Source organism: Streptomyces sp. NPDC048650, from assembly GCF_043199095.1.
Classification (GTDB): Bacteria; Actinomycetota; Actinomycetes; order Streptomycetales; family Streptomycetaceae; genus Streptomyces.
Window position 1 is genome coordinate 617,722 of record NZ_JBICVM010000001.1, and the last position, 57,035, is coordinate 674,756.

The following is a 57,035-nucleotide window of genomic DNA, read 5'->3' on the forward strand; positions in this document are numbered from 1 at the left end:
ACCCGTTCGCCACCATCGAGCCGAACGTCGGTGTCGTCGGGGTCCCCGACCCCCGCCTCGCCAAGCTCGCCGGGATCTTCTCCTCCCAGAAGGTCCTCCCGGCGACCGTCGACTTCGTCGACATCGCGGGCATCGTCCGCGGCGCCTCCGAGGGCGAGGGCCTGGGCAACAAGTTCCTCGCCAACATTCGCGAGTCCGACGCGATCTGCCAGGTCATCCGCGCCTTCAAGGACGAGAACGTCGTCCATGTCGACGGCAAGGTCTCACCCAAGGACGACATCGAGACCATCAACACCGAGCTGATCCTGGCCGACCTCCAGACCATCGAGAAGGTGCTGCCGCGCCTGGTCAAGGAGTCCCGGATCAAGAAGGACGTGGCGCCCAAGGTCAAGGCCGTCGAGGAGGCCAAGGACATCCTGGAGAAGGGCGACACCCTCTTCTCCGCCGGCATCGTCCAGGGGTCCGGCAGGGAGGAGCTCCTGCACGACCTGCACCTGCTGACGACGAAGCCCTTCCTCTACGTCTTCAACGTCGACGAGGACGAGCTGACCGACGAGGACTTCAAGGCCGAGCAGCGCGCCCTGGTCGCCCCCGCCGAGGCGATCTTCCTCAACGCCAAGCTGGAGGCCGACCTCGCCGAGCTGGACGAGGACGAGGCCCTCGAACTCCTCCAGTCCGTCGGCCAGGAGGAGCCCGGCCTCGCCACCCTCGCCCACGTCGGCTTCAACACCCTCGGCCTGCAGACCTACCTGACGGCCGGCCCCAAGGAAACCCGCGCCTGGACCATCAAGAAGGGCGCCACCGCCCCCGAGGCCGCCGGTGTCATCCACACCGACTTCCAGAAGGGCTTCATCAAGGCCGAGGTCATCTCCTTCGCCGACCTGGTCGAGACCGGCTCGGTCGCCGACGCCCGCGCGGCGGGCAAGGCCCGCATGGAGGGCAAGGAGTATGTGATGCAGGACGGGGACGTGGTGGAGTTCCGCTTCAACGTCTGACCGATGCGTCGCCGCCCCCCCATGCGGTAACTCAAGTGTGCTGGTCGAAAGGGGTCGGGCTCCGGTGAGCCCGACCCCTTCCGCGTTCCCGTGCCGACGTGGCGACGGCTTTCACGCCGGCACGGGAACGCGGAAGGGGTCGCCACGCCGGCACGGGAACGCCGCCGCCGCGGCCGCCCCTCCCGTCCGCTGACGGCCCAGGTCCGCCGCCCGTGCCGCGTCTCGTGCCCCGGGGCGGGAGCGGTCTCCGGGCGGGCGTCATCGGCTCCGTTCGCCCCGGGCGTACGCCCCGTTCCGCGCCGCCGCGCAGGCCGCCTCGGCGGCGCGCTGCGCGTCGGCCTCGTCCAGGGGCAGGCCCGTGGTGAGGAGTTGGTAGTAGAGCGGTGCGGAGACGGCCCGGATCACCGCGTGCGGGTCGGTGTCCTCGGGTACCTCGCCGCGTCCGGCGGCCTGCTGCACACAGGGCGCCCACTCGTCGACGCGGACCTCGTAGAAGCGGTGCAGGGCCTCGGCGGTCCTCGCGTCGCAGGTGGCCGCGGCGAGGACGGCCTTGAACAGTTCGCCCTGGCGCGGGTCGGCCAGGGTGCGGCGTACGAGATCGGCGTTGGCCCTGAGGTCCCCGAGCAGGGAGCCCGTCTCGGTGCGGGGCGCCGACTGCTCGGCCATGTCCGCCAGCAGGTCGGCCACCAGGCCGGTCACGGTGCCCCAGCGGCGGTAGACGGTCGTCTTGCCCACGTCCGCGCGGCGGGCGACGTCGGCGAGGTCGAGACGGGCGAAGCCCTGTTCGGCCAGTGCGTCACCGGCCGCCCGCAGTACCGCGGCCCGCACGCGTGCCGTCCGTCCCCCCGGGCGCACCGTCCCCGGTTCGGCACTCTCAGACTCCATAACGGGACTCCTGTTCCATTTGATGCTCGACTCTGTTACGGTCTACCCATCTTAACGGAACTCGTTACCCATTAGCTCTTCGGGGAAGGGATCAGTCATGGAGTACAGGCAGCTCGGTGCGTCCGGGCTCAAGGTGCCCGCTCTGAGCTTCGGCACGGGGACCTTCGGCGGCCAGGGACCGCTGTTCGGGGCCTGGGGCGACACGGACGCCCGTCAGGCACGCCGGCTCGTCGACATCGCGCTGGACGCCGGCATCACGATGTTCGACACCGCGGACGTGTACTCGGGCGGTGCCTCCGAGGAGGTGCTGGGGCAGGCGGTCAAGGGTCGCCGGGACGAGGTGATCCTCTCCACCAAGGCCGGGCTGCCGATGGGGGACGGCCCCGGCGACGCGGGCACCTCCCGTTCGCGGCTGATCAAAGCGACCGAGGACGCCCTGCGCCGCCTCGGTACCGACCACATCGACCTCTTCCAGCTCCACGCCTTCGACGCCGCCACCCCGGTCGAGGAGGTGCTCTCCACGCTCGACCAGCTCGTACGCGCAGGAAAGATCCGCTACGCCGGCGTCTCCAACTTCTCGGGCTGGCAGCTCATGAAGTCCCTGGCGGCGGCGGACGAACACGGCTATCCGCGCTATGTGGCCCACCAGGTCTACTACTCGCTCGTCGGCCGCGACTACGAGTGGGAGCTGCTGCCCCTCGGGCTCGACCAGGGCGTCGGGGCGGTCGTCTGGAGCCCGCTGGGCTGGGGCAGGCTCACCGGAAAGATCCGGCGCGGCCGTCCGCTGCCCGAGCGCAGCCGCCTGCACGAGACCGCCGACTACGGCCCGCCCGTGGAGGACGAGGCCCTCTTCCGGGTGGTCGACGTCCTCGCGGAGATCGCGGAGGAGACGGGCCGCACCATCCCGCAGATCGCCCTCAACTGGCTGTTGCGGCGTCCCACCGTCTCCTCCGTCATCATCGGCGCCCGCGACGAGACGCAGTTGCGCCAGAACATCGGCGCGGTCGGCTGGACGCTCACCGACGAACAGGCCGCGCGGCTCGACGCCGCGAGCGCCAAACCCGCGCCGTACCCGTACTTCCCGTACGAGCGCCAGGAGGGCTTCGCCCGCCTCAACCCCCGACCGGCCGGTATCGCGTAGCCGCGCTCGGACCCGTCGCGCGCACCGCACCACCGACGGAAGCGGCCGGAAGGAAGGGGAGAGTGCTCGACCACCAGGCGGCGTTGGCACGGGAGTCGGGGATCTCCCGCGACGTGCCGGCGGCCGGGAGTGTGCCGTCCCCGTCAGCGGGGGAACAGCTGGAAGAGCGTGGCCGGGCGGCCCCGATAGCGTTCGCCGCCGGTACGGACCGTCTGCTCGACGAAGGCGCGGGCGTAGTCGGCGGGGTCCTGGCCACTGCCGCCGAGCCCCGTGATGTACGCCCGGTGCGCGGCCAGCGAGGCGACCGCCCGGTCGATGCCGGGCCCGACCTCCGCGGCGTGTGTCGGGTACGGGGAGCCCGCCACGGCCACCCAGCGGACGCCGGTCCACGGGGCGAGCCCCCGGCCGTCCTTGAGCTCGGGGAAGATCCAGCGGTTGCCGGCGTCGTCCGCGGCGTCCAGGACGGCGCGCCCGACGGCCCGGTGGTCGGGGGAGTTCCACCGGACGCCGCCCCAGGTGTCGTGGTGGTTGAGGGTGATCAGCAGTTCCGGGCGGTACCGGCGGATGGCCGCGGACAGGTCGCGGCGCAGCTCCGGACCGGCCTCGATGACGCCGTCGCGGTGGTCGAGGAACTCGACGGTGCGGACGCCGACCTGTGCGGCCCCGGCCCGCTCCTCGGCCTCGCGGACCGCGGCGCACTCGGCCGGTGCGAGCCCGTCGATGCCGGCCTCGCCACGGGTGGCCAGCACATAGGTGATCTCGCGTCCGGCCGCGGTCCATTCGGCGACGGCGGCCGCGGCGCCGTACTCCAGGTCGTCCGGGTGGGCGGCGACGGCGAGCGCACGCTGCCAGGTGTCCGGCATGGGGGAGAGCCGGTGCTCGTCGCCCGCACGGGAGGGCGGCGACGGGGGTGAGGGGGATGAGCCGGGTTCGTCATGCATGGGCACGCACCCCTTTGCTCTCTGTACGCTTGCACCTCTTTGTGTCGCTCTGCGGCCTTTCGGTCGCCCTTTCGATCGTGTCACGGCCCGGAGCGACGCACCGGGTGGGAGGGGACCGCGGGGCCGGGGAGGGGGCGTACGGGGGCGTGTGCGAGGCGTACGGCGTCGGCGGAGCGCGGAAGGCGCGGCGTGGCGCCGCCCGGATTTCCGGCCGTGCCCCGCTGGGGACGCCGGTTGAACTGGACTTCCTCGCAACGAGTAAAGCTTTGGCTCAAGGTTGCGGGCATGAACGCGCGGTTGCCAGGCTGTTGCTGACTGTCAAGCTGTTGGGAGGGGCACGTGCCTTTCGGTGAGCAGCCCGCGTACCTCCGCGTCGCAGGCGACCTGCGCCAGAAGATCGTCGATGGATCGCTGCCGCCGCATACCCGCCTTCCCTCCCAGGCCCGGATCCGCGAGGAGTACGGCGTCTCGGACACCGTCGCCCTGGAGGCGCGCAAGGTCCTGATGGCCGAGGGACTGGTCGAGGGGCGTTCGGGGTCGGGCACCTATGTGCGGGAGCAGCCGGTGCCGCGCCGTATCGCCCGCGCCGGCTACCGGTCCGGCGTCTGTTCCACGCCGTTCCGGCAGGAGCAGACCGACGAGCGGGTGAAGGGGACCTGGGAGTCCAGCAGCCGCCAGGAGGGTGCCGGCGCGGTGGTCGCGGCCCGGCTGCGCATCCCGGTGGGTGCCAGGGTGATGCGCACCCGCTATCTCTTCCGGGCCGAGGGTGAGCCGTCGATGCTCTCCACGTCCTGGGAGCCCCTGGAGGTGACCGGGCGGACGCCGGTGATGCTGCCGGAGGAGGGGCCGCTGGCGGGGCGCGGGGTGGTCGAGCGGATGGCGGCCATCGACGTCGTGGTGGACAACGTCGTGGAGGAGATCGGGGCGCGGCCGGGGCTGGCGGAGGAGGCCATGGCGCTGGGCGGGGTGCCGGGGCACGCCGTGCTGGTCATTTCGCGTACCTACTTCGCGGGCGGCCGGCCGGTCGAGACGGCCGACGTCGTCACCCTCGCGGACCGCCATCGCGTCGCCTACCACCTGCCGGTCAAGTAGCGCCGGGCCTCGAGAGCGGTGCCCGGCCGGAGGCGATGCGCCGCCCGGCCGGAGGCGATCCGTCGCCCGACTGTCGCCGTCCGTGCACTCAACGGATCCAGTACGGTCCGCAATCCATGATCCCCGCGCCCGATTTGGTCGTTTTTGACGTCAAATCGGGTCCGGATATCGGTGTTGGAAACGTCACACCGCCTCAACTGGGCGGGTCTTTTTACGTTGTTCGGGAACCCGATCTTCGGATTCGCTCTTACGATGGCGAAGTTTGTGCACGGCACGGGGGAAGACCAGGAGACCAGCACGTGAGCACGACGAACACAGCGGGTGCGGAGCAGGGCTCGCACTCGAACTACCGGCGGTCCCTCGGGACCATCGCCCTGACCGCCACTGGTCTCGGGTCCATCATCGGTTCCGGCTGGCTCTTCGGGGCCGAGCGGGCGGCCGCCATCGCCGGTCCGGCCGCCATTCTGGCCTGGGTCATCGGGGCGCTCGTCGCCCTCACGATCGCGCTCACCTACAGCGAGCTCGGTGCGATGTTCCCGAAGGCCGGCGGCATGGTCCGCTACGGCCAGTACTCGCACGGCTCGCTCGCCGGCTACCTCGCGGCCTGGGCGAACTGGATCGCCATCGTCTCGGTCATCCCGGGTGAGGCCACCGCGTCCGTCCAGTACATGAGCTCCTGGGACTTCGGCTGGACGCACGCGCTCTACGACGGCAAGGAGCTGACCGGCACCGGCGTCGCGTTCGCCAGCGTCCTGCTGATCTTCTACTTCTTCCTCAACTGGTTCGCGATCTCGCTGTTCGCCAAGACCAACACCGCGATCACGGTCTTCAAGATCGTCGTGCCGGTGCTGACCGCGAGCGCGCTGATGTACGCGCACTTCGACACCAGCAACATCACCCAGCACGGCGGCTTCACCCCCAACGGCTGGAGCTCGGTCTTCACCGCCGTCGCGGTCTCCGGCATCGTCTGGGCCTACAACGGCTTCCAGTCCCCGCTGAACCTCGCCGGCGAGGCCCGCAACCCGGGCCGTTCGCTGCCCAAGGCCGTCATCTGGTCCATCGTGATCGCCCTGGTCATCTACGTCGCCCTCCAGGTGGCGTTCCTGATGGCGGTGCCCGGCGACAAGCTCGGCGGGCACGGCGGCGGCTGGGCCGGTCTCGGCTTCAACTCCCCGCTCGCCGACCTCGCCGTCACCTGGGGCCTGAACTGGCTGGCGCTGCTGCTGTACGCGGACGCCTTCGTCTCCCCGTCCGGCACGGGCATGATCTACGCGGCCACCACCTCGCGCATGATCCACGGTGTGCAGGAGAACGGCCACCTCCCCGGCGTCTTCGGCAAGGTCGACAAGAAGACCGGCGTGCCGCGTCCGGCGCTGCTGCTCAACCTCGGGATCGCGTTCCTCTTCCTCGCGGTCTTCCGCGGCTGGGGCTCCCTCGCCGAGATCGTCTCGGTCGCCACGGTCATCTCGTACATCACGGGCCCGGTCGCGGTGATGTCGCTGCGCCGAATCTCGCCGAATCTCAAGCGCCCGGTGCAGCTGCGCGCGATGCCCGTCATCGCCCCGGTCGCGATGGTCTTCGGCTCGCTGGTGCTGTACTGGGGCCGCTGGCCGCTCACCGGCAAGGTCATCCTGATCATGGCCGTCGGCCTGCCGGTCTGGGCCTGGTACGAGATCGGCAAGCCGCTCACCCAGGGCCGCAAGCCGTGGGCCGAGCTGCGCCCGCACCTCAAGGCCGGCGCCTGGATGGTGGCGTACCTGCTGGTGATGGCCGCCGTGTCGTACGCGGGCGGCAAGGACTTCGGCGGCAAGGGCTACCTGCCGGAGGGCTGGGACCTCGCCCTGGTCGCGGTGCTCGGCCTCGCCTTCTACTTCTGGGGCGTGCGCAGCTCCTGGCGCAACCCGTCGCTCGTCGCCGCGGAGGCGGAGCTTTCGGCGGCCGAGGCGGCCGAGGCGGCGGACCCGGCCACGGAGGCCGGCGACAAGGCCCAGGTGGGCGCCTGAGCGCCGTACCCCCACCGTTTCCCACCGGCCACTCGCGGGCCGCTCCCGGTATCCGGGGGCCCGCGGGTGGCCGGTTCGGTATCTCTTTGTGCAAATTCGTATGCGGTGCGTGAAGGTCGGGCGTACGCTCGGGCATATGCGGATTGCGATTTCGGCATCAGCACAGGAGGGGCGCATGGCGGCGCACGGCACGGCGGACGGAGGGGCGCGATGACCGACAGTGGGGCCGTGCTGCCCTGGCTCGTCATCCGCGAGGACGAAGGCGGTAGCCGCTATCGCGTCGGCCGTTATGCCACCCGCGCGGAGGCGGAGCGGGTGGCCGATCGGCTGGACACCCGGGGCCACCAGCAGCTTTACGTGGTGGAAAGGGTGGGCAGGGCGACAACCTGAGTGACGGCGGAGGGGAAGCGGGACGACGGCGGGGGACGTAGGCTGCGGCGCATGACGACCGTGCGCGTAGTGGTGGGTGCAGCGGTGTGTGACCGGGGTCGGCTGTTGGCCGCCCGGCGCAGTGCACCGCCCGCCCTGGCAGGCCGCTGGGAGCTGCCCGGCGGCAAGGTGGAGGACGGCGAGACGCCCGAGCAGGCCCTGGTGCGCGAGCTGCGCGAGGAGCTGGGTGTCGAGGCGGCCGCGGGAGAGCGGATCCCGGGGGAGTGGGTGCTGCGGCCCGGCTTCGTGCTCCGGGTGTGGACGGCCCGGCTGCTGTCCGGTGAGCCACGACCGCTCCAGGATCACGACGAGCTGCGCTGGCTGTGGCCGGCGGAGGAGCAGCACGTCGACTGGCTCGACCAGGACCGCCCGGCGGTCGCCGAGGCGATGCGACGGCTGTCTGCGGTGCCCGTGCGCCAGCGGAGCGCGCACCCGTAAACGGGGCCACGCCGGGTCGGCGTGCGCTGTCACCGGCACGGCGCACGACCCCGGCGGCGCGTGAACGGCGGGCGGAGCGCGCGGCCGTGCACACCCCGGCCGCCCGCCGCGCCACGGTGCGCTATTTGTGCCACAGTGCACGGTTGAAGGCGATACTTGGGCCCTGATACCGGGTATGTCGTGATTAACCCCGGCAGAGCAGGCACAGGGTGCAGGCGAATCGACGGGGACCCCATCGGCTGGGAAGTGATCGGCGTGAGCGACAGCGCAGCGGCAGGGGTCCCAGAGTCGGCCTCCTCGAATGTCCGCCGGCGCGGCGCGGTCTCCGGTTCACCGATCGCCGAATGGAGCTTCCCGGCCGATCCGGGAGCGGTGCGCACGGCCCGTTCCCGGGTCCGAGAGACGCTCACCGACTGGGGCCTGAACGGCACCGTCGACGTCGCCGTCCTACTGGTCAGCGAGCTCGTCACCAACTCCCTGCGGCATGCCACCGGTCCCATCGGGGTCCGGATGGTGCTGCTCGGCGGCACCGCGCTGCTCGTCGAGGTGTCCGACCCCCTGCCCGACCCCCCGCAGGAACGCACCGCCGCTCCCGACGACGAAGGCGGCCGTGGGCTGCAGTTGGTCGCCTGCAGTTCACGCCGCTGGGGCACCCGCCGTGGAAAGAGTGGCAAGACAGTGTGGTTCGAGCTGTCGGTGGCTGGTTAGGAGACAGGTGGGGTCCTGATCGTTGCCATTTCATCGACATTCTGTAGATGGGCTGCGATCGAGACTGTGCTGTGATCGTGAAGACCGTGTTCCGGATAGTCGAGGTGCTGGATACTCAGGCGGGTCCGGTCCGGGCACGATGAGCTGGAGGGGACGGGGCTCGTGAGCGAGATGTCAGGTAGCGGGGCGGTACCCGCGCAGGCCGAGGGCCAGGGCGGTGTGGAGGACCCGGGCGACCAGGGCGGACACCGGCCTGCGGACGGCCCGCACGGCCTGCCCGTCTGGCAGAGCAGCCAGCCCGGATCGATCTATGACTACATCCGTGTTGCCTCCTTCTCCCTGGGGCCCGACGGACGGATCGACCAGTGGAGCGAGCGGGCCGCCCAGATGCTCGGCATCCCGGCCCGTTACGCCGTGGGCAAGGACCCCGTGGACGCGTTCGTCCCGCCCGAGCTGCGGGAGACCGGCCGCCGCAAGGTGTCCGAGATCCTCGACGGCCGGGAGTGGACCGGCCTGGTGCCCTACCGCCGGGAGCCGGGCGACGACACCGGCGGGCTCGCCGAGATCTATCTGATGCCGTCCGAGACGGAGAGCGGCGAGCGTGCCGCGGTCTGTCTCGTCGTCGATGTCCGGGCGCTGCGCGGCATCGAGACCGACCTTGCCGCCTCCCAGGCCGTTTTCGGTCAATCTCCCATGGGCTTCACCCTGTTCGGCACGGACCTGAAGCTGCTGCGGGTCAACGAACGGTTCGCCACCGTCTTCGGCGGCCCGGCCGCCAAGTACCGCGGCGGCACCCCGCACGACTTCCTGCCGCGCCCCGAGGCCGAGCGGATGACCGCCGCCCTGCGCCGGGTCCTGGACACCGGCGAGCCGGTCACCGAGATGCAACTGGTCGGCGCGGTGCCGGGGGAGGAGGACCGCCGCCGCTGGTCGGTCTCGCTCTACCGGCTGCACGGCGCCAGCGGCCGCCCCATCGGCGTCGCCGCCCTCGCCGCCGACGTCACCGGCCGCCGCCGCGCCGAGCGGGAGGCGGCCAACGCCCGCCGCAACCTCGCCCTGCTCAACGAAGCGGGCGCCCGGATAGGCAACTCCCTCGACCTGGAGACCACGGCCCGCACCCTCCTGGACGTCGCCGTACCGCAGTTCTGCGACCTGGCGTCGGTGGACCTCTTCCAGGGCCTGCTCTCCGGTGACGAGGCCCCGTCCGGCATGAGCGACGGCAGCGCGGAGCTGCGCCGAGTCGCCTTCTCCAGCGCCGTCTCCGACGCCCCGCTGGCCACCTCCGCCGGCGGCGCCCCCGAGGGCGGGGGCGGACCGGTCGCCGTCGGCGCCGTCCACCGCTACCCCTTCAACTCGCCCGGTGCGGCCGCCCTGCGCACCGGCCAGGTGCAGATCATCCCGGGCCGGGAGAACGACGACCGCCAGGAGCTGGGCGCGGTGGTGCACTCCACCCTCGCCGTCCCGATGGTCGCCCGGGACACCGTCGTCGGGCTGGTGCAGTTCTCCCGCGCGAAGGGCAGCGAGCCGTTCGGGGAGCGCGACACCGCCCTGGCCGTGGAGTTGGCCGCGCGCGCCGCGGTCTGCATCGACAACGCCCGCCTCTACCGCCGCGAGCACGAACGTGCCCTGATCCTCCAGCGCAGCCTGCTGCCGCCGGGCGACCCGGAGGCCGCCGGCCTGGACATCGCCTGTCGCTATCTGCCCGGCACCACCGCCACCGAGGTCGGCGGCGACTGGTTCGACGTCATCGAACTCCCGGGCCACCGCACGGCGTTGGTCGTCGGTGACGTCATGGGCCGCGGGCTGCGCGCCGCCGTGGCGATGGGCGAACTGCGCACCGCCGTACGGACGCTGGCGCTGCTGGACCTGGAGCCGGCCGAGGTGCTCTCGGCACTGGACGAGATCGCCCGCGGGCTCGGCGGGGGCGGCGACGGCCGGACCCCCGTGCGCTCGCCGCGCGGCGGCCCGGGTGCGGCGGCCCCGGCGTCCGAGCGACGCGCCTCGGCGCGCACCGCCGACCTCTCCGAGGTCTACCTCGCCACCTGTGTCTATGCCGTCTACGACCCGGTCACCCGGCGCTGCACGTTCGCCAACGCCGGGCATCTGCCGCCGGTGCTGGTCGAGGAGGGCGAGGACGCGCTGCTGCTCGATGTGCCGCCGGGGATGCCGTTGGGCGTCGGCGGTGAGCCCTTCGAGGAGACCGAGGTCGATCTGCCGGACGGTTCGCTGCTGGCGCTCTACACCGACGGTCTGGTGGAGTCCCGCGACCATCCCCTGGAAGAGGGGCTGCGGGCCTTCCGTGAGGCGCTCTCGGGCGACGGCCGGCCGCTGGAGGACGCCTGCGACCACGTCCTGAGCGCCCTGGACACCTCGCACGGCGAGGACGACATCGCGCTGTTGATGGCCCGGGTGCACGGCCTGCCCAAGGAAGCGGTGGGCGACTGGAACCTCGCGCCGGAGGCCCGCTCGGTGGCCCGCGCCCGGGAGCTGGCCCGCGACCAGCTGACGGACTGGGGCCTGCAGGAGCTGGTCGACACGACGGAACTGCTGGTCAGTGAGCTGGTGACCAATGCGCTGCGGCACGGCCACGGCGAGATCCGGCTGCGGCTGCTGCTGGACCGCACCCTGGTGTGCGAGGTGTGGGACGCCGATCTCGCCCAGCCCCGCCGGCGCCGCGCCCGGGACACCGACGAGGGCGGCCGCGGCCTCCAGCTGGTCGGTCTGCTCAGCTCCGGGTGGGGCAGCCGCCGCACCCCGCGCGGCAAGACCGTCTGGTTCGAACTCGCCCTGCCCGACGGCGAGTCGGAGGCCGTCGACCCGACGGAGGCCCTGCTCAGCCTCTTCTGAGGCGCTGGGGCGCTGGGGTCCACGACCCTGCGGGGTGGCCCTCCGGGAGGGACGGACTCTCCGGAGGTACCGCCCGGCGGACCTGGTTCAGGCGCGCCGGATGTGGTCGGCGGCCAGTTCCGCCTCCCGGACGACCTTCTCGGTGTCCACCTGCACCAGCGCGCCGCGCGACTTGCGCAGGTGGCCGTCGACGAAGACCTCGCGCACGTTCGGCGGCTGGCCGTTGAGCACGATCTGGCTCGTCCAGTCGAAGCGCGGGGCGAAGTTGAGGGTGCCGGGGTCGAGGACCAGGACGTCGGCGCGCTTGCCCGGGGTCAGCGAGCCGATCCGGTCGGCCATCCCGATGCACTCCGCGCCGCCCAGCGTGGCCATCCGCAGCACGGCCGGGATCGTCGGGTGGATCTCGGCGTCCTCGTGCCGGGCCCGTTGGAGCCCGACGGCCGCCTTCATCACGTTGAACATGTCGGAGGTGTCGTTGGTGCCGCCGTCGTGCCCGAGCCCGGCCCGGACGCCGTGCCGGTGCAGCGCGGGCAGCGGGATGATGCCGGAGGCGAGCCGCATGTTGCTCAGCGGGCAGTGCGCGATCCGTACGTCCCGTTCGCCGGTGAGCGCGATCTCCTCGTCCGTGAGGTGGATCGCGTGGTTCATCAGCAGGTCCGGGCCGAAGGCGCCGCTCTCGCGCAGCGAGCGGATCGGGTCGTCCTTGCGGTCGTCGCGGTGTTCGAGGACATGGGAGTTGAGCATCACGCCGAGGTCCCGGGCGACCTCGTGGAACTGTCGCAGTTCCTTCAGGGCGGACATGCCCGCGTGTACCGAGACCTGTGCGGAGGCCAGCGGCAGCGGGTCGAGGAAGTCCTTCTTGATCTTGGGGATGAGGGAGATGTCGGCGGCGCCCTGCGTGGCGGCGTAGACGAAGCGCAGCCCCGAGTCGTCCAGCGCGCGGACGTAGCGCTCGCTGGTGTCGTACGGGATGGCGTGCACCCAGTCGACGACGGTGGTGACGCCCGCCTGGAGGGCGTCGAGGGCCGCCAGGTGCACGAAGCGGTACATGTCCCGGGCGTCGATCTTCGGCAGGGTGGCGCGGTTGCAGTCGGCCAGCCAGCCGTTGAGGTCCTGGGTGGAGCAGCCGCCGCGGATGCTGGACTGCCACAGGTGGTTGTGCAGATCGACGAAGCCGGGAAGGACGATCCGGCCGCTCGCGTCGACCACCCGGGCGCCGCGCGGCACGTCCAGTCCGCTGCCGACGGCGGCGATCCGGCCGTCCCGCAACAGGACGTCGCCGCCGCCCTCCAGTGTGCCCAGCGGGCCCTCGCCGATCTCGGGGTCCATGGTGAGCACCAGGTCCGCGCCGCGCAGCACGGTGGTGCGCGGCTCGTCCCGTATCGCCTCGGGTCTGCCGGTGCGCTCCGTGCCCGCGGCGGCGGACGAGCCCGCCGCCGCGGCCAGAGGGACGCTGCCGATACCCGCCAACACCCTGCGCCGGCTCATTTTCGGAAAGTTCATTCCGTTCTTATACCGCGGCGGCGCGCCGGCGCCGTGAGATCACTTCCAGCCAAGTGACGCAGCGTCAGAAACTCATGAGTAATGCCGACTCAGGGGTTTTCGCGAGCGCCGCGGTTCACTCTCCGCGGCGCCGGATCTTGTTCCCGAGCCACACCAGCGGGTCGTACTTGCGGTCCGCCGCGCGCTCCTTGAGCGGGATCAGCGCGTTGTCGGTGATCTTGATGTTCTCGGGGCAGACCTCCGTGCAGCACTTGGTGATGTTGCAGTAGCCCAGCCCGTGGTCGTCCTGTGCGGTGCGCTTGCGGTCCAGCCCGGACGCCGGGGCGGCGTCCAGCGGATGCATGTCCAGTTCGGCGATCCGCATCAGGAAACGAGGCCCGGCGAAAGCGGGCTTGTTCTCTTCGTGGTCGCGCACCACATGGCAGGTGTCCTGGCACAGGAAGCACTCGATGCACTTGCGGAACTCCTGCGAGCGGTTCACGTCCTCCTGCTGCATGCGGTACTCGCCGGGCGCCAGCTCCGCGGGCGGCACGAACGCCGGAATCTCCCGCGCCTTGGCGTAGTTGAAGGACACGTCCGTGACCAGGTCCCGGATCACGGGGAAGGCCCGCAACGGCGTCACGGTGATCGTCTCGCTGCGGTCGAAGACCGACATCCGCGTCATGCACAGCAGCCGCGGCCGCCCGTTGATCTCCGCGCTGCACGAACCGCACTTGCCCGCCTTGCAGTTCCAGCGCACCGCGAGATCGGACGCCTGCGTCGCCTGCAACCGGTGGATGATGTCCAGCACCACCTCGCCGTCGTGCACCTCGACCCGGAAGTCCTCCAGGCCGCCGCCGTCCGCGTCGCCCCGCCACACCCGGAAGTGCGCCTGGTACGTGCCGGACTGCCCGCCCGTCGCCCGACCGGCCTCCGCCCGCCCGTTCGGCGTCTGCCCGCTCACCGGCTCAGCTCCTCGTCCGTCAGGTACTTCACCAGCTCCTCCTTCTCGAAGAGTGCGAGGAGGTCGGGGCGGATCGGCGGGGTCTCGCGGCGGGTCAGCCGGATCTGGCCCAGCGCCGGATCCGGCTCCGTCCCCTCAGCTCCCCGGTCGGCCAGCTCGCAGACCAGATTGACGTTGCGCCAGCGCCGGTCCATCGCCGGATGGTCGTCGCGGGTGTGCCCGCCCCGGCTCTCCTCGCGCTCCAGCGCCGACCGGGCCACACACTCGCTGACCAGCAGCATGTTCCGCAGATCGATCGCGAGGTGCCAGCCGGGGTTGTACTGCCGGTGCCCCTCGACACCGGCCCGCCGGGCCCGCGCCCGCAGCCCGGCCAGCCGGTCGAGCGCCTCGGCCATCTCGTCCTCCCGGCGGATGATGCCCACCAGGGCGTTCATCGACTGCTGGAGTTCCTGATGGAGGGTGTACGGATTCTCGGCGGGACCCGAGGCGCCGGCGTCCTGCCGTTCGTCCTCGGCGCTGAACGGACGCAGCGCCTCCGCCTCCGCCGCGTCGACCCGGCGCTGGTCGGGCACGGGCCGCTCGGCCACCGACGCGGCGTACTGCGCGGCGTACAGCCCGGCCCGGCGCCCGAAGACCAGCAGATCGGAGAGGGAATTGCCGCCCAGCCGGTTGGAGCCGTGCATCCCGCCGGCGACCTCGCCCGCCGCGAACAGGCCGGGCACCCCGGCCGCCGCCGCGGTGTCCGGGTCGACGTCGACCCCGCCCATCACGTAGTGGCAGGTCGGGCCGACCTCCATCGGCTCGGCGGTGATGTCCACGTCCGCCAGCTCCATGAACTGGTGGTGCATGGAGGGCAGCCGCCGCTTGATCACCTCGGCCGGCATCCGGGTCGAGACATCGAGGAACACCCCGCCGTGCGGGGAGCCGCGGCCCGCTTTGATCTCGGCGTTGATGGCGCGGGCCACCTCGTCGCGGGGCAGCAGTTCGGGCGGTCGGCGGTTGTTGTCGGGGTCGTCGTACCAGCGGTCGCCCTCGTCCTCGGTCTGCGCGTACTTCTCCTTGAAGACGTCCGGGATGTAGTCGAACATGAAGCGCTTGTCCTCGCTGTTGCGCAGGACCCCACCGTCGCCGCGCACCGACTCGGTGACCAGGATCCCCTTCACCGACGGCGGCCAGACCATCCCCGTCGGATGGAACTGCACGAACTCCATGTTGATCAGCGGCGCCCCGGCCAGCAGCGCCAGCGCGTGTCCGTCGCCGGTGTACTCCCAGGAGTTCGACGTCACCTTGAAGGACTTGCCGATCCCGCCGGTGGCCAGCACCACGGCCGGGGCCTCCAGCACGAAGAAGCGGCCGGACTCCCGGTCGTAGCAGAACGCGCCCGCTACCCGGCCGCCCGCGGCGGGGCCGTCATCGGGCTGCTCCTTGAGCACCCGGGTGACGGTGCACTCCTGGAACACCTTCAACCGGGCGTCGTAGGAGCCGAACTCCCGCTCGTCCTCCTGCTGCAGCGAGACGATCTTCTGCTGGAGGGTGCGGATCAGCTCCAGACCCGTACGGTCCCCGACGTGCGCGAGGCGCGGGTACTCGTGGCCGCCGAAGTTGCGCTGCGAGATGCGGCCGTCCGCGGTGCGGTCGAAGAGCGCGCCCCAGGTCTCCAGCTCCCAGACCCGGTCGGGGGCCTCGCGGGCGTGCAGCTCGGCCATCCGCCAGTGGTTCAGGAACTTCCCGCCGCGCATCGTGTCGCGGAAGTGCACCTGCCAGCTGTCGCGCTCGTTGGCGTTGCCCATGCTGGCGGCGATCCCGCCCTCGGCCATCACCGTATGGGCCTTGCCGAACAGGGACTTGCAGATCACGGCCGTCCGCATGCCCGCCTCGCGGGCCTCGATCGCGGCGCGCAGCCCGGCCCCGCCGGCGCCCACCACGACCACGTCCCATGCCTGCCGGTCCACATGCGCCATCGGGGGACACACCTTTCCGTTGCCGAGGAGGAGGAAGCCGTCTCTAGAAGAAGCGCGGATCGGCGAAGGCGCCGGTGGCCAGCAGATACACATACAGATCCGCGACCGCCACGCTGATCAGCGACGACCAGGCGAGCAGCATGTGCCGCTCGTTGAGTTTGCCGACCCAGCCCCACAGCCGGTAGCGCACCGGATGCCGGGAGAAGTGCCGCAGCCGCCCGCCGACGATGTGCCGGCAGGAGTGGCACGAGAGGGTGTACGCCCAGATCAGCGCGATGTTGGCGAGGAAGACCAGGGTTCCCAGCCCCATGTGTCCCCAGGCGTAGTGCTCGTCGCGGAAGGTCAGCGCGGTGTCGTACGTCAGGACCAGGGCCACCAGCACCGCGAAGTAGAAGAAGTAGCGGTGGACGTTCTGCAGGATCAGCGGGAAGCGGGTCTCGCCGGTGTACTTCTTGTGCGGCTCGGCGACCGCGCAGGCCGGCGGCGAGGCCCAGAAGCCGCGGTAGTAGGCCTTGCGGTAGTAGTAGCAGGTCAGCCGGAAGCCCAGTGGGAAGATCAGGATCAGCAGTGCGGGGGACAGGCCCCACCACGGTCCGAACAGCTCCCAGTTGGGGCCGCCGCGCATGGTGTGGCAGTTCTGCGCCAGGCACGGTGAGTAGAACGGCGAGACATAGGGCGCGTGATAGTAGTCCGCGTTCGCGAACGCCCGCCAGGTCGAGTACACGACGAAGGCGAGCAGCCCGGCTGCGGTGACGGCCGGAGCCAGCCACCAGCGGTCGGTCCTCAGGTGGCGGGCGGGGATGGCGGCACGCGAGCCGGCATGCACGCCGTTCGCGCCCGCTTGCGGTGAGGGTTCGATGCCAGTGGCCAACGTCGTCTCCGTGAAGGGCGCTCCGTCGGGGCGGGGCTGGGCGGGTAGGGGTGAGGGCGGCTCCTACGGAGCGTGCCGGTCCTTGGCGCCGAGGCCCTCGTCCTCGGCGTCCGTCCACAGCGCGGAGTCGTAGGGAGCGTCGGAGACCTGCACCATTTCGTCAGCGGTGGCGCCGGTCCGACCCGGCTTCGCGTCCGAGGCGCTCTCCTTCAACAGACCGAGGCTCTCGCGCAGATGGTTCACATCGGTGCGCACGCGCCGCATGTCCAGCCCGGCCCCGACGTGCTCCTCCAGCCGTGCCACGGACCGCAGCAGCTCGGTCAGATTGCCTTCAGCCACCGTCAATTCGCTCTGAAGGGACATAACGTGCCCTCACCTCCGAAGGGTGTGGTGGGCGATCCGATGCGCCCGCGAGTGTCGCGCGTCACAGTAGGCGTTGGGAAGGGGGCCGGCGCGATTACGACCCGAACCGGTGCGTTTCGGCGAACCTGCGCCCCCCCCGTTGCCGAACACGAGTACGGGTCCGCCGGGAGTGAGCCGCTGCGCACCGCCGTCCGCGCACCGCCGTCCGGGGGCCGGTGCCCGCGCCGGGAGAGCCGCTGTTGGGCCGGGCGGGTGGCCTTGGTGCGGCAGACGACGTGTCGTGCGGCGGCTCCGGCACCGGTCGCCTTCAGTGGGGGAGCCATAGATGTGATGAGCCGCAAAGTCGGCCGAACGTGTTGGCGCGGCGCGGGCGAGCCTCGGAGGTAACTGCCATGACCGACCAAGTCAGCTCAGCGTGCCGGCGGCGCCGCTGTGCCGCGCTGATCGCGGCGGGGGTGCTGCTTCCGCTGCCTGTCCTGGCCGGATGCAGCGGCGACGGCTCGGACGCGGCCGCCGCGTCGCAGGACATCGCCCCCGCGGCGCGAGAAGGGCTGAAGGACGGCGGCACGGTCCGCTGGGCCGTTGACACCATGCCCGGCACCCTCAACGCCTTCCAGGCCGACGCCGACACGACCACCACCCGGATCACCTCGGCGGTGCTGCCCACCCTGTTCACCCTCGACGACCGTGGCAGACCGCAGCGCAACGCCGACTACCTGGAAGCCGCCGACATCAGCGCACGTGACCCCAAGCAGGTCGTCACGTACAAGATCAATCCCAAGGCGCGGTGGAGCGACGGGAGGAGGATCGGCGCCGCGGACTTCATCGCCCAGTGGAAGGCGCTGCGCGGCAAGGACAACGCGTTCTGGACCGCCCGCAACGCCGGGTACGACCGGATCAGCAAGGTCACCCGGGGCGCCGGCAAGCACGAGGTCAAGGTCACCTTCGGCAAGCCGTACGCGGACTGGCGGTCGCTGTTCACGCCGCTGTACCCGCAGAGCGTGATGGGCGACGCCGATGCCTTCAACGACGGGAGTCGTGAGCGGCTGAAGACCGCCGCCGGGCCGTTCATGATGGGTGAGCGGGAGAAGGACAGCGACCGCGTCACCCTCGTCCGCAACCCGAAGTGGTGGGGCGCGCGCGCCAAGCTCGACCGGATCGTCTTCACCGAGCTGCCGCGGGACAAGCGGGCCGCGGCCCTGGCCGCCGGGGCCGTCGATGTCGCCGAGGTCGACCAGGCGGCGGCCCGGAGGGTCGCCACGGCCGGCCACCCGGCCGGACGCCGGAGCACGACCGGTACGGACGCCAAGCCGGCCGCGCCCGCGAAGCTGCGCCGCTACACCGTCCGCAAGGCCCTGGAACCCGCCTACACCCAGCTCGCCCTCAACGGCAGCACCGGCCCGCTCACCGACGAGCGGGTCCGCCGTGCGGTGGTCCGCGCCATCGACCGGCAGGCGCTCGCCGACACCGTTCTCAAGCCGCTCAGCCTGCCCGCGAAGCCGCTCGGCAGCCATCTGCTGATGGCCGGGCAGGAGGGCTACGAGGACCACAGCGACGCGATCGGCGGGCAGGACGCCGGCGCGGCCAAGGCACTGCTCGCGGACGCGGGCTGGAAGCCGGGCTCGGCCACCGAGCAGGCCGGGCGGCGGCCGGACGCGCCCGCGCCCAGTGCCTCGGGCGCCGCCGCCGAGTCGTCCGCCTCGCCGCGGACCGGCACCGCCGACGACCGCAACGCCGACGACCGGCCCGGCCGCGCCGACCGCGCCAACTCCCAGGCCCACGAGGCCGACGCCCGGCCCGCGGCCGCCGAGGCCCCGCTGTCCGCCGCGGGCGCGGTGGGCTCGGAGGTCCAGCAGTCCGCGCTGCTGCGGCAGAGCGCCGCCCTCTACAAGGCGCAGGCCGCGGCCCAGGAAGCCGCGGACGGCGGCGCCTCCCAGTCCTCCCGCGCCTACCAGCGGCGGGCGGCGCGCGCGATGGGTGCGGCCGAGCGGGTCGAGACCGGGCAGGACGCCGGGCCGGCCGAGGCCCGTCCGATGAGCGCCGAGCAGGCCCGGGAGGCGCGGGCCGAGGCCCGCCGGGCGGCGTCCCCGGTGGCTGCCGCGCAGGTCGGCGCCGACAGCGACCCGCAGGCCAAGGGCGCGCCCGGGAAGAAGGCCGGGCCGCTGCACGCTGCCACCATGCGCAAGGACGGCAGGCCGCTGACCCTGCGCTTCGTCCTCCCCGACGGCGCCGGCTCCGAGCAGCTGCGCACCGTCGGCGAGCGGATCTCCGCCATGCTCGGCAGGGTCGGCATCCAGACCTCGGTCCAGCGGGTGGCCGACGCCAGCTACTTCCAGGACCACATCGCCGCCGGCGACTACGACCTGGCGCTGTACTCCTGGCCGGGCACCGCCTACCCCGCGACCGACGCCCGCCCGATCTACGCCAAGCCGGAGCCCGCGGCCGACGGTTCCCTCACCGTCGAGCAGAACTACACCCGGGTCGGCACCGACCACATCGACCAGCTCTTCGACCAGGCGGCCGGGGAACTGGACGCGGACGAGGCCGCCGGCCTGGTGTCCCAGGCCGACGCCCGCATCTGGGCCGCCGCCGGGTCCATTCCCCTCTACCAGCGCCCCGAACTGGTGGCCACCAGGAAATCCCTCGCCAACATCGGAGCGTTCGGCTTCGCCTCGCCCCGCTTCCAGGACATCGGCTACACGAAGTAAAGGTGCAGCCAAAGCCAATAATCGGTAAGAAGCCGCAGGTCAGAGGCGGTGGGTACGGCCTGTGGCGGCCGATGTCGCCGCAGGCCCGTACGATGGGGTGAGGCCGTGGCGTACGCATGCCCGGCCGAGAGGCTCACGTGCCGGACCGTACGTGCGGCCATCCACGATCCGGGAGAAGCGCCGCCAGTATGCCCACGCGCCACGACATTCGTAACGTAGCCATCGTCGCCCACGTCGACCACGGCAAGACGACCCTCGTCGATGCCATGCTCAAGCAGGCCGGTTCCTTCGCCGAGCACGCCGCTGAGAAGCTCGACGACCGGATGATGGACTCCAACGACCTGGAGCGTGAAAAGGGCATCACGATCCTGGCGAAGAACACTGCCGTCAAGTACCACCCCAAGGACGGCGGGGATCCGATCACGATCAACATCATCGACACCCCCGGCCACGCCGACTTCGGTGGCGAGGTCGAGCGCGGACTGTCGATGGTCGACGCGGTCGTCCTGCTCGTCGACGCGTCCGAGGGCCCGCTCCCGCAGACCCGCTTCGTGCTGCGCAAGGCCCTCGCGGCCCGGATGCCGGTCATCCTGTGCATCAACAAGACCGACCGCCCCGACTCCCGGATCGACGAGGTCGTCAACGAGACGTACGACCTGTTCCTGGACCTGGACGCGGACGAGGAGCAGATCGAGTTCCCGATCGTCTACGCCTGCGCGCGTGACGGCATCGCCTCGCTGACCAAGCCGGAGAACGGCACCGTCCCGGCCGACAGCACCAACCTCGAGCCGTTCTTCAGCACCGTGCTGCAGAGCGTCCCGGCCCCCGAGTACGACGCCGAGGCGCCCCTCCAGGCGCACGTCACCAACCTCGACGCGGACAACTTCCTCGGCCGTATCGCGCTGCTCCGGGTCGAGCAGGGCGAGCTGAAGAAGGGCCAGACCGTCGCCTGGATCAAGCGTGACGGCACGGTCGCGAACGTCCGCATCAGCGAGCTGATGATGACCGAGGCGCTCACCCGCAAGCCGGCCGAGAAGGCGGGCCCCGGTGACATCTGCGCGGTCGCGGGTATCCCCGACATCATGATCGGCGAGACCCTGGCCGACCCGGAGAACCCCATCGCGCTGCCGCTGATCACGGTCGACGAGCCCGCGATCTCCATGACCATCGGCACCAACACCTCGCCGCTGGTCGGCCGTGGCGGCACCGGCAAGGGCGCGGACGCCAAGGCCGCGATCAAGGACCGCAAGGTCACCGCCCGCCAGGTCAAGGACCGCCTGGACCGCGAGCTGATCGGTAACGTCTCGCTCCGCGTCCTGGACACCGAGCGCCCCGACGCCTGGGAGGTGCAGGGCCGCGGTGAGCTGGCACTGGCCATCCTGGTCGAGCAGATGCGCCGCGAGGGCTTCGAGATGACCATCGGCAAGCCGCAGGTCGTCACCAAGCAGGTCGACGGCAAGACCCACGAGCCCGTCGAGCGCATGACCATCGACGTGCCCGAGGAGCACATGGGCGCGGTCACCCAGCTCATGGGCACCCGCAAGGGCCGGATGGACAACATGTCCAACCACGGCTCCGGCTGGGTCCGCCTGGAGTTCGTCGTCCCGTCCCGCGGCCTCATCGGCTTCCGTACGGAGTTCCTGACGAACACCCGCGGCACGGGCATCGCCCACTCCATCCACGAGGGCCACGAGCCGTGGTTCGGCGAGCTCAAGACCCGCAACAACGGCTCCCTGGTCGCCGACCGCACCGGCGCCGTCACCGCCTTCGCGATGACGAACCTCCAGGAGCGCGGCGTGCTGTTCACCGAGCCCGGCACCGAGGTGTACGAGGGCATGATCGTCGGCGAGAACTCGCGCGCCGACGACATGGACGTGAACATCACCAAGGAGAAGAAGCTCACCAACATGCGCTCCTCCTCCGCCGACTCCTTCGAGGCGATCGTCCCGCCGCGCAAGCTCTCCCTGGAGCAGTCCCTGGAGTTCTGCCGCGACGACGAGTGCGTCGAGGTGACCCCGGAGGCCGTCCGCATCCGCAAGGTCGTCCTGGACCACAAGGAGCGCGGCCGCAGCGCCTCGCGCGCCAAGCACGGCTGAACCCTTCCGCCCGTGTGACGGGGCGCTCCTCCTCCGGGAGGGGCGCCCCGTCGGCTTTGTGCGGCACCGGTGCGCGCCGCGCGCCGCCGCACGCCGCCGTGCCGCCGCTACGCCGCAGGGAACAGCCAGCGGATGACGGAGCCCAGCAGCAGGCACCCCGGCACCGCGAGCCACCAGCGGCTGCGCAGCCACTGGGTCGCCACGACGGACAGCGTCAGCAGGGTGACCGCGAGGGCCAGAGCGCCGGACAGCAGGGACACCACCTGGACGGTCTCCGCCGACTCGACCTCGCCCCACGGGCCCCACGGCGCGGCGACGACGGCGGCGAAGAGGACGCAGAGGGTCACCAGGTTCGCGGCGAGCAGTATCGCGGCGCTGGTGAGCGCTCCGGCGAGGTCTCCGCGGCCACGGCGGATCTTCTCCTCCGGATGGGTCATCGCTGAGCGTGCCTCGAGTCGTCGGGTCTCGTCATGACGGGCGGCCGGCGCCTGCGGTCCGGCGCGGGACGTCCGCGAGGCGCACCGCCGCCGGTGGACGCGGAATGCACCCCTCAACCGCCACTCGTTCCCCCCTCGATCAGTCGTTCCAGATCATGGTCAGCCAGGGCGGGGGGGGCGTCAAGCGGGCCCGGTGCGGGGCGGCGTCGGCCGGGCGGGTGCCGCCGCGGTAGCCCGTTCCGGGCGGCCCGCCCCGCGGTGATCGGGCATCCGGGGGATTTCTCGGGTTTTCGGAGCGGTGATGGTCAGCGCTGGGTGCAATATGTTCCCTTTTGCGCTCTTATATGGCCAAAGCGTGTCGGGAAGACCTGAGGAGGCAGCACCCCATGCGTGGAGCCACGCGCGCGAAGTGGGCCGTATGCGCCGTCGCCGTCGCCCTCGCGGCCACGGCCTGTGGAGGCGGGAGCGGCGGCGGCGACACCGCCGGGGTGGTCAGTTCCTCCTGGGGAGACCCGCAGAATCCGCTGGAGCCCGCCAACACCAACGAGGTGCAGGGCGGCAAGGTCATGGAGATGCTCTTCCGGGGCCTCAAGCGCTACAACCCCAAGACCGGCGCCGCCGAGAACGTCATCGCGGACACGATCGAGACCAAGGATTCGCAGAACTTCACGGTCACACTGAAGAGCGGCTGGACGTTCAGCAACGGCGAGAAGGTCACCGCGAAGTCCTTTGTGGACGCCTGGAACTACGGCGCACTGCTCAGCAACAAGCAGAAGAACGCGTCCTTCTTCCAGTACATCGACGGCTTCGACGCCGTGCACCCGCAGAGCGGCACGCCCACGGCGAAGACCCTGTCCGGGCTGGTGGTGAAGGACGATCGGACCTTCACCGCCAAGCTCCACCAGAAGTTCTCCAGCTGGCCCGACACCCTCGGCTACTCCGCCTTCATGCCGCTGCCGCAGGCGTTCTACAAGGACCACGACGCCTGGCTGAGGAAGCCGGTCGGCAACGGCCCGTACACGGTGGACTCGTACACCAAGGGCACCGTGCTCAAGATGCGCAAGTGGGGTAAGTACCCGGGCCCGGACCCGGCGCAGAACGGCGGCATCGACCTGCGGGTCTACACCGACAACAACACCGCCTACACGGATCTGCAGGCGGGCAACCTCGATCTCGTGGACGATGTGCCGGCCGCGCAGCTCAAGAACGTGAAAAGGGATCTGGGCAACCGCTACATCAACCAGCCGGCCGGCATCATCCAGACCCTCACCTTCCCCATGTACGACAAGAACTGGGGGCCGGGGAAGGAAAAGCTGCGGCAGGGCATCTCGATGGCGATCGACCGCGACCAGATCACCAAGGAGATCTTCCAGAAGACGCGGACGCCCGCCACGGACTGGACCTCGCCGGTGCTGGGGCCCGACGGCGGATACCAGGCGGGACTGTGCGGCACCGCCTGCCAGTTCGACGCGGACCGCGCCAAGCAGCTGATCAAGGAGGGCGGCGGGCTTCCCGGCGGGAAGATGACCATCGCCTACAACGCGGACACCGGCTCGCACAAGGACTGGATCGACGCCATCTGCAACAGCGTCAACAACGCGCTGGGCAGTGACAAGGCGTGCGTCGGCGCCCCGGTCGGCACGTTCGCCGACTTCCGCAACAAGATCTCCGCGAAGCAGATGACCGGGCCGTTCCGGGCCGGCTGGCAGATGGACTACCCGCTCATCCAGAACTTTCTGCAGCCGCTGTACTACACCGACGCGGCCTCCAACGACGGGAAGTTCAGCAACCCCGACTTCGACAAGTTGGTCAACACGGCGAATGCGCAGACGGACACCAAAAAGGCCGTCGCGAAATTCCAGGAGGCGGAGAAGGTACTGGTCGAACAGATGCCGGCCATTCCGCTGTGGTACCAGAACGGAAGCGGCGGCTACTCCGACCGGATCAGCAAGGTGTCGCTGAATCCCTTCAGCGTCCCCGTCTTCAACGAGATCAAGGTGGTGTGAGGCCCGCGGGCCCCGCTCATGGGACGCTATGTGATCCGGCGGCTGCTCCAGATGATCCCGGTGTTCATCGGCAGCACGTTCCTGATCTTCTTCATGGTGTACGCGCTCGGCGATCCGGTCGCCGCACTGTTCGGCGACCGGGCCCCCGACCCCGCCACCGCCGCCCAGATCCGCGCCGACCTCTACCTCGACCAGCCGCTGTGGAAGCAGTACCTGCACTACATGGGGCAGATCTTCCAGGGGAACTTCGGCACCGCGTTCAACGGCCAGTCGGTGACCGAGCTGATGGCGGACGCCTTTCCGGTGACCCTGCGGCTGACGGTCGTCGCCGTCGTCATCGAGGTGATCGTGGGCGTCGTACTGGGGGTGTTCAGCGGATTGCGGCGCGGCCGGAGCGTGGACACCACCGTGCTGCTCCTCACCCTGGTCGTGGTCTCCATCCCCACCTTCGTCAGCGGCTATGTGCTGCAGTTCCTGTTCGGGGTGCAGTGGGGGTGGGCGGCGCCGACCGTCGCCACCGAGGCGCCGCTGAACGAACTCCTGCTGCCCGGCCTGGTGCTGGCGCTGGTCTCGCTCGCCTATGTGACCCGGCTGACCCGGACGTCGCTCGCCGAGAACGCCCGCGCCGACTACGTCCGCACCGCCGTCGCCAAGGGGCTGCCCGGACACCGGGTCATCACCCGCCATCTGCTGCGCAATTCACTGATCCCGGTCGTCACCTTCATCGGCACCGACATCGGCGCGCTGATGGGCGGAGCCATCGTCACCGAGCGCATCTTCAACATCCATGGCGTGGGATTCCAGCTCTACCAGGGAATTCTGCGGCAGAACTCCCCGACGGTCGTGGGTTTCGTGACGATCCTCGTCCTGGTCTTCCTCGTCGCGAACCTGCTGGTCGACCTGCTGTACGCCGTCCTCGACCCGAGGATCCGCTATGCCTGATCCGTACGCCGGGAAGGAAGCCATCGGCCACGGCGACGGCGGCAGCGCCGCGCTCGCCATCGGCGAGGCCGAGTCGCTGGAGCGGGTACCGGGCGCCGGCCCGCCCGGCGGCGAGCCCACCGGGAAGCCGCGCAGCCTGTGGAGCGACGCCTGGCACGATCTGCGCCGCAACCCGGTCTTCCTCCTCTCCGCGCTGGTCATCCTCTTCCTGGTGGTCATCGCGATCTGGCCGCAGCTCATCGCCACCGGCAACCCCTACCGCGGCGACCTGGCCAAGGCGCAGCAGGGCGCCGCGCCCGGCCACCCGTTCGGCTTCGACACCCAGGGCCGGGACGTCTACACCCGGGTGGTCTACGGGGCCCGCGCCTCCATCACCGTCGGCGTCTGCGCCACCGCGGGCGCCGCCCTGCTCGGCAGCCTGCTCGGGGGACTCGCCGGGTTCTTCGGCAGCTGGTGGGACACCCTGCTGTCACGGCTCGCGGACATCTTCTTCGGCATCCCGGTGATCCTCGGCGGCCTGGTCTTCCTCTCGGTGGTCACCAGCAGCACCGTCTGGCCGGTGGTCGGCTTCATCGTGCTGCTGGGCTGGCCGCAGATCTCCCGTATCGCACGCGGCTCCGTGGTCACCGCCAAACACAACGACTACGTGCAGGCCGCCCGGGCGCTGGGCGCCGGCAACGGGCGGCTGATGCTGCGGCACATCGCGCCGAACGCCGTCGCCCCGGTCATCGTCGTCGCCACCATCGCCCTGGGTACGTACATCGCGCTGGAGGCCACCCTGTCCTACCTCGGCGCCGGCCTGAAGCCGCCGACCGTCTCCTGGGGCATCGACATCTCCGCGGCCTCCACCTACATCCGCAACGCCCCGCACATGCTGCTGTGGCCCGCGGGCGCGCTGAGCATCACGGTGCTGGCGTTCATCATGCTCGGCGACGCGGTGCGCGACGCCCTCGACCCCAAGTTGCGCTGAGGAGTGGGCGGATGACCGGACCAGAAGCGCAGCCGGACACCGGTGCGGCCCTGCTCGACGTGCGGGACCTGCGGGTGGAGTTCCACACCCGGGACGGCATCGCCCATGCCGTCAACGGCGTCAGTTACACCGTCGCGGCCGGGCAGACGCTGGCGGTGCTGGGGGAGTCCGGCTCCGGCAAGTCCGTCACCGCACAGGCCGTCATGGGCATCCTCGATTCGCCGCCGGGGTTCGTGACCGGCGGCGAGATCCTCTTCCAGGGACGCGATCTGCTGCGGCTGGGCAAGGAGGAGCGGCGCCGGGTGCGGGGCGCCAAGATGGCGATGATCTTCCAGGACGCGCTGTCCTCCCTGAACCCGGTGCTCAGCGTGGGGGCGCAGCTGGGCGAGATGTTCCAGGTCCATGAGGGCATGTCCCGCAAGGAGGCGCGGGGCAAGGCCGTGGAGCTGATGGAGCGGGTCGGGATCCCCGCGGCCGGGGAGCGGGTGGGGGACTACCCGCACCAGTTCTCCGGCGGAATGCGCCAGCGCATCATGATCGCGATGGCGCTGGCCCTCGCCCCCGACCTGATCATCGCCGACGAGCCGACCACGGCCCTCGACGTCACCGTCCAGGCGCAGGTGATGGACCTCCTCGCGGACCTGCGGCGCGAGTACGGCATGGGGCTGATCCTGATCACCCACGATCTGGGCGTGGTCGCGGACGTCGCCGACACCATCGCCGTCATGTACGCGGGGCGCATCGTCGAGACCGCCCCCGTCCACCAGCTCTACAAGGCGCCCGCGCACCCGTACACCCGCGGCCTGCTCGAATCCATCCCCCGCCTGGACCACAAGGGCCGGGAGCTGTACGCGATCAAGGGCCTGCCGCCGAACCTGACCGCCATCCCGCCGGGCTGCCCCTTCAACCCGCGCTGTCCGCTCGCCCGGGACGTCTGCCGGACCGACCTGCCGCCGCTCTACGACGTGGGGCCCGGCCGGACCAGCGCCTGCCACTTCTGGAAGGAGACCCTCGATGGCGCACGGTGACGGACCCGCCGCGGCCGCGGCCGCCGAGCCGGTCCTGGAGATCCGCGATCTGGTCAAGCACTACCCGCTGACGCAGGGCGTGCTCTTCCGGAAGCAGGTCGGCGCGGTCAAGGCCGTCGACGGGGTCTCGTTCGACCTGCGCAAGGGCGAGACGCTGGGCATCGTCGGCGAATCGGGGTGCGGCAAGTCGACGCTGGCCAAGATGCTGGTGGGACTGGAGCGGCCGACGGCGGGCCGGATCCTCTACCAGGGGCAGGACATCGCCACGCTGTCCGGGCGGGCGATGAAGGCCGTACGGCGCAACATCCAGATGGTGTTCCAGGACCCCTACACCTCCCTCAATCCCCGGATGACGGTCGGGGACATCGTCGGTGAGCCGTACGAGATCCATCCCGAGGTGGCACCCAAGGGGGACCGGCGCGCGAAGGTCCAGGAACTCCTGGACGTGGTGGGGCTCAACCCGGAGTACATCAACCGCTACCCGCACCAGTTCTCCGGCGGCCAGCGCCAGCGCATCGGCATCGCGCGGGGGCTCGCGCTCCGCCCGGAGATCATCGTCGCGGACGAGCCGGTCTCCGCCCTGGACGTCTCGGTCCAGGCCCAAGTGATCAATCTCCTGGACCGGTTGCAGGACGAGTTCGACCTCTCGTACATCTTCATCGCGCACGACCTGTCCGTCGTCCGGCACATCTCCGACCGGGTCGCCGTGATGTACCTGGGCCGGCTCGCCGAGACCGGCACCGAGGAGGAGATCTACGACCACCCCACGCACCCGTACACCCAGGCGTTGCTGTCCGCCGTGCCGGTGCCCGACCCGGAGGCCCGCGAACACCGCGAGCGGATCCTGCTGGCCGGCGACGTTCCCTCGCCCGCCGACCCGCCGTCCGGCTGCCGCTTCCGTACCCGCTGCTGGAAGGCGCAGGCGCTGTGTGCGGAGGTCGTCCCGCCGCTGGCGGTGCCCGATGCGTTCCGGGAGAGCGACGGCCCGGCCCGGCACGCGTCGGCCTGCCACTTCGCGGAGGAGCGGCACGTGGTGCCGACCGAGTAGCCGGGTGGGCGCAACGGCACGGGGGTGCCCGGCCGTGGACCAGTGAGTCCGGGCCGGACACCCCCGTGGCGCGCTCCGATCAGAGGCTCTTGCCGCCGGAGCCCTCCGCGTCGGGGCCGGTGGGCTCACCGGCCGCGGCCTGCTCGATGGCCGCCAGCGCCGGGTCCAGGACGATGTCCTCGCCGCGTGCCGCGGTCGTCGGCTCCTCCGGGAAGTGGCAGGCGGTCAGATGCCCCGCCTCGTTGCCGGTGAGCTGCACCAGCGGCGGCTCCTCGGTCGCGCACTTGTCCTGGGCCTTCCAGCACCGGGTGCGGAACCGGCAGCCCGACGGCGGGTTCACGGGGGAGGGGACGTCGCCGGCGAGGCGGATGCGCTCGCGGTCCTCCTCCTCGTTCTCCACCAGCTTGGCCTCGGGCACCGCCGAGAGCAGCGCGTGGGTGTACGGATGGCGCGGCCGCTTGTAGATCTCCTCGCGGGTGCCCATTTCGACGATCTTGCCGAGGTACATCACCGCGACCCGCTCGCTGAAGTGCCGGACGATCGCCAGGTCGTGGGCGATGAAGAGGAACGCGATGCCCAGCTCGCGCTGGAGCTTCTGGAGCAGGTTGACGACCTGCGCCTGGATGGAGACGTCCAGCGCCGAGACCGGCTCGTCGGCGACGATCAGCTTCGGCTCCAGGGCGAGGGCGCGGGCGACGCCGATGCGCTGCCGCTGGCCCCCGGAGAACTCGTGCGGGAAGCGGTTGTAGTGCTCGGGGTTGAGCCCCACCGTTTCCAGCAGCTCACGGATCCGGTTCTCCCGGCCGCCGGGCGGGTTGATCCCGTTGATCTCCATCGGGCCGCCGATGATGGTGCCGACCGTCTGCCGCGGGTTCAGCGAGGCGTACGGGTCCTGGAAGATCATCTGGATCTCGGAGCGGACCGGCGCCAGTTCCCTGCGCCGGGCGTGGGTGATGTCCCGGCCCGCGTAGGTGATCTTGCCCGCGGTCGGCTCCATCAGCCGGGTCAGCAGCCGCCCGGTGGTGGACTTGCCGCAGCCCGACTCGCCGACCAGACCGAAGCTCTCGCCCGCGTGCACGGTCAGGTCCAGGCCGTCGACGGCCTGGACCGCTCCGACCCTTCGCTTGAACGGGAAGCCGCCGTAGATCGGGAAGTGCTTGGTCAGGCCCTCGGCGGTGAGCAGCGGCTCGCCCTGGGCGGGCGGGAGGTCACGGGGGGCGGGGAGGGTGACGTTCTCTGTCATGGTGGTGGCTCCCTAGCCCAGCCGGGGCTTGATCTGCTCGATGAAGAGGGTCTGTTTCTGCTCGGCCGTCAGATGGCACGCGGCGGCGCGGCCGGGCGCCAGCGACGGCCGCGCACTGGTGCAGTGTGAGTCGCCGACCTGGTCGACGAAGCCGCAGCGCGGGTTGAAGGCGCAGCCGCCGGGCGGGTTGAGCAGGCTCGGCGGGGTGCCGGGGATCGGGTGCAGCGCCTCGCTGACGTCGGACGACAGCCGCGGCATCGAGCTCAGCAGGCCCCAGGTGTACGGGTGCTGGGGCTGGGTGAGGATCTCCTTGACGGAGCCGCGCTCCACGGCCCGCCCGGCGTACATCACCAGCAGGTCGTCCGCGGTGTTGGCGACCACGCCCAGGTCGTGGGTGATCAGGATGATCGCGGAGCCGAACTCCTGCTGGAGGTCCTTGAGCAGGTCCAGGATCTGCGCCTGGACGGTGACGTCCAGCGCGGTGGTCGGCTCGTCGGCGATCAGCAGCTCGGGGTTGCAGACCAGCGCCATGGCGATCATGGCGCGCTGGCGCATACCGCCGGAGAACTGGTGCGGATAGTCGTCCACCCGCAGACTCGGCTGCGGAATGCCGACCTTGGTCAGCATCTCGATCGCCCGCTGCCGGCCCTCGCGCTTGCTGGCGCCGGTGTGCTTGATGTACGGCTCCGCGATCTGCCGGCCGACCGTGTAGTACGGCGAGAGCGCGGTCAGCGCATCCTGGAAGATCATGGACATCTTGTTGCCGCGGAGCTTTTCCAGGGTCTTCTCCCTGGCTCCGGTCAGCGCCTGGCCGTCCAGGGTGATCTCGCCCGCGATCTCGGTCGTCTTGGCGTTGTGCAGCCCCAGGACGGCGAGGTTGGTGACGGACTTGCCGGAGCCCGACTCGCCGACGATGCCGAGCGTCTGCCCGCGCTCCAGGTCGAAGGAGAGGCCGTCGACCGCCTTGACGATGCCGTCCTCGGTGGAGAACCGCACCTGCAGGTCGCGGACGGAGAGGAAGGGGTCCGATCCGGTCGGGACCGGCTCGCCCTCGGTCTTGGTGAGTGTGGTCACTTCAGGCTCTCCTAGGACAGGCGCACGCGCGGGTCGATGAGGGCGTACGTCGCATCCACGATGATGTTGAACACCAGGATCAGGGCGGCGCTGAAGATCAGCACGCCCATGATCATGGGCAGATCGAGGGTGACTACGGAGTTGATCGCCAGCCGGCCCAGGCCCGCCAGCGAGAAGGTGAATTCGGTGATCATGGCGCCGCCGAACAGCGAGCTCAGGTCGATGCCGAGGATCGTGACGATCGGGATCAGCGAGCCGCGCCAGGCGTAGCGCATGAAGACGTACCGCGTGGACATGCCCTTGGCCTTGGCGGTCCGGACGTGCTCCTCCTGGAGCTGCTCGATCATCGTCGAGCGCGACATACGGGTGTACTGCGCGGTGAAGATCGTCGACATCACCAGCCACGGCAGCAGCAGGCCCATGAACCAGCCGCCCGGGTTGCTGGTGAACTCCACGTACTTGGGCGAGGCCATGATGCCGCTGTAGACGAAGATGCCGAGGACGACCGGGCCCAGGATGTAGATCTGCACCGAGCTGAGCACCATCGACGCGCCGGTGACGGTCTTGTCCAGCACCGAGCCCTTCTTCCAGGCGGCCAGCAGACCGGCGCCCAGGCCGATGACCAGGAAGGCGACGGTACCGCCGATGGCCAGCGACGCCGTGGTGGGCAGGCGGTCCAGCATCGTCGCCCAGACGTCCTGCTTGGTGGCGAAGGAGTAGCCGAAGCACGGGGCGTTGCAGTGGCCGATGGTGAAGTCGCGTCCGACGAAGATCCCGGACAGGAAGAGCCAGTACTGCGTCGGCAGGGGCTTGTCGAGGCCGAGGTTGTGATGGATCAGCGCGACGTTGTCGGCGGTGCAGTTCTTGCCGCACGCCATCAGCGCCGGGTCACCCGTGGAGAAGAACACGAAGAAGGTGAAGGCGCTCAGCAGAAGAAGAATGACGACCGCGCCGAGGATCCGGCGGAATAGGAAGGGAAGCATGGCAGTTCGCTGCTCTCAGGACGGCGGCGGCAGTGGGGAGTGAGGGGTGGTGAGGAGGGCCCCGGAGGGCGCGCGCTCCGCCGTGCCGCGCGCCCTCCGGACTGCCTTCCGGTGCTTGCTGCTGCTTACTTCTTGAGGTACAGCGTGTTCAGGTCCAGGTAGTTGGTGTCGCTGTTGTAGCGGATGCCACCGACGTTGGAGCCGTGCAGCTGGAGCACCTTGGTGTAGAAGACCGGGGCGGCCGGGTTGACCTTCTCCACGATGTAGTGGTGGAGCTTCTGCCACTCCTTGGTCTGCTGCGGCACGTCCGTGATCTTCTGGATGCGCTCGATCTCGGACGTGATGTGCTTGTCCCGGATGTGGGAGTAGTTGGCCGCGCCGTCCTGGATCTGCCGGGGGTCGTACGACGGCGGGATGACGGTGGAGGCGTCCGCCCAGTCCTGGCCCCAGCCGGTCATGTAGATGTCGAAGCCGTTTTTGACCTTGCCCATCTGCTGGTACCAGGAGGCCGAGTCGACCTCCTTCTTCTGGACGTCGAAGCCCGCCTTGTTCAGCGCGTCCTCGATGACCGCGGCTTCCTTCTGGCGGATCTCGGTGTTGGAGAAGGCGTAGATGAGCTTCATGCCCGTCTTGCCGGCCTCCTTGAGGAGCTTCTTGGCCTTCGCCGGGTCACCGTTGGGGTGCTTGAGCTTCCCGTACGGGTCGTAGCCCTTCTCGTAGCCCGCCACGGTCGGGGCGAGCAGACCGCCGGCGATCTCACCGCCGTAGCTGCCACCGTTTATCCGGACGATCTGCGCGCTCGGCATGGCGTAGGTGATCGCATCGCGGATCTTCTTGTCCTTGATGCGGTCCATGTTCATGTTCATCTGCCAGACGTAGGGCTGGTAGCCCTGCACCAGGCGCTTGCTGGCGCTGGGGTTGTCCAGCACCTGCTTGGTCTGCGTCGGCTCCACCGAGTTGGTGAAGCTGATCGCGTTCTTGGCCTCGCCCTGGTCGGCCATCAGGCGCTTGGTGGAGTCCGAGAACTGGTGGTTGAAGGTGATGTCGAAGGCGTCGACGTACTGGTGGCGCGCCGGGTCCGTCTTCGGGTCCCAGTGCGTGTTGCGCACCAGCTTCGCGGACTTGCCCTCCTTGAAGGAGGCGAACTTGTACGGGCCGGAGCAGACCGGACCGACGTCGTAGGCGTCCTTGGTGTCCTTGGCGCTGTCCGGGACGGCGCTGTAGCCCGCGATGGCGAGTGCGTAGGGCACCTGCGACTGCGGCTTCTTGAAGTGGAAGATGATGGTCTTGCCGTCCGGGGTGTCCAGGACGCTCTTGGGCAGGTGGTCGCCCTTGTACGGCCCGTCCGGCAGGGCCTTGCGGTACGCGGTGCCCTCGCCCGACAGCCACGTCTGCAGGTAGGTGGGGCCGTCGGTGATGAACTTCGCGTACATCCGCTCGATGGTGTGGCGGATGTCCTTCGAGGTGATCGGCTTGCCGTCCTCGAACTTGATGTTGTCCTTGAGCGTGTACTTCCAGGTCTTGCCGCCGTCCGACATCTGGCCCGCGTCGGTGGCGAGGTCGCCGACCACCGTCTTGTTGCCCTTGTCGTCCTGCTTGTACGTGGTCAGACCACGGAAGATCAGCTTGGACAGGTCGCCCAGGTCGCTGACGTACATCTGCGCGGGGTCCAGGTGGTTGAAGCTGTCACGCTGGTAGACGCGCAGGGTGCCGCCCTTGCGGGCGCCCTTGACCTCGGTGGCCGGGCCGGCGGAGTCGGCGGCCTTGCCGATCGGCACCGCCTTGGCCTGTGCCGCGGCGTCCTTGTCCGTCTGCGACGTGTCCTTGCCCGTGCCGCCGCCGCTGCTGCAGCCGGTGAGCGCGAGCGAACCGGCCGCCAGGGCCACGATCGCCGCGCGTGCTCTGCGCGTAGATAGTGCGTTCATGAGGATCCAAGCACCTGCCTGTCGGTTGTTGTCCAGATGTGCTGTCGGACGCATCCGGTACGAGCCCGGAGCAGGGGTGACAGCAGCCCCCCTACATATGGACGGTCAGCGCCCGGACTTGGGGTCGAAGGCGTCCCGGACCGAGTCCCCGAGAAGGTTGAAGCAGAGCACGAAGATCACCATCGCGGCGCCGGGGAACAGAAGGAAGGTCGGGTCGTTCTCGTACACCGAACCGGCCGTGTGGAACAGTCGGCCCCAGTCCGGGGTCGGCTCCAGGATGCCGGCGCCCAGGTAGGACAGGCCGGCCTCCGCCGTGACGAACAGCGGGAGCATGTAGGTGGTCTGCACCAGGATCGGCGTGACCACGTTGGGGAGCAGTTCCTTGCGGATGATCCGCCAGGGCGAGGCGCCGGTGATCTTCGCGGCCTCGACGAATTCCCGCTCGCGCAGCGACAGCACCTGACCGCGCAGCAGGCGGGCCAGACCCATCCAGCCCAGGGCCCACTGCACCAGGATCAGCGCGACCACCCGCACGTAGGTGGGGGTCTCGTCGCCCGGCGGGACGAAGAGCGCGACGACGACAGGCATGAACGCCACGAACGTCAGCTGGCTGGGGAAGGCGAGCAGGAAGTCGATCACGCGGCCGAGCCAGTAGTCGGTCCTGCCGCCCAGGTAGCCGGCCGTGATGCCCAGAACGGTGCCGGTGAGCACCACCAGGATGGTCACGGCCAGCGCGATCCCCAGCGAGGTGCGCATGCCGTAGAGCAGCTGGGTGAAGAGGTCGCGGCCCAGCGAGGGCTCGATTCCGAACCAGAAATCGCCGGAGATTCCGCCGTTGGCCCCCATCGGGTAGCCGAACTCGTCAAAGAGGCTGGGGTCCTCGTTGCCGTAGAAGACGTATGGGTTCTTGCCGTACACCGAGGCGATCACCGGGGCGAGCGCCGAGACGGCGAAGAAGGCCAGCACGACGACGGCACAGACCACGCCGGTGCGGTCACGCTTGAAGCGTTGCCACATCAGTTGGCCGGGGGAACGGCCGACGAGCTCACCGCCCGTGCCGTCCTTCGCCTTCTTCAGACCCTTGGAATCAAGTCCTGGGGTGTCGGACTTGGTTGCCGCGGTCTGGGATGGACTAGTCATCGCGAAGTGCCCCCGCGCCGAGTTCTCTTGGAACGTGAAGCGGCGCTGAGTCGCGCCGCTGGATGAGCGCGACTTTGGCAAGTGATTTATGGCGGAGTCAAGGGTATGCGGTGTGCCGGTGTGCAGGTCGTCCGCTTCTTGAGCGAAGATTGCGCATATTGACGCATGGGCGTGCTTGACAGACTGTTGCCATGTACGGCATGGGGGACATATCGCACCCAACTTGCTTAACAAGACGGCAACTTCACTGTCGTCACACCGATATACGGACGCGGGACGATGAACAACGTACGGCCGTGCGGGTGCCGTAGACCGGCCGGGCACCCCCAAACGGGTTCCCGGCCGGTCACCGTTCCGGTGGAGTGGGCCGCCCCCCGAACGCGCGCGTGTTGTCCAGCTCCCGCCGGTGGAGTAGACCTGCGGTAGGCATCCGCGCACCCGCGGGCGCCGAGGACGACGAGGCGCATCGACGCGGACGGGGGCGGGCCGTGTCCACCCGGTACAAGAACGGTCTCGGCGGCGGCGCACGCGGCGTCGGCGCCCTGGCCTGTCTGCTGATGGCGCTGCTCGGCGCCGCCTGGATCGTCCGGGACCTGGAGGTCGCGGCGCACCCCGCCGACCTGTGGTGGACGTGGCTGGGCGAGGCTCGCCGGCCCGGCGAGTTCACCGCCTGGGCCACCTCCGCCCTCGAGCCGCTGCTGGTGCTCGGCGCGCTCGCCGCCGGGGTCACCGCCCTGCGCGCCGCCCCGTCCGTGGCCGCCGGCGCTCTGCTCACCCTGGCGGTCACCACGGCGCTGCTGCGGCTGCCGCTGCTGTGGGTGCTGGGCGCCGGCTGGCTGCAGGGCCTGGAGAGTGGGCTCACCGGGCGGGCCCGGCTCACCGCCGGCGTCCAACTCGCCCTCGCGCTGGTGTTGATCGTCGCGGTCGCGGCGGGCCGCCGGCCGGACCGGAGCCCGGGGGAGGATCTGCGCGGCGTGGCCCGGACGGCGTACGGCGTGGTCCACCGCCCGGCGCACGACGACGACACCGGCGAGGCGCCCGGCCGCCCGCGTCGCGGACCGGGCGTCGCGCTCGGGCTCCTGCTGGGCGCCATCGGACTGGCCCTCGCCGCCTGGGAGGTGCACTGGGGGCTGCGGCTGGGCTGGGACACCTACCGCAAGGGCCTGCTGGGCGATGCCTCGGTGTTCCGGTCGCTGCTGCAGCCCCCGGTGCACTGGCACACCGCGGCGCTCGCCCTGCTGGCCCTGGGCGCGGCCGCCGCAGCGGCACGGCGGACGCCCTGGGCCCGGCCGCCGGCCGTGGCGGCCGGCGCGCTGCCCGCCGTCCAGGCGGCCGCGTCGCTCGCCTTCGCCGCGGGCACCGGGCAGCTGGGCCGCTTCCCGGTGCTGCCTGCACAGGCCCGGTGGGAGCTGGGCACCGCGCTGCTGGTGGCGGTCGCCGGGCTGGCGGCGGTCGCCGTGGCGGCACGGCCCGGTGTGCGGCGGGAGGGCGGGGAGGCCGCGGCGGCGACCGCCTACGGTGCCTGGCCGGGCGCGGAGCGGCCGCCGCACGCTCCGCCGCCGCCGTCCACGCTCCCGCCCGGCTGGTAGTCCGCGGCGGCACCCTCAGCCCCGGTCCGGCGAGCTCACGCGAGCCCGAGCGACCTCTTGAGGAAGTCCGCCTGGAGCAGCAGCAGGTTTTCGGCCACCTGTTCCTGGGGCGTCATATGCGACACCCCCGACAGCGGCAGCACCTCGTGCGGACGGCCCGCCGCGAGCAGTGCCGCGGACAGCCGCAGCGAGTGCGCCACCACCACGTTGTCGTCCGCCAGCCCGTGCACGATCATCAGCGGCCGGTGCGGCTCCACCGCCCCCGACAGGCCCTCGTCCGTGACCAGCGAATTCTCGGCGTAGACCGTGGGTTCCCGGTCGGGGTGCCCCAGATACCGCTCCTGGTAGTGGGTGTCGTACAGCCGCAGGTCGGTGACGGGTGCGCCCACCACCGCGGCGTGGAAGACGTCGGGCCGGCGCAGCGCGGCGAGGGCGGCCAGATAGCCGCCGAAGGACCAGCCGCGGATCGCCACCCGCCCCAGGTCGAAGGGAAAAGATTCGGCCAGGGCGTGGAGGGCGTCGACCTGGTCCTCCAGCACGACCGGGGCGAGGTTCTTGTGCACCGCCTTCTCCCAGCCCGGGGAGCGGCCCGGCGTGCCCCGACCGTCCGCGATCAGCACCGCGAACCCCTGGTCGGCGAACCACTGGGAGGTGAGATAGGCGTGGTGTGCCGCGACCACCCGCTGCCCGTGCGGACCGCCGTACGGATCGAGCAGCACCGGCAGCGGCCCGTCGGCGTCCGTGTAGCCGGTGGGCAGCAGCACCGCGCACGGGATCTGCCGCTCACCGGCCACCGCGAAGCGGGGCCGTGCGGTCAGGGACGGCACCTGCGCGTACGAGGCGATCGTGGCGAGGGTCCGCTCGCCGCCGTCCGCGTCCAGCCGGACCACCTCCACCCGGGCGCCGGGTCGCTCCGCCGAGGTCTGGGAGAGCACCGTCAGGGTGCCGGTGCGCACCGCGGAGGACACCGTCGGATGCGGGCGCGCGCCGACCCGTTCCCAGCCTCCCTGGTCGCCGCTGCCCCGGAACCAGGCGCGGAAGACGCCGATGTCCTTCATGTCCGTGCCGCTGGCGGAGAAGAGGACGTCGTCCTCCCCGATGTCCAGTACGGCGCGCACATGCAGCGGTGCGCCGGTCAGCGGGCGGTCCCCGACGAACAGCTTGCGCACGCCGCCCTCGTCCGCGATCCGTACCAGGCGGCCGTCCGGCGTCCAGGCGGGCACCCCGGGGAACGGCTCGACCCACCTGTCGTCCTCGTCGTCGTGCACCGTGCGGGTCGCGCCGGTCGTGGTGTCGACCGTCAGATAGCGCTGGTCGCGCTGGTCGCGGGACTGCACCAGCAGCAGCGGCGGACCGGCCGCGGACCAGTGGACGCGCGCCAGATAGGGGTAGCGCTCGCGGTCCCAGGTGATGTCCGTACGGGAGCCGTCGAGGCCGAGGAGGGCCAGGGTGACCACGGCGTTGGCGGTGCCCGCCGCCGGGTAGGCGACGTGCACGGGCTCGCGGTCCGGGTGCGCGGGGTCGGAGATCCACCAGCGGCGCACCGGGGAGTCGTCGACCCGCGCGGCCAGCACCCGGTCGCTCTCGGGCGACCACCAGTAGCCCCGGTGGCGGCCCATCTCCTCGGCCGCGATGAACTCCGCCAGCCCCCACGTGACATCGGTGCCGTCCGGCTCGGCGAGCACGCGGTCCGTCCCGGCCTCTGCGCCGTCCGCCGCGGTCACCCGCAGCCGGCCCTCCGCCACGAAGGCCACGTGCCGGCCGTCCGGCGAGGGCCGCGGGTCCACCACCGGTCCCCGGACCGGCAGTTCGCGCGTGGTGCCGGCCCGCAGCTCGCTGATGAAGAGCCGGCCGGAGAGGGCGAACGCCGCCAACTCCACCGCGGCGTCCACCGCGTAGTCGACGATGCCCGCCGAACCCTCGCGGGTGCGTTCGCGGCGGGCCCGCTCCTGCGGGGGGAGTTCCTCGTGCGCGCCGGCCAGCAGGGTGTGGGGGTCGGCGGCCGTCAACTCGCCGCCGCCGTCAACGTCGAGGACCCACAGTCGCTGAACGGGATCGGTGCCCCCGGACGAGCGCAGGAAGGCGACGCGGGTGCCGTCGGGCGAGACGGCGAAGTTTCGCGGAGCGCCCAGGGAGAAGCGCTGGGTGCGCGCGCTCTGCCGGGGAAAGGAAGGCTGTCCGGTCGTCATGGGCCGAGCCTAAAGGGGCGTGGCCCCCGCCGGTCGCACTCGCGAAGATCACGTGCGCCCCTCCTCTGCTCCCGTGCACCGACTTATGCGCTCAGGCGGAAAGTTATGATCCCTTGGGGGGCGTGGGTACGGGGTAAAGAGCCCATGGCATAACCGGTGTGCGGATCGTCGAGGCGGTCCGGGTGCCGTCAACTCTGTCCGGTCCGTGCGTACTTGGAGGTGAGCCGCCGTGGCACTCTCGATTTCGGCGGTGGTGCTGCTGGCGATCATCGTCTTCTTGCTCGTCAAGAAGTCAGGGCTGAAGGGCGGGCATGCGTTCATCTGCATGCTCCTCGGCTTCTATCTGGCCAGCTCGTCCATCGCTCCCACGGTCAAGCAGCTGACGACGAACGTCGCCAGCATGCTCGGCAACATCAAGTTCTGAGCCGCCACCGGCCGCCCCGGGGACCGACCCGGGGCGGCCGGTGTGTGCCGTACCCCGATCGGCCGTACGGGCGGCGACCGGGATCGGGTGCGGACGCCCGGGCCGGCGGCTCGTAGGCTGTTCGCATGACCCAGCTTCCCGCCCGGCGTCTGCTGCTGGTGCACGCGCACCCGGACGACGAGTCGATCAACAACGGCGTGACCATGGCCAAGTACGCGGCCGAGGGCGCCCTGGTCACGCTGGTGACCTGCACACTCGGCGAAGAGGGCGAGGTCATCCCGGCCGAGCTCGCCCATCTCGCGCCCGGCCGCGACGACACCCTGGGCGCGCATCGGGTCGGCGAGCTGGCGGCCGCCATGGCGGCCCTGGGCGTCACCGACCACCGCTTCCTCGGCGGCGCGGGCCGCTACCGCGACTCCGGGATGATGGGTGCCCCGCAGAACGACCGGCCGGGCGCCTTCTGGCAGGCCGACCTCGACGAGGCCGCCGCCCATGTGGTGGCCGTCGTCCGCGAGATCCGCCCGCAGGTCTTGGTGACATATGACCCGAACGGCGGATACGGCCACCCCGATCACATCCAGGCGCACCGCGTGGCGATGCGGGGCGCGGAACTCGCCGGACAGGCGGATTTCCGGCCCGATCTGGGCCCCGCGTACGCGATCGAGAAGATCTACTGGAACTGCAACGCCCGCTCGGACGTCGAGCAGGGCTTCGCGCGGCTGCAGGCGGCCGGCCACAGCTTCCCCGGGATCGCCTCCGCGGACGACGTCCCGGGCGTGGTGCCGGACGCCGATGTCACGGCGTCCATCGGCGGCACCCCGGCCCACGCGGCCGCCAAGACCGCGGCGATGCGGGCCCACTACACCCAGATCGCGGTCGACGGGCCGTTCTTCGCGCTCTCCAACGACCTGGGGCAGCCGCTGTTCGGCAGCGAGCACTATCAACTGGTGCACGGCGCCCCGGGCGCACCCGCGGGCGAGCGCGAGGACGATCTGTTCGCGGGAACCGCCGCCGGCACGGACCCGGGCGGCGCCATCCGGATCGAGGAGGCGGCGGAATGAGCACGGCCAAGGGCGGCGGCGCGGGCAACGGACCCCGCCGCTCGCGCGCGGGCAACGGACCCCGCCGCTCGCGCGCGGGCGACGGCCACGCCTCGGCCCCGCGCCCCGCGTCCGCACGGCCCGCCGACGGCATGTCCGCCCCGGTGACCCCGGGGCGGGTGGGCCTGTACGTGCTGCTGCTGGTCGCGAGCGTGCTGGTGACGATCGCCGGGACGCTCGTCCAAGCGGCGTGGTTCCCGGGCGGTTTGCTCCTGGCGCTGGCCGGAATCGGCGGCCTCTTCTACGGTGGCGCCACGGCGACCGGCACCCTGGCCGGCGCGCTGGTGCCGGGCGCGGGCTGGCTGGTGACCCTGGTCGTCCTGCTCGGCGCCATCCGGCCCGAGGGTGACTTCCTGTTCGGCGCGGGAGTCAGTTCGACCCTCTTCCTGGGGGGCGGCGGCCTGCTCGCTGTGATCTGTGCCACCGTCGCCCTCCGGCGCGCTCCGGGCGTGCCGCACGGCCGAGTTGGCGGATGACGTGTCCCATAGGTGGACGGATGCCGCAAAGTACCCGGTGAATGATCCGGGTGCCGGGTGTTCGCCCGTACCAGCGGTGTTCGTACGCTCTTCGGGTGTCCCTCGGTGGCGGCCAGTATGGTGGTGCGCGCCGCCGCGCCGCCCTGGGGGCAATCCCCCGGCTCACGCTGGGGGCTCCTCCACCTGGTCTGAGGGCCGGGGATCATCGCTGACGAGCGGCGGAGCCAACCGGGAGAACCTGCTTTGAGTCGTGAATCTGACAGTTCGTCCTCCGGCCCCCAGGGCCGTGGCGGAGCCGCGTACCCCTCGGGCACGCAGCCGTACGGCTCGCCCCAGGGAGATGCCGACGAGGCCGCGGACCGGCCCGAGGAGCCGAAGACCGAGACCACGCTGACGACGCGGATCAAGATCAATATTCCGGGGTCCCGCCCCATCCCGCCGGTCGTCGTGCGCAAGCCCGTCGGTGAGGAGTCCGGCATGAACGCATCGGCCGCACCCGGCGGTTCCGCCGGCCCCCGTGGCACCTCCGGTCCCGCGCGCCCCGTCGAACGCGGCGCCGAGCGCACGGCGAACACCCCGTTCCCGGACGGCGCGGCCGAGAAGCCGCCCGCGGGCACCGGTGACAAGCCCAGCGACTGGTTCGCGCCGCGCAAGCCACAGGCCGCGTCCGGCGGCGGGTCCTCGAGCACCGGTTCGCACCCCGCGCCGCCCGTCCCCGGCGGCACGGCCCCCGGCGGCACGACGCCGCCGCGCGGCCCGTCGGGCGCGAACCCTCCGCAGCGCCCGGACCTGCCCTACTTCTCCGACGGCCAGGGTGGTGCGCCGAGCGGCGGTTCGCCGGGGGGCGGTTCGCCGTTCGACAACGGGGCGGCGCAGGGCGGTTCGCCGTTCGACACCGGCGTCCCGAAGGGCGGCTCGCCCTTCGACGGTTCGCCGTTCGACGGCGCCCCGCAGGGCGGCGGCTCGCCGTTCGACGCGCCCGCCCGCGAGCACAACCCCTTCGACTCCCCACGCGGCGCGGGGAGCCGGCCCGAGCCCCCGAGCGGTCCGACGACCGGTCCCGCGCGCGGCGACAGCGTCCTCGACCTCCCGCCCGGATTCAGCGAGCCCGGTGCCGGCCCCGCCGGTGCGCCCGCCCGCCCGGACGACACCGCCGAACTGACCCCGCAGCCCCCGGCACCCCCGCTGACGGGGCCGGGCAGGGGCATCGGCGTCACCGGCGGCATCTCGGGCGGGCTGCCCGGCAGCGCAGCGGCGTCCGCGCCCGGCGCCCCGGCGAAGGGCGGCCGCAAGGGCGGCGTGCCCGGTGCGGCCGGCACCGGCGACGGCGGTGGGACGGGCCCGGTCGGCCGGGTCTCGGGCGACACCCTGGTCAGCGGCATCCCGAAGGTCTCCGACGGGCCCTCGGTGCCCTCGCCGTTCGCCGGCACCCCGGCCGACGACGACGGTGCCGCTCCGGCGCCGCGCCGCAGGATCCCCGAGCCGATCAACCCGCCCAAGAAGGGCCGTAACAAGATCGTCCTGGTCGGTGTCGGCCTGGTGGTGCTGGCCGGTGTCGCCTACGGCACCGGTCTGCTGCTCGACCACGCCGATGTGCCCAACGGCACCACCGCGCTCGGCGTCGACATCGGCGGCGTCAGCAAGGACGAGGCCGTCAAGAAACTGGAGAAGGGGCTGGGCGACCGGCGCACCGCGCCGCTCAAGCTCGGCGTCGGCGGCAGGACGGTCACCCTCCAGCCCGCCAAGGCCGGTCTGGACGTCGACCTGCAGGCCACGGTCCGGAACGCGGCGGGTCGGGACTACAACCCGGTCTCCGTCATCGGCTCGCTGTTCGGCGGCACCCGGGTGGCCGAGCCGGCGATGATCGTCGACAACGAGAAGCTGAGCGTCGCACTGCAGAACCTCGAAGGTCCCGCGGGCGCGGCCAAGGACGGCGGGATCACCTTCAAGAACGGCAAGGCCGTGCCGCACTACGGCGCGCCGTACAAGTCGGTCGACACCACGGCGTCCCAGAACAAGGTCGCCGACGCCTACAGCGACCGTGCGTCGACGGGTACCGACACCCCGGTCGCCCTGGCCGCCGGCACCCAGCAGCCCAAGGTCGGCAGGGCGGCGGTGGACAAGGCGATGAAGCTGTTCGCCGAGCCCGCGATGTCGGGCCTGGTCACGGTCCGTACGGACGCGGCGCACTCGGTCTCCTTCAGCCCGCAGAAGTCGATCCCGAAGTTCCTGTCCATCACGCCCGACGCCAAGGGCGAACTCACCCTCAAGTACGACCTGGCAGCCCTCCAGCAGCTGTACGGCGACACCTTCAACGGCGTGACGGTCACCACCGGAGGCGGCGCCGAGAAGCCGGTCGACGTCCGGGCGGTGGCCAGCGCGGTGAGCAAGGCGCTCCAGGGCCGCAGCCCCGCCGAGCGGGTCCAGACGATCGGCGCGGACGCCCCGTGACCGGTTCCCCGGAGGGTCACTGACCGCCCGAGGCCGGGAAAAGCGCAGGTGGAGGCCCCCCAGGGCGATTCCTCAGGGAATCCCCTAGGGGGCCTCACCCATGACATCTGTCATGACGGAGTGCCTACACACGACACTGCCGGGCGGCCCGCGGATGCCGGAAGCTGAAGAGCATGACGACGACAGCCACCACCACAGCCACCGCCGCGCGGGGCGCGGGGCGGACGCCCGTGGTCAGCTTCCGAGGGGTCAGCAAGAGTTACGGCGCGGTGCGCGCGGTGGCCGCCCTGGACCTGGAGCTGTACCCGGGCGAGACCGTGGCCCTCCTCGGGCCGAACGGCGCGGGCAAGTCCTCGACGCTGGACCTGCTCCTCGGACTGCGCGGCCCCGACGCCGGCAGCCTGTCGCTGTTCGGCACGACCCCGCAGCGCGCGATCGAGCAGGGCAGGGTCGGCGCGATGCTGCAGAGCGGCGGCCTGATGGAGGGCGTCAAGGTCAGGGAGCTGGTGGGGCTCGCCCGCGATCTGCACCCGCGTGCCCACTCCCTCGACCACATCATGGCCACCGCCGGGATCACCGAGATAGCCGACCGCATGGTCGACAAGCTCTCCGGCGGCCAGGAGCAGCGGGTGCGCTTCGCCCTCGCCACCGCCGGGGCCAACGACCTGATCGTGCTGGACGAGCCGACCACCGGCATGGACGTCTCGGCCCGGCAGGCCTTCTGGGGCGCGATGCGGGAGCAGGCGCAGCAGGGCCGCACGGTCCTGTTCGCGACCCACTACCTCGAAGAGGCCGACGAGATCGCGGACCGGGTGATCGTGCTGCACCGCGGCCGGGTGCTGGCCGACGGCACGGCCGCCGAGATCAAGGCCAGAGCCGGCGCCCGCCGGGTCACCTTCGACCTCGACGAGCCGGTGGACCGCGAAGCGCTCCGGGCCCTGCCCGCCGTGATCGCACTGGAGGTCGCCGGGCGCACGGTCCGCATCCGGTCCCAGGACGCCGACGCGACCGTCCACGCGCTGTACGGCCTCGGCGCCTATCCGCGCAACCTCGAGGTCTCCGGCCTCGGCCTGGAGCAGGCGTTCATCGCCCTCACCACGGCATCCGACGCGACCCTTGCCACCGCCGAGGAGGCGGCTCGATGACCACCCTGATCAAGCTGGAGATCATCCGCGCCCTGCGCAACAAGAAGTTCATGTTCTTCTCGGTGATCTATCCGCCGGCGCTGTATCTGATCATCGCCGGCGGCGCGGACAGCAAGCCGATACCCGGCATGAAGCTGGACATGGGCCTGTACTACATGGTCTCCATGGCAGCATTCGGTGCCATGACCGCCGTCCTGCTCGGCAACAGCGAGCGCATCGCCAAGGAGCGCGAGAAGGGCTGGGTGCGGCAGCTGCGGCTGACGTCCCTGCCCGGGCGCGGCTATGTCGCCGCCAAGATCGCCGCCGCCGCGACGGTCAGCCTGCCCTCGATCCTGCTCGTCATGATCGTTGCCGCTGCCGTCAAGGGCGTCCGGCTGGAGGCCTGGCAGTGGATCGCCATCGCCGCCGGCACCTGGCTCGGCAGCTTCGTGTTCGCCGCCCTGGGCGTCGCCATCGGCTATCTGGCCACTGGTGACGCGGTCCGCCCGATCTCGATGCTGTTCTACTTCGGCCTGGCGTTCCTCGGCGGTCTGTGGATGCCGCTGACGATCCTGCCGCAGTGGGCGCAGGACATCGCCGAGTGGCTGCCGACGCATGCGTACACCGCGCTCGGCACCGCCGTCGAGGCCGGCGGCGCGCCGCACGTCAAGGACGTCGCGATACTCGCCGGCTATCTGGTGGTCTTCGCCGGCGCCGCGGCCTGGCTGTACCGCAAGGACACCCGCAAGGCATGAGGCTGTCGGAGACGGAGAGCGGGCCCGGCGACACCCATCCGGTGCTGATCGGGCAGGCGCCGCGCACTCGCCGCCAGGCCCTCGGCAAGGTGCTGTGGATCGGCGTCTGGCTGCTGTACCTGGCCGGCCCGGTCGGCCAGCTGCTGCGGGCGGACACCTCCGTCGCCGACCGGGTCTGGGGCTTCTCGGGGCTCGTGCTCTTCGTGGTCTCCTACTTCGTGGTGGTCCTGCGGCACATGTGGGGGAGGCTGTCCGGGCCGCTGATGTACGGCCCGCTGGCCCTGATGCTGGCGCTGTCCGTCGGCCTGTCCTGGGCGCTGGACTTCGCCTGGCTGGTGCTGTTCATCTTCACCAGCGTGGCGAGCGCCGTGGTGCTGCCCTGGCAGCGCTCCCGCTGGGCCATCCCGCTGATCACCGTGGTGCTGCTCGTGGTCGGGGCGCGCTATCCGGAGGTCCGCGACTACTACCTCTTCGCCTACGGCCTGCCCACCCTGGCCAGCGGCTTCATGATGCTCGGCGTGCAGCACCTGATCCGTACGACCAGGGAACTGCGCGCCGCCCGCGAGGAGGTCGCCCGGCTCGCCGCCGACGAGGAGCGGCTGCGGCTGGCCCGGGACCTGCACGACCTGCTCGGCCACTCCCTCTCGCTGATCACCCTCAAGAGCGAGCTGGCCGGGCGGATGCTGCCCGACGCCCCCGACGAGGCCGCCAGACAGGTGGCCGACATCGAGCGGGTCAGCCGGCAGGCGCTGGTGGACGTCCGGGAGGCGGTCACCGGATACCGCCGGCCCCGGCTCGCCGTCGAGCTCGCCGGGGTACGGGCCGCGCTGCGTACGGCCGGTGTCCAGGTCAGCGTCGACCCGGGACTGGAGGGCGAGCACCACCGCGGCCTCACCACCGACGCGGAGGGCGCGCTGGCCTGGGCGCTGCGCGAGGCCGCCACCAACATCATCCGGCACAGCGGGGCCCGCCACTGCGAGCTGCTCCTCTCCGAGGAGTGGGAGACCGACGCCCGCCGCTGCCTGTGCCTGGCGGTCCTCGACGACGGTGCGGGCCCGCCGCGTGCCCTGCACGACGGCAACGGCCTCAACGGCCTGCGTGAGCGCCTCGCGCTGGCCGACGGCCGCCTGGAGACCGGCCCCGCACCCACGGGCCGCGGCTTCGCCCTGCGGGCCTGGGTCCCGCTGGGCGGCCCGCCGCGGTCCGACGGCGACGTTCCCGCGCCGACGACCCGGACCATTGGGCCACCCGACTGAATTTCGGCAACGCGGGTTTGAGTTTCTGCGGTTCGGCGGCGTGGCGCAGGGACAGCGGCAGCACGATATGTCTGACATCCATTGGGACGAAGGCTTAGGAGCGCCGTGAGAAGACTTGTGCAGGCGGGAAGTGTCATCGGGGCATGCGGCATCATGCTGCTCGGTGCCGGCACCGCCAAGGCCCAGAGCCCGGACCCATCCCTGCTCGAGGCCGCGGTGGGCGTCGACCTCGCGGATGTGACCGGCATGGTTTCCGCCGTCACGTGCGACAACCGACTCGCCGACTTCAATTACAAATCGCCGAGGATCAAGTCGCCGCACCCTTGCGTCAACGGGCCGGTGCGCAGCGGCAACAGTTTGCACAGCGGGAATTTCATCAACCGGGGAAACCCGAACAACAGCGGAAATCTCAGCAGCACGAACGGTTCCACCAACAGTGCCAACAGCGCCTCGGGAGACGAGGCGGGCAGCGAGAACAACATTCAGAAATTGCTCGGCGGCCTCGCCCGCTGAGACCCGGCAGTACATCGGCAGCGGTGCCGTAGAGCGCCGCCGCTTCTCATAAGGGATATCGAGATCGCCCGGCGTCGTCCGCCGGGCGATCTCTTGTGCCGCCGCACGTGCCGCCACGTGCGCGGCCGGGCGGCCCGTTCCCCGAAAAACGGAGTGGTCCGCCCCCCCAGATGCGCCGCCCGGCCCCGGAACGTATCCGAGGCCGGGCGGACCGGCGTGGAGCGGACCGGCACATGCCGGTCGTGCGGGCGCCGACTCAGTGAATCTTTTGCGTGTTGTTCTCGCTGTCCGTCTCGTTGCCGTTGGCGGTGTTGCCCGAGTCGGAGGTTCCGTTGGTGTTGGTCGGGCTGCCGCTGTTGCTCACGGTGCCGGACATGTAGACGTTCTGCGAATTCCTGAGGTTTCCGCTGTTCAGCGGGCCGTTGATGCAGATCCTGGCCCGGTGCTTGCAGACCAGGATGGAATTCATCTCGATCCAGGTGTCGCCGTTGCCCGAACCGCCCCAGTCGTCGTACCTGCCCCCCGCCATGGCGGGCGACGCCCCGCCCAAAGCCAGAAGCACCCCGCAAGCGCCTGCGATCAAGGTGTTGGTGCGTCCCGATTTCTTCACTGTGTGGTCCTGCCCCTCGCGGTTGGTAAGCCGCAGCCTTGCTATCGGGCGAGCCCCCCGCCGCCAAGCGCGCACGACGGTCGATCGCGGTATTCACTCTCCCCGCCCGCCGGATTCACCGTGTCGGCTCTCTGCTGCGTCAACACCCGGGAGCCGTTCCGCCCTGGCTACGCTGGGCGGATGACCGACCCGGACAGCGAGTGGCCCGCGACCCGTGTACGACTCCTCCTCGCCGAGGACCAGTCGATGGTCCGCGAGGCGCTGGCCGCACTGCTCGGCCTCGAACCGGACCTGGAGGTCGTCGCCCAGGCGGCCAGCGGCGACGAGGTGCTCCCGGCGGCCCGCGCGCACGCCGTGGACGTCGCCCTGCTCGACATCGAGATGCCCGGCATCAGCGGCCTGGACGCGGCGGCCGTGCTGCGCGACGAGCTTCCCGACGTGAAGGTCGTCATCCTGACCACCTTCGGCCGCCCCGGCTACCTGCGCCGCGCCATGGAGGCGGGAGCCGATGCCTTCCTGGTCAAGGACGCCCCGGCGGCCCGGCTCGCGGACGCCGTACGGCGCGTCCTGCGCGGTGAGCGGGTCATCGACCCCGTCCTGGCGGCCGCCGCACTCGCCGACGGCGCCAGCCCGCTGACCGGGCGGGAGCGCGAGGTCCTCCGGCGGGCCGACGGCGCCACCAACGCCGAGATCGCCGCGGAACTGCACCTTTCCCAGGGCACGGTCCGCAACTACCTCTCCCTCGCCATCCAGAAGACCGGCGCCCGCAATCGCACCGAGGCCGTCCGCACCGCCCGCGACAAGGGATGGCTGTAGCCCCCGGGGCCCTGGAGGACCTTTGCCCCTGTGCGCCGGAGCCGCACGTCCCGCAGGCTTGAACTGTTATGCCACACACCCGCCCGCCGGACAGCGGCGGCCGAGCCGCCGGACTGCTGATCCTCGCCGTCGTGCTCGTCGTGATGGTGGACACGACGACCGGCCCGGAGCTGCACATCTCCTCCTTCATGGGCATCGCCCCGCTGGTGGCCGCACTGCGCTGCTCGTACCGCTGGACGTTGGTCGTGGCGGCCGTCTACGTCGCATGCCTGACGTACGTCGACATCCTCACGGTGCCCGACTGGGCCCCCGCCAGCCGGGTCGTCGGCGTCTTCGGCACGGTCCTGGTGGCCGTCTTCGCGCTGGTGCTGTGCCGTACCCGGCTGGAGCGCGAGGCGCTGCACGCCCGGACGAGTCTGGTCGCCGACGCGGTGCAGCAGGCCGTGCTGCGCGAGCTGCCGCTGCGCGCCGGGTCCGTCGAGGCGTACGGCTTCTACATCTCGGCCCAGGAGGGCGCCCGGGTCGGCGGCGACATCTTCGAGGCCGTCGAGACGCCGCACGGGCTGCGGCTGATGATCGGCGACGTGCAGGGCAAGGGGATGCCGGCCATCGGCGCCGGGCTGGAGGTGCTGGCGTCGTTCCGTGAGGCCGCCCACCACCAGGACTCACTGGAGTCGGTCGCCGAGCGGATGGAGCAGGCGCTGACCCGCTACAACACCCGCTCGGTCGAGCAGGGCACCGACGAGCGCTTCGTGACGGCGCTGCTGATGGAGGTGCGCGGGCCCTCGAAGGGCTGGGTGCTCTCCTGCGGGCACATCCCGTACTACCTGGTGCGGCACGGCGTGGTGTCCGAGCGCAGCGACGGCGAGGGCGGACTGCCGCTGGGCCTGGGCACGCTGAGCCGCGAGCGGCGCCGGAGCGTACGGGTGCACCCGCGGCCCGACGACTGGCTCGTGCTGTGCACCGACGGCGTCACCGAGGCGCGCGGCGCGGACGGCGAGTTCTACCCCCTGCGCGAGCGGCTGGCCGCCTGGACCCACCTGCCGCCCCCCGACGTGGCCCGCGCGCTGCGTGCCGATCTGGAGGACTTCACCGGTGGCGACCTCAAGGACGACGCCACCGCGCTGATCGTGCGCCGCAGCCCCGCCGCCGCGGACCCCGCCGCGGCCGGCCGCGCGGAGCGGGCCGGTGGCCAGGAGACGGCCGGTGGCCAGGAGACGGCCGGTGGCCAGGAGACGGCCGGTGGCCAGGAGACGGCCGGCGGCCAGGAGACGGCCGGCGGGCCCGGGGCGACCGGGGGCCCGGCGGCCAGGGCGTCCGGCGGCCGGCCGCCGGCGCCCCCGCCGACCGTCCGACGGATCAGTTGAGCAGGGCGCGGGCCGCTGCGGCCTGCCGCCGGATCGCGGTCGCCGCGGTGGGGTCGACCGCCTCCACCACCTGTGCCCAGTCCTCCAGCTCGTCCGCCCCCGCGGTGAACTCGCCGCGCTGGACCAGCAGCTGGGCCCGCTCGTGGCGCAGCCGCGCCGGGTGCCTGGGCAGCAGCAGCGACAGCTCCAGCGCCCACAGCTGCACGGCGCTCTGCTCGGGGCGGGCCTGTGCCCAGGCCCGGATGTTGTTGAGGATCCGCAGCACGGTCTCCAGCGGACCGGCGGGCGTGAGCATCCCCGTGGTCAGCTCTTCGCCGGTGGCGCCCCGCACCAGCACACCGGCATCCTCCGCGGCGAGCAGCCGCCCACCCTCGAACGGGTCCACCAGCACATGCGCCCCGTGCGGGTCGCCGAGGCCGACGACGAAATGGCCCGGCAGCGCCACCCCGTACACCGGGGCCCCGGCCCGCCGGGCGACCTCCGTCCACACCACGGACAGCAGGATCGGCAGGCCGCGTCGGCGCCGCAGCACCTCGTGCAGCAGCGACGACGCCAGCCGCCGGTAGTCGGCGGGCGAGCCGCCGAAGCCGCAGCGGGCGCCGAGCAGTTCGGCGAGGTTACGGGCCCAGGCGCCGGGCCCGCCGGTGGGGGCGTACGGGAGCAGGCCGGCCAGCCGGTCCAGCTCGATCTGGGCCTCGTCGATGCCCCGCTCGTCCAGCTCCGGGTCGGCCTCCGCGGCGATCAGCAGGCACAACAGGGCGAGGTCGGGCTTCTCCGCCCGCGCCGCCTCGGCGAACTGCTGCCGCCGCGCGGCGCGGGCGCCGTCCGCCTCGAACTCGGATTCCTTGGCCATGACAGGGGGACACCCGCTCAGCTTGCGGCGCCGGGCAGGGCCCGCCGGTAGTGGTAGTGGTGGTGGTCGGTGAACCCGAGCCGGTCATAGAGCGCACGGGCCGCGTCGTTGTCGTCCTCGACCTGCAGATATGCGGCCGACGCGCCCTCGTCCAGGGCCCGCTCGGCGAGCGCGGCCATCACCAGCGTGGCCAGTCCCCGCCGTCGCTGCGCCGGGGCGACCTCGATGGCCGCAAAGCCCGCCCAGCGGCCGTCGACGACCACCCGGCCGATCGCCGCGGCCCGCCCGTCGGCGCCCGGCACCGTCGCGAACCACACCGACGGGCCGCCGGTCAGCACCGTCAGCACGTCCGCGGTGTCCTGCGGCGCGGCCGTCGTGTCCGCGCCGATCCGGTGGTACATCCCGAGCCACGCCGCGTCCGGCTCCCGGGTCAGGACGACCCGGGTGGGGGCACCCCCGGCCGAGCCGGCGAGAGTGTCCGCCTCCGTATCGGCGAGCGGTGCCAGCGCGGCGGTCCGGACCACGGTGTGCCGCTCGGCCGTCCAGCCTCGCTCCGCCAGGTGGGCCGCCAGCTCCTCCTCGGTGTCCGCCCGCCCGGTGGCGACCACGATCACCGGGGACAGCCCGCGCTCGCCGTACCACCGCTCGATCCGCTCCAGCGCCGCATCCAGCGCCATGCCGGGGTCCCCGAGGGGAAGTACGGAATTGGCCCGCCGGGTGAAGCCCCCGGAGGCCCGCAACGTCCAATCCCCGAGACGTTCCGTCTCAACAGCCGGCCAGCCGCGTGCGGCGACCTCCTGGAGCTCGCGGGCGTCGGCCGCGGGGCCTCTTCTGCGGGCCGGTTGTGCGGGGACGGTCCTGGCCGCGACCAGCGAGGACTCGTCGATCCGAACGATCTCGCCGCCCCGTCGTGTGATGCTCAGCACACCCGCGTTCCAGGATGTGAGAACGCCGACCGCGTCCGTGTATGCGGCCTCCCCGGGACCGCCCCCTGTCCGGCGTCGAACAGATACCCTTTTGCCCACGTCAGCAAGGGTGATCCGGACTTCCGCGCGACCGCCGGCCATGAATTCCATCGCTCTTCCCGCCCCTCTTGTTCGTCTCGTGCCCGGGAACGGAGATACTAGGTGGCGGGCATCGACGACGCCGCGCTCCCGCGCGCCCAGCGGCGGTACTGCCTATCGGACCGCCGGCCCTACTGAGGAGGAACGACAGCGTGACCTACGTCATCGCGCAGCCTTGTGTCGACGTCAAGGACAAGGCATGCATCGAGGAGTGCCCCGTCGACTGCATCTACGAGGGTTCCCGGTCCTTGTACATCCACCCGGACGAATGTGTCGACTGTGGTGCGTGTGAGCCGGTCTGCCCCGTTGAGGCGATCTTCTACGAGGACGACACTCCGGAAGAGTGGAAGGACTACTACAAGGCGAATGTGGAGTTCTTCGACGAGCTCGGTTCGCCCGGTGGTGCCAGCAAGCTCGGCCTGATCGAGCGGGATCACTCCTTCATCGCAGCGCTGCCGCCGCAGAACCAGTAGCACCCCGGAGGAGGGGAGGGAGCCCGCCCGCTCCCTCCCGCCCCCGTGGTCACCAGCGGTCGCACGGCGCCGCCCGGTCCCGTACGGCCTCGTTGCCGTACGGGGCCGAGGCATTTCCGCCGTCGGCCCCCGCGTCACCCGCCTGAGAAAGCGAGCACCGATAGTGGGCGCAGTTTCATCCCGTCTCCCCGTATTCCCCTGGGACCGGCTGGAGCCGTACAAGACCACCGCCGCCGCACACGCCGACGGCATCGTCGACCTCTCCGTCGGCACCCCGGTCGACCCCGTGCCCGCGGTGGTCCAGCAGGCGCTGTCCGACGCGGCGGACAGCCCCGGCTATCCGACGGTGTGGGGCACGGCCGCGCTGCGCGACGCGCTCACCGGATGGGTCGCCGACCGCCTGGGCGCCCCCGGCCTGGCGCACACCAACGTGCTGCCGGTCGTCGGCTCCAAGGAGCTGGTGGCCTGGCTGCCGACCCAGCTGGGCCTGGGGGCCGGCGACAAGGTGGCCTACCCGCGCCTGGCCTACCCCACCTACGAGGTCGGCGCCCGCCTGGCCGGCGCCGAACCGGTCGTCTACGACGACCCCACCGCGCTCGACCCGACCGGCCTGAAGCTGCTCTGGCTCAACTCGCCCTCCAACCCCACCGGCCGGGTCCTGACCGTCGACGAGCTGCGCCGCACCGTCGCCTGGGCCCGTGAACACGGTGTGCTCGTCTTCAGCGACGAGTGCTACCTCGAACTGGGCTGGGAGGCGGACCCGGTCTCCGTCCTGCACCCGGATGTCTGCGGCGGCTCCCTGGAGGGCATCGTCGCGGTCCACTCGCTCTCCAAGCGCTCCAACCTCGCCGGCTACCGCGCCGCCTTCCTGGCCGGCGACGCCGCGGTCCTGGGCGAGCTGCTGCTGGTCCGCAAGCACGGCGGCATGATGGTCGCGGCGCCCGTCCAGGCCGCCACCGTCGCCGCCCTCGGCGACACCGCCCACGTCGCCGAGCAGCGCGCCCGCTACGCCCGCCGCCGCGAGGTCCTGCGCACGGCCTTCGAAGCGGCCGGCTTCCGCATCGAGCACAGCGAGGCATCGCTCTACCTCTGGGCGACCCGCGACGAGCCCTGCTGGGACACCGTCGCCGCCCTCGCCGAGCGCGGCATCCTGGTCGCGCCCGGCGAGTTCTACGGCACCGCGGGCGAGCGGTTCGTCCGGATCGCCTTCACCGCCACCGACGAGCGCGTCGACGCCGCGGTGCGCCGCCTGGCGGGGTGAGTGCGGCCTGCGTGCGAACGCGCCGGGGCCCGGGGAGAAGATCTCCCCGGGCCCCGGCGCGTGTGCGAAAGGTCAGTGACCGACGACGACCGGCAGGCCGCCGAGCAGGCCGAGGGGGCCGTGGGCCTTGTGGGCCGGCGCCGCGGCGGACGTGCTCTTCTTGGCGGCCTCGGCTGCCGCACGCGTCGCCTTGACCGCGCCGTAGTGTGCGGCCGGGTCGAGCTCCTTGACGACCGGGCCGGTGGCCTTGACCACGGCCGGGGCCACGGTCACCGCGGCCTCCTTGCCCGCCGCGTTCAGCAGGCCGGCACCGGTCTTGGCGGTGTTGTCCAGGGTCTGACCGGCGCTCGCCGAGTCCAGGGTGCTCAGTCCGCCCAGGTCGGGTGCCTTGGGCGGGGTTGCGGCCTGGGCCGAGCCGGCCGCCGCCACCACGGGAGCGGCACCTGCGGCAACGATCAGGGCGGCTCGGGCGATCCGACGCGTAACGGGGTGGGACATGGTGCTCCTTTTACGGAGAGGGACTCGTACTTCTGACAGATGTGCCATGTCCGCCGGGCGGACGCAGTGACTACCGCTTCAGGTGCCCGAAGGTTGCGGTGAACTCAGGTAAAGAGTTGGCAATGTGTCACATAAACGACATCTGTCGAGCCGGGTGATGTGTGCGCCGCGTGGGGGTGTGCGGAAACGTCACGTCGCTTCCGGGGTGCGGAATTACCGGAAGGCGTCGGACGGTTCGGAGCAAGTCCCGGACGGTGAAAGGGAGTTGCCGCCCCATCCCCGTTCGGGGGGTCGGGCGGACTAGCGTGCGGTGACGAGGTGGACGTCCCCGGTTCCCGAGCCGGAGGCGGACGGCCTCTTCTGCCAGCCCTTCCCCGAATCGGCCGCCGACCACGTCCGCCCGGCGTAGGAGATCTGTTCGATACGCAACTCCGCGGAGTGCGCCATCGCCCAGGTCGCCAGCTCCCAGCCCCGCTGCGACCGGTCACCGACGGCGTCCGTCGCGCCGTGCCGCACCGGCACCGTCACACTGCGCCGGCCGCCGGCCGCCGCCCGCCCGCCGATCCCGTCCGCGGACGGCAGCACCTCGGGCCCGAACTCCCGCACCAGCTTCTCCCGCACCTGGGCGACACCGCCCGTCCGCCCGTCCACGGGGCGGCTCTGGCTGCACACCATCGCCGCGTGGTCACGGCCGGTCAGCGCCCCGGTCAGCCGCGCGGCATTCGCCTCGTGCTTCGCGTACGCCTGCGGATAGCCGCTGCGCTGCACCCTCTGCGCGGCGGCGGTCAGCGGCAGCCGGGAATAGCCGGGCACCTTCGCCAGATGGGTGTAGAACTCCCCGGCCGAATAGACCGGGTCCATGATCTGCCGCACGGTGCCCCAGTCCTGGGAGGGCCGCTGCTGGAAGAGGCCGACCGAATCGCGGTCGCCGAAGTCGATGTTGCGCAGCCCCGACTCCTGCATCGCCGTCGCCAGCGCGATCGTCACCGCCCGCTCCGGCAGCCCCCGCGAGGACGCCACTGCCGAGATCGTCGCGGCGTTGGCCGCCTGCTCGGGGATCAGCTCGTACGGCTCGGCGTCGCCCTCGGCCTGCACCAGGCAGTGCGGCGCACCGGGGCCGCCGGTGATGTACTGCACCACCAGATAGACGGCCAGCCCGATCAGCACGGCGACGGCCGCGGCGATGCGCCAGCGGCGCTTGCGGAAGGAGGGGGCTTTGGGCTGGGCGGACACGGGGCCACCGTACTGGAGTGCGGCCGATAGGGTCGGACCCATGGAGCGCCCCGCACACCACCCGGCCCTGGACCTCTCGCTCGACGCCGCAGCGCTCACCGCGCGGCTGGTCGACTTCCCGTCCGTGAGCGGCGACGAGAAGGACCTCGCCGACGCCGTCGAGCACGCCCTGCGCGCCCTGGAGCACCTGACCGTCGACCGGTACGGCAACAACGTCGTCGCCCGTACGAATCTGGGCCGCGCCGAGCGGGTGGTGCTCGCCGGACACCTCGACACCGTGCCGATCGCGGACAACGTCCCCTCCCGCCTGGACGAGGACGGCGTCCTGTGGGGCTGTGGCACCTGCGACATGAAGTCCGGGGTCGCCGTCCAGCTGCGGATGGCCGCCACCGTCCCCGCACCCAACCGTGACCTGACCTTCGTCTTCTACGACCAGGAGGAGGTCGCGGCGCACCTCAACGGCCTCGGCCATGTCGCCGACGCCCACCCCGACTGGCTCGCCGGCGACTTCGCCGTCCTCCTGGAGCCCTCCGACGGCCAGGTGGAGGGCGGCTGCCAGGGCACGCTGCGGGTCCTGCTGCGCACCACCGGGGAGCGGGCGCACTCCGCGCGCAGCTGGATGGGCGCCAACGCCGTCCACGCCGCCGCCCCGATCCTGGCGAAGCTCGCCGCGTACGAGCCGCGCCGCCCGGTGATCGACGGCCTCGAATACCGCGAGGGCCTCAACGCCGTCCGCGTCGAGGGCGGCGTCGCCAACAACGTCATCCCCGACTCCTGCACGGTCACCGTCAACTTCCGCTATGCGCCCGACCGCACCCCCGAGGAGGCGCTGGCCCACGTCCGGGAGGTCTTCGCGGACTGCCCGGTGGACGAGTTCGTCGTCGACGACCACTCCCCGGGCGCGCTGCCCGGCCTGTCCCACCCGGCGGCCAAGGCGTTCATGGAGGCCGTCGGCGGCAGCGCGATGCCCAAGTTCGGCTGGACCGACGTCTCCCGCTTCAGTGCGCTGGGCGTCCCGGCCGTCAACTACGGGCCCGGCTACTCCCTGCTGGCACACAAGAAGGACGAGCGGGTCGAGGTCGACCGGATCCTGCACTGCGAGGAGCGGCTGCGCTCCTGGCTGACGGCCTGACCGCCGGGCTCCGACCGCCCGCGGACGGCCCTCCGCCTGCACTTACCCGGCTATACCGGCCGAATTCCCTTCCGTGCCCGGTGCGTGGATCTACGCTGAAGCGGCAACGATCTGCCAGCGGAGGGAGCACGTCATGGCCAGTCCCGAGGGAGCACCGGTCCCCGAGGAGCAGCGGCTGGGTCCCGTCCTGCGCCGTCACGACCAGGTCCAGACCGGCACCACCGACCAGCGGCTGCTGGATTCCGAAGGCCCCTCCGAGTGGGTGCACACCGACCCCTGGCGCGTGATGCGCATCCAGTCGGAGTTCGTGGAGGGCTTCGGCGCGCTGGCCGAGCTGGGCCCGGCCGTCAGCGTCTTCGGCTCCGCCCGGACGCCGCAGGACTCGGCGGAGTACGACGCGGCGGTGCGCATCGGCGCGGCCCTGGTGAAGGCCGGGTTCGCGGTGATCACCGGCGGTGGGCCGGGTGCCATGGAGGCGGCCAACAAGGGAGCCAACGAGGCCGGCGGGGTCTCCGTGGGCCTGGGGATCGAGCTGCCCTTCGAGCAGGGCATGAACCCGTACGTGAACCTCGGCGTCGACTTCCGCTACTTCTTCGTGCGCAAGACGTGCTTCGTGAAGTATGCGCGCGGGTTCGTCGTCCTCCCCGGCGGTCTGGGCACCCTGGACGAGCTCTTCGAGGCGCTCACCCTCGTGCAGACCCGCAAGGTCACCCGCTTCCCCATCGTGCTGTTCGGCTCGGCGTACTGGAGCGGGTTGATCGACTGGCTGCGCGGCACCCTCATCGCCCAGGGCAAGGCGTCCGCGCACGACCTGGAGCTCTTCCACGTCAGTGACGACGTGGACGAGGCGATCGCCCTGGTGACCAAGGAGGTCGGGATCTAGGGTCTTTCGCTCGGGCCGGGCACCGCGAGCCCGGCCCGCCCCGGACGGACCCGGAGGCCCCGGTGCTCGGGCCCGTGGCCTCAGGCCAGCCCCCGGCGGGCCACCGCCGGTGGCCGGTGGCCCGCGATGGAGGCCACCATCTCCAGTACCTGCCGGGTCTCGGCGACCTCGTGGACCCGGTAGACCCGGGCGCCCAGCCAGGCGGAGACGGCGGTGGTCGCCAGGGTGCCCAGCAGCCGTCCCTTGAC

Annotated in this window: 50 protein-coding genes (2 of these 50 only partly in view); 30 read left to right on the plus strand and 20 right to left on the minus strand. The window is 71.4% G+C overall.

Features of this window, described 5'->3' with window-relative positions:
- Positions 1–995, plus strand: the 3' portion of a protein-coding gene (ychF, locus tag ACGFML_RS02855) for a redox-regulated ATPase YchF (protein WP_393539254.1). 94 nt of this gene lie to the left of the window's left edge; 995 of the gene's 1,089 nt are visible here — the last part of the coding sequence; the start codon falls outside the window, past its left edge; it ends in the stop codon at positions 993–995.
- Positions 996–1,253: 258 nt separating this feature from the next.
- Here ychF and ACGFML_RS02860 read toward each other — a convergent pair whose 3' ends face one another.
- Complete coding sequence (locus ACGFML_RS02860) at positions 1,254–1,880, minus strand: TetR/AcrR family transcriptional regulator (protein WP_393539256.1); 627 nt, start codon at positions 1,878–1,880, stop codon at positions 1,254–1,256.
- 97 nt (positions 1,881–1,977) lie between these two features.
- Between ACGFML_RS02860 and ACGFML_RS02865 the strand changes: the two genes are divergently transcribed.
- On the plus strand, positions 1,978–3,021 hold the full coding sequence (locus ACGFML_RS02865) for an aldo/keto reductase (protein WP_393539258.1): 1,044 nt from the start codon (positions 1,978–1,980) through the stop codon (positions 3,019–3,021).
- 143 nt (positions 3,022–3,164) lie between these two features.
- Here the strand turns inward: ACGFML_RS02865 and ACGFML_RS02870 are convergent, their stop codons facing one another.
- Entirely contained in the window at positions 3,165–3,884 is a 720-nt protein-coding gene (locus tag ACGFML_RS02870; RefSeq protein ID WP_393540379.1) for a PIG-L deacetylase family protein, read from the minus strand.
- A 417-nt stretch (positions 3,885–4,301) separates the two neighbouring features.
- On the opposite strand from ACGFML_RS02870, the gene ACGFML_RS02875 reads away from it, so the two are divergent.
- The 6 genes from ACGFML_RS02875 (at position 4,302) to ACGFML_RS02900 (ending at position 11,479) form a co-directional block, all read left to right on the plus strand.
- Positions 4,302–5,054: a GntR family transcriptional regulator gene (locus ACGFML_RS02875; protein WP_393539260.1), complete on the plus strand. Its 753-nt coding sequence runs from the start codon at positions 4,302–4,304 to the stop codon at positions 5,052–5,054.
- A 299-nt stretch (positions 5,055–5,353) separates the two neighbouring features.
- Complete coding sequence (locus ACGFML_RS02880; RefSeq protein WP_393539262.1) at positions 5,354–7,057, plus strand: APC family permease; 1,704 nt, start codon at positions 5,354–5,356, stop codon at positions 7,055–7,057.
- A gap of 210 nt (positions 7,058–7,267) precedes the next feature.
- Positions 7,268–7,447 (plus strand): SPOR domain-containing protein, encoded by a 180-nt coding sequence (locus ACGFML_RS02885; RefSeq protein WP_393539264.1) that lies wholly within the window; start codon positions 7,268–7,270, stop codon positions 7,445–7,447.
- A gap of 51 nt (positions 7,448–7,498) precedes the next feature.
- Positions 7,499–7,924 (plus strand): (deoxy)nucleoside triphosphate pyrophosphohydrolase, encoded by a 426-nt coding sequence (locus ACGFML_RS02890; protein ID WP_393539266.1) that lies wholly within the window; start codon positions 7,499–7,501, stop codon positions 7,922–7,924.
- Positions 7,925–8,170: 246 nt separating this feature from the next.
- A complete protein-coding gene (locus ACGFML_RS02895; protein ID WP_393539268.1) occupies positions 8,171–8,632 on the plus strand; it encodes an ATP-binding protein in 462 nt (153 codons plus the stop codon).
- Positions 8,633–8,803: 171 nt separating this feature from the next.
- Positions 8,804–11,479, plus strand: a complete 2,676-nt coding sequence (locus tag ACGFML_RS02900) for a SpoIIE family protein phosphatase (RefSeq protein ID WP_393540381.1) — start codon at positions 8,804–8,806, stop codon at positions 11,477–11,479.
- A gap of 87 nt (positions 11,480–11,566) precedes the next feature.
- On the opposite strand, the gene ACGFML_RS02905 is transcribed toward ACGFML_RS02900, so the two are convergent.
- From ACGFML_RS02905 to ACGFML_RS02925, 5 genes are all read right to left on the minus strand, one after another.
- A complete protein-coding gene (locus tag ACGFML_RS02905) occupies positions 11,567–12,982 on the minus strand; it encodes an amidohydrolase family protein (protein ID WP_393539270.1) in 1,416 nt (471 codons plus the stop codon).
- A 115-nt stretch (positions 12,983–13,097) separates the two neighbouring features.
- Positions 13,098–13,925, minus strand: a complete 828-nt coding sequence (locus ACGFML_RS02910) for a succinate dehydrogenase/fumarate reductase iron-sulfur subunit (RefSeq protein ID WP_393539272.1) — start codon at positions 13,923–13,925, stop codon at positions 13,098–13,100.
- The gene (locus tag ACGFML_RS02915; protein ID WP_393539274.1) at positions 13,922–15,886 is read right to left on the minus strand and encodes a fumarate reductase/succinate dehydrogenase flavoprotein subunit; all 1,965 of its coding nucleotides are present in this window, start codon (positions 15,884–15,886) and stop codon (positions 13,922–13,924) included. The genes ACGFML_RS02910 and ACGFML_RS02915 overlap by 4 nt, the downstream gene beginning before the upstream one ends.
- Before the next feature lie 43 nt (positions 15,887–15,929).
- Positions 15,930–16,757 (minus strand): hypothetical protein, encoded by an 828-nt coding sequence (locus tag ACGFML_RS02920; RefSeq protein WP_393539277.1) that lies wholly within the window; start codon positions 16,755–16,757, stop codon positions 15,930–15,932.
- 63 nt (positions 16,758–16,820) lie between these two features.
- Complete coding sequence (locus tag ACGFML_RS02925; RefSeq protein WP_393539279.1) at positions 16,821–17,120, minus strand: hypothetical protein; 300 nt, start codon at positions 17,118–17,120, stop codon at positions 16,821–16,823.
- A 392-nt stretch (positions 17,121–17,512) separates the two neighbouring features.
- On the opposite strand from ACGFML_RS02925, the gene ACGFML_RS02930 reads away from it, so the two are divergent.
- Together ACGFML_RS02930 and typA are read left to right on the plus strand one after the other, a co-directional pair.
- A complete protein-coding gene (locus ACGFML_RS02930) occupies positions 17,513–19,828 on the plus strand; it encodes an ABC transporter family substrate-binding protein (protein ID WP_393539280.1) in 2,316 nt (771 codons plus the stop codon).
- A gap of 188 nt (positions 19,829–20,016) precedes the next feature.
- The gene (gene typA, locus ACGFML_RS02935) at positions 20,017–21,924 is read left to right on the plus strand and encodes a translational GTPase TypA (RefSeq protein WP_393539283.1); all 1,908 of its coding nucleotides are present in this window, start codon (positions 20,017–20,019) and stop codon (positions 21,922–21,924) included.
- A gap of 107 nt (positions 21,925–22,031) precedes the next feature.
- Here typA and ACGFML_RS02940 read toward each other — a convergent pair whose 3' ends face one another.
- A complete protein-coding gene (locus tag ACGFML_RS02940; RefSeq protein ID WP_393539285.1) occupies positions 22,032–22,361 on the minus strand; it encodes a hypothetical protein in 330 nt (109 codons plus the stop codon).
- 386 nt (positions 22,362–22,747) lie between these two features.
- Here ACGFML_RS02940 and ACGFML_RS02945 point away from each other — a divergent pair, with 386 nt between their 5' ends.
- From ACGFML_RS02945 to ACGFML_RS02965, 5 genes are read left to right on the plus strand one after another with little or no spacing between them, the layout of a single operon-like run.
- On the plus strand, positions 22,748–24,367 hold the full coding sequence (locus ACGFML_RS02945; protein WP_393539287.1) for an ABC transporter substrate-binding protein: 1,620 nt from the start codon (positions 22,748–22,750) through the stop codon (positions 24,365–24,367).
- An 18-nt stretch (positions 24,368–24,385) separates the two neighbouring features.
- On the plus strand, positions 24,386–25,309 hold the full coding sequence (locus tag ACGFML_RS02950; protein WP_393539289.1) for an ABC transporter permease: 924 nt from the start codon (positions 24,386–24,388) through the stop codon (positions 25,307–25,309).
- Complete coding sequence (locus ACGFML_RS02955) at positions 25,302–26,279, plus strand: ABC transporter permease (protein WP_393539290.1); 978 nt, start codon at positions 25,302–25,304, stop codon at positions 26,277–26,279. The genes ACGFML_RS02950 and ACGFML_RS02955 overlap by 8 nt, the downstream gene beginning before the upstream one ends.
- A gap of 11 nt (positions 26,280–26,290) precedes the next feature.
- The gene (locus ACGFML_RS02960) at positions 26,291–27,307 is read left to right on the plus strand and encodes an ABC transporter ATP-binding protein (RefSeq protein WP_393539292.1); all 1,017 of its coding nucleotides are present in this window, start codon (positions 26,291–26,293) and stop codon (positions 27,305–27,307) included.
- Entirely contained in the window at positions 27,294–28,355 is a 1,062-nt protein-coding gene (locus tag ACGFML_RS02965) for an ABC transporter ATP-binding protein (RefSeq protein WP_393539294.1), read from the plus strand. Before ACGFML_RS02960 ends, ACGFML_RS02965 begins: the two co-directional genes overlap by 14 nt.
- 79 nt (positions 28,356–28,434) lie before the next feature.
- On the opposite strand, the gene ACGFML_RS02970 is transcribed toward ACGFML_RS02965, so the two are convergent.
- The 5 genes from ACGFML_RS02970 to ACGFML_RS02990 all read right to left on the minus strand — a co-directional run bounded on the left by ACGFML_RS02970 (position 28,435) and on the right by ACGFML_RS02990 (position 34,720).
- Entirely contained in the window at positions 28,435–29,598 is a 1,164-nt protein-coding gene (locus ACGFML_RS02970) for an ABC transporter ATP-binding protein (RefSeq protein WP_393539296.1), read from the minus strand.
- A 12-nt stretch (positions 29,599–29,610) separates the two neighbouring features.
- Entirely contained in the window at positions 29,611–30,672 is a 1,062-nt protein-coding gene (locus ACGFML_RS02975) for an ABC transporter ATP-binding protein (protein WP_393539298.1), read from the minus strand.
- Between the two features lie 11 nt (positions 30,673–30,683).
- Positions 30,684–31,655 (minus strand): ABC transporter permease, encoded by a 972-nt coding sequence (locus ACGFML_RS02980; RefSeq protein ID WP_393539300.1) that lies wholly within the window; start codon positions 31,653–31,655, stop codon positions 30,684–30,686.
- A 125-nt stretch (positions 31,656–31,780) separates the two neighbouring features.
- Positions 31,781–33,580 (minus strand): ABC transporter substrate-binding protein, encoded by a 1,800-nt coding sequence (locus tag ACGFML_RS02985; RefSeq protein ID WP_393539302.1) that lies wholly within the window; start codon positions 33,578–33,580, stop codon positions 31,781–31,783.
- A 105-nt stretch (positions 33,581–33,685) separates the two neighbouring features.
- Positions 33,686–34,720: an ABC transporter permease gene (locus ACGFML_RS02990; RefSeq protein WP_393539304.1), complete on the minus strand. Its 1,035-nt coding sequence runs from the start codon at positions 34,718–34,720 to the stop codon at positions 33,686–33,688.
- Positions 34,721–35,208: 488 nt separating this feature from the next.
- Between ACGFML_RS02990 and ACGFML_RS02995 the strand changes: the two genes are divergently transcribed.
- Positions 35,209–36,309, plus strand: a complete 1,101-nt coding sequence (locus ACGFML_RS02995) for a hypothetical protein (protein ID WP_393539306.1) — start codon at positions 35,209–35,211, stop codon at positions 36,307–36,309.
- A 35-nt stretch (positions 36,310–36,344) separates the two neighbouring features.
- On the opposite strand, the gene ACGFML_RS03000 is transcribed toward ACGFML_RS02995, so the two are convergent.
- Positions 36,345–38,498, minus strand: coding sequence for a prolyl oligopeptidase family serine peptidase (locus ACGFML_RS03000; protein ID WP_393539308.1), 2,154 nt, complete (start codon positions 38,496–38,498; stop codon positions 36,345–36,347).
- A gap of 229 nt (positions 38,499–38,727) precedes the next feature.
- On the opposite strand from ACGFML_RS03000, the gene ACGFML_RS03005 reads away from it, so the two are divergent.
- From ACGFML_RS03005 to ACGFML_RS03040, 8 genes are all read left to right on the plus strand, one after another.
- Positions 38,728–38,922 (plus strand): hypothetical protein, encoded by a 195-nt coding sequence (locus tag ACGFML_RS03005; RefSeq protein ID WP_393539310.1) that lies wholly within the window; start codon positions 38,728–38,730, stop codon positions 38,920–38,922.
- Between the two features lie 125 nt (positions 38,923–39,047).
- Positions 39,048–39,983, plus strand: coding sequence for an N-acetyl-1-D-myo-inositol-2-amino-2-deoxy-alpha-D-glucopyranoside deacetylase (gene mshB, locus ACGFML_RS03010; RefSeq protein ID WP_393539312.1), 936 nt, complete (start codon positions 39,048–39,050; stop codon positions 39,981–39,983).
- On the plus strand, positions 39,980–40,498 hold the full coding sequence (locus ACGFML_RS03015; RefSeq protein ID WP_393539315.1) for a DUF6113 family protein: 519 nt from the start codon (positions 39,980–39,982) through the stop codon (positions 40,496–40,498). The genes mshB and ACGFML_RS03015 overlap by 4 nt, the downstream gene beginning before the upstream one ends.
- Before the next feature lie 243 nt (positions 40,499–40,741).
- Positions 40,742–42,949 carry a hypothetical protein gene (locus ACGFML_RS03020; RefSeq protein ID WP_393539317.1) on the plus strand — a complete coding sequence of 736 codons (2,208 nt, stop codon included), beginning with the start codon at positions 40,742–40,744 and terminating at the stop codon, positions 42,947–42,949.
- 173 nt (positions 42,950–43,122) lie between these two features.
- Complete coding sequence (locus ACGFML_RS03025) at positions 43,123–44,094, plus strand: ABC transporter ATP-binding protein (protein ID WP_393539319.1); 972 nt, start codon at positions 43,123–43,125, stop codon at positions 44,092–44,094.
- Positions 44,091–44,828, plus strand: coding sequence for an ABC transporter permease (locus tag ACGFML_RS03030; protein WP_393539321.1), 738 nt, complete (start codon positions 44,091–44,093; stop codon positions 44,826–44,828). The genes ACGFML_RS03025 and ACGFML_RS03030 overlap by 4 nt, the downstream gene beginning before the upstream one ends.
- Entirely contained in the window at positions 44,825–46,084 is a 1,260-nt protein-coding gene (locus tag ACGFML_RS03035; protein WP_393539324.1) for a sensor histidine kinase, read from the plus strand. The genes ACGFML_RS03030 and ACGFML_RS03035 overlap by 4 nt, the downstream gene beginning before the upstream one ends.
- Before the next feature lie 117 nt (positions 46,085–46,201).
- Entirely contained in the window at positions 46,202–46,597 is a 396-nt protein-coding gene (locus ACGFML_RS03040; protein WP_393540384.1) for a hypothetical protein, read from the plus strand.
- Between the two features lie 256 nt (positions 46,598–46,853).
- Here the strand turns inward: ACGFML_RS03040 and ACGFML_RS03045 are convergent, their stop codons facing one another.
- Positions 46,854–47,207 carry a hypothetical protein gene (locus ACGFML_RS03045; protein WP_393539326.1) on the minus strand — a complete coding sequence of 118 codons (354 nt, stop codon included), beginning with the start codon at positions 47,205–47,207 and terminating at the stop codon, positions 46,854–46,856.
- A 180-nt stretch (positions 47,208–47,387) separates the two neighbouring features.
- Here ACGFML_RS03045 and ACGFML_RS03050 point away from each other — a divergent pair, with 180 nt between their 5' ends.
- Positions 47,388–48,023: a response regulator transcription factor gene (locus tag ACGFML_RS03050; RefSeq protein ID WP_393539328.1), complete on the plus strand. Its 636-nt coding sequence runs from the start codon at positions 47,388–47,390 to the stop codon at positions 48,021–48,023.
- Between the two features lie 68 nt (positions 48,024–48,091).
- Positions 48,092–49,390, plus strand: a complete 1,299-nt coding sequence (locus ACGFML_RS03055; protein WP_393539330.1) for a PP2C family protein-serine/threonine phosphatase — start codon at positions 48,092–48,094, stop codon at positions 49,388–49,390.
- Here ACGFML_RS03055 and ACGFML_RS03060 read toward each other — a convergent pair.
- Together ACGFML_RS03060 and ACGFML_RS03065 are read right to left on the minus strand one after the other, a co-directional pair.
- Positions 49,383–50,243, minus strand: coding sequence for a transglutaminase-like domain-containing protein (locus ACGFML_RS03060; protein WP_393539332.1), 861 nt, complete (start codon positions 50,241–50,243; stop codon positions 49,383–49,385). The genes ACGFML_RS03055 and ACGFML_RS03060 overlap by 8 nt on opposite strands.
- A gap of 17 nt (positions 50,244–50,260) precedes the next feature.
- The gene (locus ACGFML_RS03065; protein WP_393539335.1) at positions 50,261–51,319 is read right to left on the minus strand and encodes a GNAT family N-acetyltransferase; all 1,059 of its coding nucleotides are present in this window, start codon (positions 51,317–51,319) and stop codon (positions 50,261–50,263) included.
- A 140-nt stretch (positions 51,320–51,459) separates the two neighbouring features.
- On the opposite strand from ACGFML_RS03065, the gene fdxA reads away from it, so the two are divergent.
- Both fdxA and dapC read left to right on the plus strand, forming a co-directional pair.
- Positions 51,460–51,780 carry a ferredoxin gene (gene fdxA, locus ACGFML_RS03070; RefSeq protein ID WP_016642910.1) on the plus strand — a complete coding sequence of 107 codons (321 nt, stop codon included), beginning with the start codon at positions 51,460–51,462 and terminating at the stop codon, positions 51,778–51,780.
- 163 nt (positions 51,781–51,943) lie between these two features.
- Positions 51,944–53,041: a succinyldiaminopimelate transaminase gene (gene dapC / locus ACGFML_RS03075; protein WP_393539338.1), complete on the plus strand. Its 1,098-nt coding sequence runs from the start codon at positions 51,944–51,946 to the stop codon at positions 53,039–53,041.
- Positions 53,042–53,113: 72 nt separating this feature from the next.
- Here the strand turns inward: dapC and ACGFML_RS03080 are convergent, their stop codons facing one another.
- Both ACGFML_RS03080 and ACGFML_RS03085 read right to left on the minus strand, forming a co-directional pair.
- Positions 53,114–53,539 (minus strand): ATP-binding protein, encoded by a 426-nt coding sequence (locus ACGFML_RS03080; protein WP_393539340.1) that lies wholly within the window; start codon positions 53,537–53,539, stop codon positions 53,114–53,116.
- Positions 53,540–53,839: 300 nt separating this feature from the next.
- Positions 53,840–54,772 (minus strand): heavy metal transporter, encoded by a 933-nt coding sequence (locus ACGFML_RS03085; RefSeq protein WP_393539342.1) that lies wholly within the window; start codon positions 54,770–54,772, stop codon positions 53,840–53,842.
- 40 nt (positions 54,773–54,812) lie between these two features.
- Between ACGFML_RS03085 and dapE the strand changes: the two genes are divergently transcribed.
- Positions 54,813–55,904: a succinyl-diaminopimelate desuccinylase gene (dapE, locus tag ACGFML_RS03090; protein WP_393539344.1), complete on the plus strand. Its 1,092-nt coding sequence runs from the start codon at positions 54,813–54,815 to the stop codon at positions 55,902–55,904.
- 133 nt (positions 55,905–56,037) lie between these two features.
- Positions 56,038–56,787 carry a TIGR00730 family Rossman fold protein gene (locus tag ACGFML_RS03095; protein ID WP_393539346.1) on the plus strand — a complete coding sequence of 250 codons (750 nt, stop codon included), beginning with the start codon at positions 56,038–56,040 and terminating at the stop codon, positions 56,785–56,787.
- Positions 56,788–56,867: 80 nt separating this feature from the next.
- Here ACGFML_RS03095 and folP read toward each other — a convergent pair whose 3' ends face one another.
- On the minus strand, positions 56,868–57,035 hold the final stretch of the coding sequence (folP, locus tag ACGFML_RS03100) for a dihydropteroate synthase (RefSeq protein ID WP_393539348.1). It continues 693 nt past the right edge of the window; 168 of the gene's 861 nt are visible here — the last part of the coding sequence; its start codon lies off the right edge, out of view; the stop codon is at positions 56,868–56,870.

Bases quoted from the DNA above. Each gene is read 5' to 3' on its own strand.
- ACGFML_RS02900 (WP_393540381.1), top strand. From the start codon at position 8,804: ATGTCAGGTAGCGGGGCGGTACCCGCGCAGGCCGAGGGCCAGGGCGGT.
- ACGFML_RS02885 (WP_393539264.1), top strand. From the start codon at position 7,268: ATGACCGACAGTGGGGCCGTGCTGCCCTGGCTCGTCATCCGCGAGGAC.
- ACGFML_RS02925 (WP_393539279.1), bottom strand. From the start codon at position 17,120: ATGTCCCTTCAGAGCGAATTGACGGTGGCTGAAGGCAATCTGACCGAG.
- ACGFML_RS02950 (WP_393539289.1), top strand. From the start codon at position 24,386: ATGGGACGCTATGTGATCCGGCGGCTGCTCCAGATGATCCCGGTGTTC.
- ACGFML_RS02985 (WP_393539302.1), bottom strand. From the start codon at position 33,580: ATGAACGCACTATCTACGCGCAGAGCACGCGCGGCGATCGTGGCCCTG.
- ACGFML_RS02915 (WP_393539274.1), bottom strand. From the start codon at position 15,886: ATGGCGCATGTGGACCGGCAGGCATGGGACGTGGTCGTGGTGGGCGCC.
- ACGFML_RS03080 (WP_393539340.1), bottom strand. From the start codon at position 53,539: ATGTCCCACCCCGTTACGCGTCGGATCGCCCGAGCCGCCCTGATCGTT.
- ACGFML_RS02960 (WP_393539292.1), top strand. From the start codon at position 26,291: ATGACCGGACCAGAAGCGCAGCCGGACACCGGTGCGGCCCTGCTCGAC.
- ACGFML_RS03065 (WP_393539335.1), bottom strand. From the start codon at position 51,319: ATGGAATTCATGGCCGGCGGTCGCGCGGAAGTCCGGATCACCCTTGCT.
- ACGFML_RS03030 (WP_393539321.1), top strand. From the start codon at position 44,091: ATGACCACCCTGATCAAGCTGGAGATCATCCGCGCCCTGCGCAACAAG.
- ACGFML_RS02990 (WP_393539304.1), bottom strand. From the start codon at position 34,720: ATGACTAGTCCATCCCAGACCGCGGCAACCAAGTCCGACACCCCAGGA.
- ACGFML_RS02970 (WP_393539296.1), bottom strand. From the start codon at position 29,598: ATGACAGAGAACGTCACCCTCCCCGCCCCCCGTGACCTCCCGCCCGCC.
- ACGFML_RS03025 (WP_393539319.1), top strand. From the start codon at position 43,123: ATGACGACGACAGCCACCACCACAGCCACCGCCGCGCGGGGCGCGGGG.
- ACGFML_RS02930 (WP_393539280.1), top strand. From the start codon at position 17,513: ATGACCGACCAAGTCAGCTCAGCGTGCCGGCGGCGCCGCTGTGCCGCG.
- ACGFML_RS02860 (WP_393539256.1), bottom strand. From the start codon at position 1,880: ATGGAGTCTGAGAGTGCCGAACCGGGGACGGTGCGCCCGGGGGGACGG.
- dapE (WP_393539344.1), top strand. From the start codon at position 54,813: ATGGAGCGCCCCGCACACCACCCGGCCCTGGACCTCTCGCTCGACGCC.
- ACGFML_RS03000 (WP_393539308.1), bottom strand. From the start codon at position 38,498: ATGACGACCGGACAGCCTTCCTTTCCCCGGCAGAGCGCGCGCACCCAG.
- ACGFML_RS03060 (WP_393539332.1), bottom strand. From the start codon at position 50,243: ATGGCCAAGGAATCCGAGTTCGAGGCGGACGGCGCCCGCGCCGCGCGG.
- ACGFML_RS02980 (WP_393539300.1), bottom strand. From the start codon at position 31,655: ATGCTTCCCTTCCTATTCCGCCGGATCCTCGGCGCGGTCGTCATTCTT.
- ACGFML_RS03055 (WP_393539330.1), top strand. From the start codon at position 48,092: ATGCCACACACCCGCCCGCCGGACAGCGGCGGCCGAGCCGCCGGACTG.
- ACGFML_RS02965 (WP_393539294.1), top strand. From the start codon at position 27,294: ATGGCGCACGGTGACGGACCCGCCGCGGCCGCGGCCGCCGAGCCGGTC.
- ACGFML_RS03050 (WP_393539328.1), top strand. From the start codon at position 47,388: ATGACCGACCCGGACAGCGAGTGGCCCGCGACCCGTGTACGACTCCTC.
- ACGFML_RS02870 (WP_393540379.1), bottom strand. From the start codon at position 3,884: ATGCCGGACACCTGGCAGCGTGCGCTCGCCGTCGCCGCCCACCCGGAC.
- ACGFML_RS02905 (WP_393539270.1), bottom strand. From the start codon at position 12,982: ATGAACTTTCCGAAAATGAGCCGGCGCAGGGTGTTGGCGGGTATCGGC.
- mshB (WP_393539312.1), top strand. From the start codon at position 39,048: ATGACCCAGCTTCCCGCCCGGCGTCTGCTGCTGGTGCACGCGCACCCG.
- ACGFML_RS03015 (WP_393539315.1), top strand. From the start codon at position 39,980: ATGAGCACGGCCAAGGGCGGCGGCGCGGGCAACGGACCCCGCCGCTCG.
- ACGFML_RS03095 (WP_393539346.1), top strand. From the start codon at position 56,038: ATGGCCAGTCCCGAGGGAGCACCGGTCCCCGAGGAGCAGCGGCTGGGT.
- ACGFML_RS02955 (WP_393539290.1), top strand. From the start codon at position 25,302: ATGCCTGATCCGTACGCCGGGAAGGAAGCCATCGGCCACGGCGACGGC.
- ACGFML_RS02945 (WP_393539287.1), top strand. From the start codon at position 22,748: ATGCGTGGAGCCACGCGCGCGAAGTGGGCCGTATGCGCCGTCGCCGTC.
- ACGFML_RS02890 (WP_393539266.1), top strand. From the start codon at position 7,499: ATGACGACCGTGCGCGTAGTGGTGGGTGCAGCGGTGTGTGACCGGGGT.
- typA (WP_393539283.1), top strand. From the start codon at position 20,017: ATGCCCACGCGCCACGACATTCGTAACGTAGCCATCGTCGCCCACGTC.
- ACGFML_RS03035 (WP_393539324.1), top strand. From the start codon at position 44,825: ATGAGGCTGTCGGAGACGGAGAGCGGGCCCGGCGACACCCATCCGGTG.
- ACGFML_RS02940 (WP_393539285.1), bottom strand. From the start codon at position 22,361: ATGACCCATCCGGAGGAGAAGATCCGCCGTGGCCGCGGAGACCTCGCC.
- ACGFML_RS02865 (WP_393539258.1), top strand. From the start codon at position 1,978: ATGGAGTACAGGCAGCTCGGTGCGTCCGGGCTCAAGGTGCCCGCTCTG.